Annotated in this window: 50 protein-coding genes, 4 tRNA genes and 2 pseudogenes (1 of these 56 cut by a window edge); 32 read left to right on the forward strand and 24 right to left on the reverse strand. The window is 42.8% G+C overall.

What is annotated here, in order from left to right:
* A protein-coding gene (gene ubiA / locus NI468_RS01160) for a 4-hydroxybenzoate octaprenyltransferase (RefSeq protein WP_253099168.1) crosses the window boundary here: on the forward strand, positions 1-336 show its final stretch. Its footprint begins 543 nt before the window's first position; only the last 336 of its 879 coding nucleotides appear in the window; its start codon lies off the left edge, out of view; it ends in the stop codon at positions 334-336.
* Between the two features lie 136 nt (positions 337-472).
* Positions 473-679, forward strand: a pseudogene (locus NI468_RS01165) (hypothetical protein).
* A 241-nt stretch (positions 680-920) separates the two neighbouring features.
* Here the strand turns inward: NI468_RS01165 and NI468_RS01170 are convergent.
* The 8 genes from NI468_RS01170 to NI468_RS01205 form a co-directional block, all read right to left on the reverse strand.
* Positions 921-1,910 (reverse strand): diaminopimelate dehydrogenase, encoded by a 990-nt coding sequence (locus tag NI468_RS01170; RefSeq protein ID WP_253099171.1) that lies wholly within the window; start codon positions 1,908-1,910, stop codon positions 921-923.
* A gap of 318 nt (positions 1,911-2,228) precedes the next feature.
* On the reverse strand, positions 2,229-2,672 hold the full coding sequence (locus NI468_RS01175; RefSeq protein ID WP_253099173.1) for a DUF2726 domain-containing protein: 444 nt from the start codon (positions 2,670-2,672) through the stop codon (positions 2,229-2,231).
* 60 nt (positions 2,673-2,732) lie between these two features.
* A tRNA-Asn gene (locus NI468_RS01180) sits at positions 2,733-2,808 on the reverse strand.
* A 6-nt stretch (positions 2,809-2,814) separates the two neighbouring features.
* Positions 2,815-2,890, reverse strand: a tRNA-Asn gene (locus tag NI468_RS01185).
* 291 nt (positions 2,891-3,181) lie between these two features.
* A tRNA-Asn gene (locus tag NI468_RS01190) sits at positions 3,182-3,257 on the reverse strand.
* A 5-nt stretch (positions 3,258-3,262) separates the two neighbouring features.
* A tRNA-Asn gene (locus NI468_RS01195) sits at positions 3,263-3,338 on the reverse strand.
* Between the two features lie 148 nt (positions 3,339-3,486).
* Positions 3,487-4,113 carry a superoxide dismutase gene (locus NI468_RS01200; RefSeq protein ID WP_004646486.1) on the reverse strand — a complete coding sequence of 209 codons (627 nt, stop codon included), beginning with the start codon at positions 4,111-4,113 and terminating at the stop codon, positions 3,487-3,489.
* A gap of 153 nt (positions 4,114-4,266) precedes the next feature.
* Entirely contained in the window at positions 4,267-5,025 is a 759-nt protein-coding gene (locus NI468_RS01205; protein ID WP_253099175.1) for a Nif3-like dinuclear metal center hexameric protein, read from the reverse strand.
* A gap of 170 nt (positions 5,026-5,195) precedes the next feature.
* On the opposite strand from NI468_RS01205, the gene NI468_RS01210 reads away from it, so the two are divergent.
* The 9 genes from NI468_RS01210 (at position 5,196) to NI468_RS01250 (ending at position 13,206) form a co-directional block, all read left to right on the forward strand.
* A complete protein-coding gene (locus NI468_RS01210; protein ID WP_044112775.1) occupies positions 5,196-6,377 on the forward strand; it encodes a S1C family serine protease in 1,182 nt (393 codons plus the stop codon).
* A 137-nt stretch (positions 6,378-6,514) separates the two neighbouring features.
* Positions 6,515-6,772: a hypothetical protein gene (locus NI468_RS01215; RefSeq protein WP_004730148.1), complete on the forward strand. Its 258-nt coding sequence runs from the start codon at positions 6,515-6,517 to the stop codon at positions 6,770-6,772.
* Positions 6,773-6,852: 80 nt separating this feature from the next.
* Positions 6,853-7,644, forward strand: a complete 792-nt coding sequence (rutD, locus tag NI468_RS01220) for a pyrimidine utilization protein D (RefSeq protein WP_253099178.1) — start codon at positions 6,853-6,855, stop codon at positions 7,642-7,644.
* 336 nt (positions 7,645-7,980) lie between these two features.
* Entirely contained in the window at positions 7,981-9,087 is a 1,107-nt protein-coding gene (gene rutA, locus NI468_RS01225; protein WP_253099180.1) for a pyrimidine utilization protein A, read from the forward strand.
* On the forward strand, positions 9,084-9,845 hold the full coding sequence (gene rutB / locus NI468_RS01230; RefSeq protein WP_253099182.1) for a pyrimidine utilization protein B: 762 nt from the start codon (positions 9,084-9,086) through the stop codon (positions 9,843-9,845). The genes rutA and rutB overlap by 4 nt, the downstream gene beginning before the upstream one ends.
* Before the next feature lie 33 nt (positions 9,846-9,878).
* A complete protein-coding gene (gene rutC, locus NI468_RS01235; RefSeq protein ID WP_253099184.1) occupies positions 9,879-10,259 on the forward strand; it encodes a pyrimidine utilization protein C in 381 nt (126 codons plus the stop codon).
* A 145-nt stretch (positions 10,260-10,404) separates the two neighbouring features.
* Positions 10,405-10,920 (forward strand): NADH-dependent FMN reductase RutF, encoded by a 516-nt coding sequence (rutF, locus tag NI468_RS01240; protein WP_373683632.1) that lies wholly within the window; start codon positions 10,405-10,407, stop codon positions 10,918-10,920.
* Positions 10,921-10,953: 33 nt separating this feature from the next.
* Positions 10,954-12,315: a pyrimidine utilization transport protein G gene (gene rutG, locus NI468_RS01245; protein WP_253099185.1), complete on the forward strand. Its 1,362-nt coding sequence runs from the start codon at positions 10,954-10,956 to the stop codon at positions 12,313-12,315.
* A 51-nt stretch (positions 12,316-12,366) separates the two neighbouring features.
* The gene (locus NI468_RS01250) at positions 12,367-13,206 is read left to right on the forward strand and encodes an NAD(P)-dependent oxidoreductase (RefSeq protein ID WP_253099249.1); all 840 of its coding nucleotides are present in this window, start codon (positions 12,367-12,369) and stop codon (positions 13,204-13,206) included.
* A gap of 202 nt (positions 13,207-13,408) precedes the next feature.
* On the opposite strand, the gene NI468_RS01255 is transcribed toward NI468_RS01250, so the two are convergent.
* From NI468_RS01255 to lipA, 3 genes are all read right to left on the reverse strand, one after another.
* A complete protein-coding gene (locus NI468_RS01255; RefSeq protein ID WP_253099187.1) occupies positions 13,409-13,795 on the reverse strand; it encodes a carboxymuconolactone decarboxylase family protein in 387 nt (128 codons plus the stop codon).
* A 166-nt stretch (positions 13,796-13,961) separates the two neighbouring features.
* Entirely contained in the window at positions 13,962-16,466 is a 2,505-nt protein-coding gene (locus NI468_RS01260; RefSeq protein WP_253099190.1) for an acyl-CoA dehydrogenase, read from the reverse strand.
* Between the two features lie 355 nt (positions 16,467-16,821).
* Positions 16,822-17,835 (reverse strand): lipoyl synthase, encoded by a 1,014-nt coding sequence (lipA, locus tag NI468_RS01265; protein ID WP_004730131.1) that lies wholly within the window; start codon positions 17,833-17,835, stop codon positions 16,822-16,824.
* A 213-nt stretch (positions 17,836-18,048) separates the two neighbouring features.
* On the opposite strand from lipA, the gene sthA reads away from it, so the two are divergent.
* Positions 18,049-19,464 carry a Si-specific NAD(P)(+) transhydrogenase gene (sthA, locus tag NI468_RS01270; RefSeq protein ID WP_004646501.1) on the forward strand — a complete coding sequence of 472 codons (1,416 nt, stop codon included), beginning with the start codon at positions 18,049-18,051 and terminating at the stop codon, positions 19,462-19,464.
* A gap of 96 nt (positions 19,465-19,560) precedes the next feature.
* On the opposite strand, the gene NI468_RS01275 is transcribed toward sthA, so the two are convergent.
* The 5 genes from NI468_RS01275 to NI468_RS01290 all read right to left on the reverse strand — a co-directional run bounded on the left by NI468_RS01275 (position 19,561) and on the right by NI468_RS01290 (position 23,886).
* The gene (locus tag NI468_RS01275; protein ID WP_253099192.1) at positions 19,561-19,890 is read right to left on the reverse strand and encodes a four-helix bundle copper-binding protein; all 330 of its coding nucleotides are present in this window, start codon (positions 19,888-19,890) and stop codon (positions 19,561-19,563) included.
* Positions 19,891-20,168: 278 nt separating this feature from the next.
* Positions 20,169-21,134, reverse strand: a complete 966-nt coding sequence (locus NI468_RS01280; protein ID WP_253099194.1) for a TauD/TfdA dioxygenase family protein — start codon at positions 21,132-21,134, stop codon at positions 20,169-20,171.
* A gap of 178 nt (positions 21,135-21,312) precedes the next feature.
* Entirely contained in the window at positions 21,313-21,447 is a 135-nt protein-coding gene (locus tag NI468_RS16240) for a hypothetical protein (RefSeq protein ID WP_262457471.1), read from the reverse strand.
* Positions 21,440-22,654 (reverse strand): MFS transporter, encoded by a 1,215-nt coding sequence (locus NI468_RS01285; RefSeq protein WP_253099197.1) that lies wholly within the window; start codon positions 22,652-22,654, stop codon positions 21,440-21,442. Before NI468_RS01285 ends, NI468_RS16240 begins: the two co-directional genes overlap by 8 nt.
* A 155-nt stretch (positions 22,655-22,809) precedes the next feature.
* Positions 22,810-23,886, reverse strand: a complete 1,077-nt coding sequence (locus NI468_RS01290; protein ID WP_253099199.1) for an OmpW/AlkL family protein — start codon at positions 23,884-23,886, stop codon at positions 22,810-22,812.
* A 448-nt stretch (positions 23,887-24,334) separates the two neighbouring features.
* On the opposite strand from NI468_RS01290, the gene NI468_RS01295 reads away from it, so the two are divergent.
* Positions 24,335-24,514: a hypothetical protein gene (locus NI468_RS01295; RefSeq protein WP_004646507.1), complete on the forward strand. Its 180-nt coding sequence runs from the start codon at positions 24,335-24,337 to the stop codon at positions 24,512-24,514.
* A 288-nt stretch (positions 24,515-24,802) separates the two neighbouring features.
* Here the strand turns inward: NI468_RS01295 and NI468_RS01300 are convergent, their stop codons facing one another.
* Positions 24,803-25,591 carry an A1S_2505 family phage non-structural protein gene (locus NI468_RS01300; RefSeq protein ID WP_253099201.1) on the reverse strand — a complete coding sequence of 263 codons (789 nt, stop codon included), beginning with the start codon at positions 25,589-25,591 and terminating at the stop codon, positions 24,803-24,805.
* 362 nt (positions 25,592-25,953) lie between these two features.
* On the opposite strand from NI468_RS01300, the gene uvrB reads away from it, so the two are divergent.
* From uvrB to proB, 9 genes are all read left to right on the forward strand, one after another.
* Positions 25,954-27,975, forward strand: coding sequence for an excinuclease ABC subunit UvrB (gene uvrB, locus NI468_RS01305; RefSeq protein ID WP_253099209.1), 2,022 nt, complete (start codon positions 25,954-25,956; stop codon positions 27,973-27,975).
* 145 nt (positions 27,976-28,120) lie between these two features.
* Positions 28,121-28,708: a lipocalin family protein gene (locus tag NI468_RS01310; RefSeq protein ID WP_253099211.1), complete on the forward strand. Its 588-nt coding sequence runs from the start codon at positions 28,121-28,123 to the stop codon at positions 28,706-28,708.
* Between the two features lie 162 nt (positions 28,709-28,870).
* On the forward strand, positions 28,871-29,809 hold the full coding sequence (gene rarD, locus NI468_RS01315; RefSeq protein ID WP_253099213.1) for an EamA family transporter RarD: 939 nt from the start codon (positions 28,871-28,873) through the stop codon (positions 29,807-29,809).
* A 106-nt stretch (positions 29,810-29,915) separates the two neighbouring features.
* Entirely contained in the window at positions 29,916-30,542 is a 627-nt protein-coding gene (locus tag NI468_RS01320) for a hypothetical protein (protein WP_253099215.1), read from the forward strand.
* 57 nt (positions 30,543-30,599) lie between these two features.
* The gene (locus NI468_RS01325) at positions 30,600-31,682 is read left to right on the forward strand and encodes a hypothetical protein (protein WP_252718429.1); all 1,083 of its coding nucleotides are present in this window, start codon (positions 30,600-30,602) and stop codon (positions 31,680-31,682) included.
* Between the two features lie 240 nt (positions 31,683-31,922).
* Positions 31,923-33,380, forward strand: a complete 1,458-nt coding sequence (locus NI468_RS01330) for a glyceraldehyde-3-phosphate dehydrogenase (protein WP_004279679.1) — start codon at positions 31,923-31,925, stop codon at positions 33,378-33,380.
* A 184-nt stretch (positions 33,381-33,564) separates the two neighbouring features.
* Positions 33,565-33,939, forward strand: coding sequence for a winged helix-turn-helix transcriptional regulator (locus NI468_RS01335; protein ID WP_004279680.1), 375 nt, complete (start codon positions 33,565-33,567; stop codon positions 33,937-33,939).
* A 408-nt stretch (positions 33,940-34,347) separates the two neighbouring features.
* Positions 34,348-35,565 carry an Obg family GTPase CgtA gene (cgtA, locus tag NI468_RS01340; protein WP_253099223.1) on the forward strand — a complete coding sequence of 406 codons (1,218 nt, stop codon included), beginning with the start codon at positions 34,348-34,350 and terminating at the stop codon, positions 35,563-35,565.
* 27 nt (positions 35,566-35,592) lie between these two features.
* Entirely contained in the window at positions 35,593-36,726 is a 1,134-nt protein-coding gene (proB, locus tag NI468_RS01345; RefSeq protein WP_005096449.1) for a glutamate 5-kinase, read from the forward strand.
* A gap of 74 nt (positions 36,727-36,800) precedes the next feature.
* On the opposite strand, the pseudogene NI468_RS01350 reads toward proB, so the two are convergent.
* Both NI468_RS01350 and NI468_RS01355 read right to left on the reverse strand, forming a co-directional pair.
* Positions 36,801-37,396: pseudogene (locus tag NI468_RS01350) on the reverse strand (phosphatase PAP2 family protein).
* A 164-nt stretch (positions 37,397-37,560) separates the two neighbouring features.
* Complete coding sequence (locus NI468_RS01355; RefSeq protein WP_253099226.1) at positions 37,561-38,265, reverse strand: SIMPL domain-containing protein; 705 nt, start codon at positions 38,263-38,265, stop codon at positions 37,561-37,563.
* Positions 38,266-38,741: 476 nt separating this feature from the next.
* Between NI468_RS01355 and NI468_RS01360 the strand changes: the two genes are divergently transcribed.
* From NI468_RS01360 to NI468_RS01400, 9 genes are all read left to right on the forward strand, one after another.
* Positions 38,742-40,115, forward strand: coding sequence for a diaminobutyrate--2-oxoglutarate transaminase (locus tag NI468_RS01360; RefSeq protein ID WP_005246815.1), 1,374 nt, complete (start codon positions 38,742-38,744; stop codon positions 40,113-40,115).
* Positions 40,116-40,118: 3 nt separating this feature from the next.
* Positions 40,119-41,651 (forward strand): pyridoxal phosphate-dependent decarboxylase family protein, encoded by a 1,533-nt coding sequence (locus NI468_RS01365; protein ID WP_004646523.1) that lies wholly within the window; start codon positions 40,119-40,121, stop codon positions 41,649-41,651.
* Positions 41,652-42,086: 435 nt separating this feature from the next.
* Positions 42,087-43,118: a substrate-binding domain-containing protein gene (locus NI468_RS01370; protein ID WP_004279710.1), complete on the forward strand. Its 1,032-nt coding sequence runs from the start codon at positions 42,087-42,089 to the stop codon at positions 43,116-43,118.
* A gap of 104 nt (positions 43,119-43,222) precedes the next feature.
* A complete protein-coding gene (gene pstC, locus NI468_RS01375) occupies positions 43,223-44,602 on the forward strand; it encodes a phosphate ABC transporter permease subunit PstC (protein ID WP_005107378.1) in 1,380 nt (459 codons plus the stop codon).
* The gene (pstA, locus tag NI468_RS01380; RefSeq protein ID WP_004279713.1) at positions 44,602-45,993 is read left to right on the forward strand and encodes a phosphate ABC transporter permease PstA; all 1,392 of its coding nucleotides are present in this window, start codon (positions 44,602-44,604) and stop codon (positions 45,991-45,993) included. The genes pstC and pstA overlap by 1 nt, the downstream gene beginning before the upstream one ends.
* A 13-nt stretch (positions 45,994-46,006) precedes the next feature.
* Positions 46,007-46,921 (forward strand): phosphate ABC transporter ATP-binding protein PstB, encoded by a 915-nt coding sequence (gene pstB / locus NI468_RS01385; RefSeq protein WP_004279716.1) that lies wholly within the window; start codon positions 46,007-46,009, stop codon positions 46,919-46,921.
* 151 nt (positions 46,922-47,072) lie between these two features.
* Complete coding sequence (gene sohB, locus NI468_RS01390; protein WP_004646527.1) at positions 47,073-48,035, forward strand: protease SohB; 963 nt, start codon at positions 47,073-47,075, stop codon at positions 48,033-48,035.
* Positions 48,036-48,140: 105 nt separating this feature from the next.
* Complete coding sequence (locus tag NI468_RS01395) at positions 48,141-48,572, forward strand: hypothetical protein (protein WP_253099228.1); 432 nt, start codon at positions 48,141-48,143, stop codon at positions 48,570-48,572.
* A gap of 57 nt (positions 48,573-48,629) precedes the next feature.
* Positions 48,630-48,869: a hypothetical protein gene (locus NI468_RS01400; protein ID WP_180086362.1), complete on the forward strand. Its 240-nt coding sequence runs from the start codon at positions 48,630-48,632 to the stop codon at positions 48,867-48,869.
* Between the two features lie 73 nt (positions 48,870-48,942).
* On the opposite strand, the gene NI468_RS01405 is transcribed toward NI468_RS01400, so the two are convergent.
* The 5 genes from NI468_RS01405 to NI468_RS01425 all read right to left on the reverse strand — a co-directional run bounded on the left by NI468_RS01405 (position 48,943) and on the right by NI468_RS01425 (position 53,485).
* Positions 48,943-49,584 (reverse strand): DUF2238 domain-containing protein, encoded by a 642-nt coding sequence (locus NI468_RS01405; RefSeq protein WP_253099230.1) that lies wholly within the window; start codon positions 49,582-49,584, stop codon positions 48,943-48,945.
* 89 nt (positions 49,585-49,673) lie between these two features.
* Positions 49,674-51,062 (reverse strand): adenylosuccinate lyase, encoded by a 1,389-nt coding sequence (gene purB, locus NI468_RS01410; protein ID WP_218209204.1) that lies wholly within the window; start codon positions 51,060-51,062, stop codon positions 49,674-49,676.
* Positions 51,063-51,116: 54 nt separating this feature from the next.
* Positions 51,117-51,848 carry a high frequency lysogenization protein HflD gene (hflD, locus tag NI468_RS01415; protein ID WP_005107369.1) on the reverse strand — a complete coding sequence of 244 codons (732 nt, stop codon included), beginning with the start codon at positions 51,846-51,848 and terminating at the stop codon, positions 51,117-51,119.
* A 7-nt stretch (positions 51,849-51,855) separates the two neighbouring features.
* Positions 51,856-52,995 (reverse strand): tRNA 2-thiouridine(34) synthase MnmA, encoded by a 1,140-nt coding sequence (gene mnmA, locus NI468_RS01420; protein WP_253099232.1) that lies wholly within the window; start codon positions 52,993-52,995, stop codon positions 51,856-51,858.
* Between the two features lie 4 nt (positions 52,996-52,999).
* Complete coding sequence (locus tag NI468_RS01425; protein ID WP_253099234.1) at positions 53,000-53,485, reverse strand: NUDIX hydrolase; 486 nt, start codon at positions 53,483-53,485, stop codon at positions 53,000-53,002.
* A gap of 678 nt (positions 53,486-54,163) precedes the next feature.
* Here NI468_RS01425 and NI468_RS01430 point away from each other — a divergent pair.
* Positions 54,164-56,155 (forward strand): acyltransferase family protein, encoded by a 1,992-nt coding sequence (locus NI468_RS01430; protein WP_253099237.1) that lies wholly within the window; start codon positions 54,164-54,166, stop codon positions 56,153-56,155.
* Positions 56,156-56,355 lie beyond the last annotated feature (200 nt).

Raw genomic sequence — 56,355 nt, forward strand, 5'->3', positions numbered from 1 at the left:
TGGACCGTGGCCTATGATACCCAATATGCAATTGCAGATCGTGAATACGATTTAAAGATTGGGGTGAAATCAACTGCGATCTTATTTGGTCGATATGATATTCAGATCATTAGCGCTTTGCAGGCCATTAGTATTCTTTTGATTGCTGTAGCACTTTGGCTAGAAAATTTACTGATTCCATTTGGTTTGGCTGCATTAATTGTTGTCGCTCTCGATTTTATTTACCAATGGTTTAAAACTCGAGATAAAAATCCACATTTGTGTTTCTGGGCGTTTAGGCATAACCGCTGGATTGGACTGATTATTTTTGCAGGAATACTACTGGCTTTGAGGTAGTGACTGTCTATCGACTGAGAAAAAAGCGTCCTATAAGGATGCTTTTGTTATTGCCTAATCTATAAGGCTTGAGCTATGACTTTATTTTGTTATATTGGGCAGTGTAATTAAATGACGAAATTAAAGCAGGTTTGTTATGTCCGAGCAGCCACAGCCCCGCAGTGTCAAAAAGCTATTGATCTTCGGTACGCTTGCACTTTGTATTCCGGTATTTTTAATTAGTATGGCATTTCTTGCAGTGAATAGTGATGCTAAAAATCAGGAAAAATACAAGCAGCAGTAGGCAGATATGATTGCGCGTATTGAAGCACGAGAAGCTGCTGAAAAGCTCAAAGCAGAGTAGGATGTTAAGGCAAATTCAACTCAAGCTGCGTCTGAAAGTACAGCAACAGCACCTTAATCTATTTAAAATCCCTTTGCACTTGTCTAATACTGCAAATGTCTGTGTAGTAGATAGTTGCATGGGTTTCTGCAAACGATGATTTGACTGTAGATATTCGATACTTAGTAATTAGGCAAGCCGTATTCTAGAATGGAAAAATATAGTCACCCATCATCCGATCGGTGGCTATATTTAAATCATCTTAAAGCAATTCTTTGCGCAATTGTTCTGAAGATTTAATTGAAAGTAGGGCAGGTGCTACATCTAGGGCTGTTTTGGCACCATATTGCTGGGTTTGATTCAGGCGGTAGCAGGCACGAGCATAAGCCACTAGAACACTTGCAGTAAACTCCGGATTGCTATTCAGCTTTAAAGAAAACTCAATCACCTGTTTTTGTGCATCACTGGTATTACCACTACGAATGACAAAACCGCCATGTGGCATATCCTGATGATCTTTCAGTAAAGTTTCCTCACTGATAAAATTCACAGTCGTATTATAATCAGCAAAATAATCAGGCATGCTGACGATGGTTTGTTCAACTGTTGCTGCATCAGCTCCTTGTTCCAATACCACATAACAGTCACGATGATGTTTGTCTTTGGTGCTTAACTCAGGTCGTGCGCCACTGCGGACTTGTTCAATCGCGTCAGTAGATGGAATGGTGTATTGCACACCAGCTTTCACACCTGCTACACGGCGGATCGCGTCTGAATGTCCCTGGCTTAAGCCTTTACCCCAAAAAGTATAAGTTTCACCATCTGGTAATAACGCTTCACCAAATAAACGGTTAATCGAGAACATGCCAGGATCCCAGCCAATAGAAATCATGGCTGTTTTTTGGTTGGCAAGGGCAGGTGCATCGACTGCAGCATAGTATTCCGGAATACGTGCATGCGTATCAAAACTATCTACAGTGTTGAATTTGCTTGCGAAGATAGGAGCCTGTTGTGGCAAGTCATCTTTCGAGCCGCTACAAAGAATCAGTACATCAATTTTGTCGCTAAAATCATTTAATAGTGCATCCATGCTATACACTTGAGTTTCTGCAAAGCAAGGAGAGACGTTGCTTGGTGAGCGGCGAGTAAAAATACCGACAAGCTGCATATCAGGATTTTTTTGGATGGCAGTTTCAACACCGCGGCCAAGATTACCGTAACCCGCGATACCAATACGAATAGAATTTTGCATAAATAAATGATCACTGAATAAAAAAACAACGCCAAAAATAAGCAAGGTGATGATAGCTAGAAATGAAACAGGCCAATCAGGTCATCTGACTTATATTTTGTTTTCGAAAGGATTATAGAGCGATAACTTAAACTTTATCACCCTAATCCTGCAGAAAGGCAGGTTTAACTGAGAATGCTTGTGATGAGACGCTAAATTGGACGAGGATTGGCTAATTTTGAAGCACTAAAAGCTGCCGAGAAATTAAAAGCGGAGCAGGAGGCTTTGATTAATCCAATTCAAGCTGCACTGGAAAGTGCCGAAATTGCACAGTTTAACTTATCTTAAATCCCTTTGCAGTTGTCTGATAGTTGGAATCTGAGTGTATCGAATCACGGTATAGCCTGCTGCAATCAGCATCGCATCACGTTCAGCATCTTCCTGCTCTTTGCCAATATGGCTCGGATCATCCAGTTCGACAATCGCCACTACATTATATTCACGATCAAGTACTACGAAGTCTGTAACTTTACGATTAAATTGATTACGCATTTTCATCTGATCGTGCGTGATCAAAGCGCTAAATGCGACTTGTGCCAGAATATGATGATGGGGAAAGGCATCTTTCAGACGTGTAAACATGCTGCTTTCAAAAGCAGTAATGACGCGCTTTGGATAGAATTTCTTTTGACGAGTGAAGATATGCGGCAAGAGCAGGCAAACTAATGCAAAAGTTGCCAGGCAGCCAATCACAAAAAATATAAACTGACTCAAATTAAACACAGATCACAAAAGAGGAGAATAAAAAAACCCACTTCGCAATGAGTGGGTTTTTTAGAATCTTGGCTCTCCCACCTGGGCTCGAACCAGGGACCTGCGGATTAACAGTCCGTCGCTCTACCGACTGAGCTATGGGAGAATAGATTGGCTCTCCAACCTGGGCTCGAACCAGGGACCTGCGGATTAACAGTCCGTCGCTCTACCGACTGAGCTATTGGAGAATCTGACAGCGATTATAGAGAGATTTGAAAAGGGGTCAAGGCACTTTTGGAAAAAAGCTGCAGAAATTGAATCAAGTGTTTTAAAAATAGTCGAAAAGGTTTGTAGTTCAAACTGTTATGTTTATGTAAACTGGTCTTAACAGCAAAATCGCGATCAGCCTTAATTTTGATAAGTGATCTGGAGCATAAGAAATAAGTTAGCTGATCGCGCATATAAATCAATATGATCTCAATTTAAAAAATACAGCTATAAAAAAACCCACTTCGCAATGAGTGGGTTTTTTAGAATCTTGGCTCTTCCACCTGGGCTCGAACCAGGGACCTGCGGATTAACAGTCCGTCGCTCTACCGACTGAGCTATGGAAGAATAGATGGCTCTCCAACCTGGGCTCGAACCAGGGACCTGCGGATTAACAGTCCGTCGCTCTACCGACTGAGCTATTGGAGAATCTGATCGGCATTTTAGGGAGGAATCAGAAGGTCGTCAATCAATTAATGTAAAGAAATGAATTGTTTGCTTTATTAATATTCACTTAGTGCCTAAAAATAAAAAAATCACCCAAAATGGGTGATTTTTTTAGCAAAGAAATAAAGAATTATTTCTCAACACCTGCAGGCTGACCTGCATATTTAGCATTTGCATAATCCCAGTTTACTAGGCTTTCTAGGAAAGTAGAGATGTACTTAGGACGAGCATTACGGAAATCGATGTAGTAAGCGTGTTCCCAAACGTCAATCGTCAACACTGCAATTTTACCGTGCGCCATTGGCGTATCAGCATTTGAAGTTTTCATGATTGAAAGCTGACCGTTTACTTCGTCAGCCACTAACCAAGCCCAACCTGAACCAAATTGAGTAGTTGCAGCAGCAGCAAATTCTTCAGCAAATTTTTCATAAGAACCGAATGCTTCGTCAATTTTCGCAGCCAAAGTACCAGTTGCTTTACCGCCGCCGTTTTTAGCCATACAGTTCCAGTAGAACGTGTGGTTCCAAACTTGAGCCGCGTTATTGAAAACACCCGCTTTAGAAGCATCACCAGCAGTTGCTGTAATAATTTCTTCTAGAGTTTTGCCTTCAAGCTCAGTACCAGCGATCAGGTTATTCAGGTTAACCACATACGTATTGTGGTGTTTGTCGTGATGGTATTCTAAAGTTTCTTTGCTGATGTGTGGAGCAAGATCTTCGTAGCCATAAGGTAATGCTGGTAAAGTAATGGTTGTCATGTTTTCAATTCCTTGCATTTTGCTGGGTTTTAACAATAAGTGGCTTTATTGTAATAGATAATCGGGCAGAAATGGGCATCGTGTATAAATAACAATACAGAATAAAGCCTGAAAATATATGAATAAAGCCACTGATCATAAACGTCAGTCGAATTAAATCGGATTGTTTAATTCGAAATAATCATACTCAATATTAAACTGTTCTGAAATAGCCTTGGCCAGGCGTTGCACACCGTATTTTTCAGTCGCATGATGGCCACAGGCATAATAATGCACATTCAGTTCCTGAGCTTCATAAAAGGTCCGTTCAGACACTTCGCCCGAAATATAGGCATCACAGTTCTGTAGTGCCGCTTTTTGAATATAATCCTGCGCACCGCCGGTACAGAAACCGACTTTATGGATTTGAGTTTTGTCTGCAGGCAGATGAATCGCATCAAAGCCCAGCTTTTCTGAAACATAATTTTTAAAATCTTCCGGACTCATTGGCTGTTTTAAATAGCCAATATTGCCAATCGGACGTTTTTCATTCGGATCCAGCTGTTCGATATTTTCGAGTTCTAATAAATCCGCAATGGTAGCATTATTTCCCAGAGTTGGATGACTGTCTAAAGGTAGGTGATAGCCAACCAGTGAAATATCATTTTGAATCAGGGTTTTAATGCGTTTACCACGCATTCCCGTAATTGGGTAGGCTTCTCCTTTCCAGAAATAGCCATGATGAACCAGCAATAAATCTGCGCCTTGCTCAATTGCAGCTTCAATGGCACTCTGGGAAGCAGTCACAGCACAGAGGATTTTATTCACCTCGGATTTGCCTTCAATCTGCAAGCCATTCGGTGCATAGTCCTTAAATTCACGTGCTGCCAAAGTTTGGTCACACCATTGAATAATATCGTTCAAATTCGCCATAAAATTCCTGTAAGTTTAAAAACTTGCCCATATTTATCTATAGGTCTAATTGTAACTAAAGCTGCACAAATCTCTGTGGAATTTTTTGTGTTTAGTTATGTATTTCGCATTACAATAGGACACAAATTACTTAGTCATCAACGAATTAAAATATTTTAGAGGATAGCAACGTGCGCCGCACCTTTACATGGTTACCCTGGGTGTTACTGATTTTAGTCATTATCGGTTTTTTGGGGTGGCAACAACTACAAAAACCAAAGGCACCAGTTGCGCCAGATGGTGTCAAAATGCCTGCTGAAAAAGTAGAGCCGTTGATTGATACGTCGCGCTCAGGAGGCGTGGTCTCCTATAGTGCTGCTGTAAAAGTGGCAGCACCCGCTGTCGTGAATATTTTTACTACCCAAAAAGTCAAGCAACAGGCGCATCCTTTACTGACCGATCCGGTATTTCGTGAATTCTTTGGCGATCAGTTGCCTGACCAGTATGGACAAAGCCCGAATGAAAACAGTTTAGGTTCGGGTGTAATTGTACGTCCAGACGGTTATATCCTGACCAATAACCATGTGATTGCGCAGGCCGATCAGATTGTAGTGGCTTTGCAGGATGGACGTCGTGCTGAAGCCAAGGTGGTCGGAACTGATCCGGATACCGATCTGGCCGTGATCAAGATTGAACTGACACAATTGCCAGTTCTGCCATTTAAACTCAGTGGCAATGAAGTCGGTGATGTGGTTCTGGCGATTGGTAATCCTTTTGGTGTTGGGCAAACCGTGACGCAGGGGATTATCTCGGCAACGGGCCGTTCAGACTTGGGTATTAATACCTATGAAGACTTTGTGCAGACTGATGCTGCAATTAACCCGGGTAACTCGGGTGGTGCGCTGATTGATGTCGCCGGTAATTTAATTGGTGTGAATACTGCAATCTTCTCGCAGTCTGGTGGTTCACTGGGGATTGGTTTTGCTATTCCGGCCAAAATCTGTCAGCAGGTGATGAATGCCATTTTGAAAGATGGCCGTGTGGTTCGTGGCTGGTTAGGGATCAGCTTATTACCTGCAGAGCGTGATGATGTCCTGCAACCCAAAGAAAAAGGTGTGACGGTCGCAGAAGTGCTACCGGATGGACCTGCTGCCAAGGCTGGAATCCAGCGTGGCGATAAGATTATGAAAGTAAATGAGGAAGAGATTAGTTCTGCCTCACATCTGATTAATTTTGTGGCCTTGCAAAAGCCAAACAGTACCATTCAGATTGAAATTGAGCGGGCAGGAAGAACCATGATCCTAGAGGTTGTGGTGACTGAACGTAAGGCACAAAACAGTGCTTCACAATATATTCCTCTGCCAGGCCAATAAGTTTGATTAAAAAAAATCCCTCATGATGAGGGATTTTTTTTATACTTTCTTTCAGCATGTTCTGATACAAAAGTGAAATATTAAGCGTTTTATAAATCATTTAGCTTAGTGAAATAACATTAAAAGAGAAAATAAAAATGAATTTTATGACGGCAGATCAGGCCAAAATTTTATCTAATGTTGCTAACCTGAATATTGAAATGTATAAGCCACGTCTGGCGCAACTGATTGAAGATAATGCCCGGCAAGGCAATACAGCGGTACTGACAGTTTTTCCCAAACATCTGCCTTTGGAAGATATCCGTGCCTTGTCTGCCGAGTTAACAGATCTGGGTTATAACGTACGTTTTGAAGTACAAGAATTTTATTACAGCTTTAATGTCTACTGGCTGTAATTTTAACAGTTGTTCAAAAAAGGTCCTGTTTAGGCATATATTTTGCTGCGTTCATCTCATATTTAAACTATGAGAAATTTATGTCTTTATTTATTAATCATGCAGCACAGGCAGATGCACCTTATGTGGTGCTTTCGTCCGGACTGGGCGGACATGCCAGTTTCTGGAATCCTCAAATTAGAGTTTTACAGCAGCATTTTCATGTGGTTACTTATGACCAGGAAGGCTGTCATTCAGATTCTGAACTCTTGCCCACGCCTTATTCGATCGACCATATGGCCGGCCAGATTCTGGATTTATTGATCAATGATGGCATTCGAGAGTTTCATTTTATCGGGCATGCGTTGGGCGGACATATCGGCATGCAACTGGCGACCTATCAGGCTGAAAGAAAGTTTAAGCTGCTCAGTTTGACCATGTTAAATGCTTGGGGAGAGCTGGATGCTCATACTCAGAAGTGTTTCGAAGCCCGGACTTCGTTATTGCTCAATAGCGGGGCAGAGGCATATGTGAGAGCACAGGCTTTATTTCTTTATCCGCCGCAGTGGATTTCAACCCATATTGATCAGTTAACCGAAGCAGAAAATAAGCAGCTCCTTGACTTTCCACCGATCAAAAATGTTCTGGCACGCCTACAAGCCGTGCAGACTTTTAAACTAAACACAGAACATCAACAGGCACTCAAAGATATTCCTATACATCTGCTTGCCAATCAGAATGATTTCCTGGTGCCTTATCAACGGTCACAGCAATTACAGCAATGCTTGCCGCATAGTCAGCTAAGTTTGCTTGCTACAGGTGCACATGCATCTACTGTGACCGAGACAGATCAGGTGAATCAACTGATCCTTTCATTCCTGATTTCCCCTTAGTTTGAAGATTTTTTTAAAGCCAGACCTCGTGTCTGGTTTTTTATTTTTTCTAATCAATCATTTTTGTAGCATCAGCATGGTTTTTACTTCGAATTGATGCATGAACTGCAAATGCAAAAATTGCTACGAGTGCACTTGAATGAAACAATATGTTCAAAATTGACTCATAGGTAAAAATGGTTATTTTACTAAAAATTCAAAAAATAAAATATTAAGTAATTGATAATTATAAATTAAATATAGTTGGCACACGCTTTGCAATGTTTATCTTGTAAATAAAATTCCCGAAGTGGAATCAGAATTTTGAATAAGTGTTAAAAATAATGAGGTGTGAAAATGAAAATAGGTGTCTTCTGTCCAATCGGAAATAATGGCTGGTTACTCTCTGAAAATGCACCGCAGTACATGCCGACTTTTGAGTTAAACAAACAAATCGTACAGCGCGCTGAGCACTATGGTTTCGATTTCGCACTTTCTATGATCAAGCTGCGTGGCTTTGGTGGCAAGACTGAATTTTGGGAACATAACCTGGAAACTTTCACCCTAATGGCAGGTCTTGCTGCTGTCACCAGCAAAATTAAAATTTTCGCAACTGCCGCAACTCTGGTGATGCCACCTGCAATTGTCGCGCGCATGGTATCAACTATTGATTCGATTTCAAATGGTCGTTTTGGTCTAAATGTGGTGACCGGCTGGCAACCACCTGAATATACCCAAATGGGTATGTGGCCAGGTAATGACTATTTTGGTAAACGCTATGAATATCTGTCTGAATATGTACAAATTCTGCGTGAACTTTGGGCGACTGGTAAGTCAGACTTTAAGGGCGAACATTTCCAGATGGAAGACTGTCGTGTCAGCCCTCGCCCGCAAGCAGACATGAAAATCATCTGTGCTGGTCAGTCTGATGCCGGTCTGGAGTTTTCTGCGCAATATGCTGACTACAACTTCGTGTTTGGTAAAGGGCTGAATACACCGACCGCTTATGCAGAAATTAATGATCGCCTAAAAGAAAAAACAGATGTGACGGGTCGTGATGTACAGACTTATGTGCTGTTTATGGTCATCGCGGCAGAAACTGATGAAGAAGCTCAAGTGAAATGGCAACACTATAACGATGGCGCAGATATGGAAGCGATTAACTGGTTGATGAATCAGGGCGGGAAAGACACGACTTCCGGTGCAGATACCAATATCCGTCAAATGGCGTCTAGCGTATCTCCAGTGAATATCAATATGGGAACCTTGGTAGGTTCTTATGAAAATGTGGCACGAATGTTGGATGAAATTGGCGAGATCAAGGGCACTGAAGGTGTGTTGCTGACCTTTGATGATTTCGTTCAGGGTGTAGAAGATTTCGGTCAGAAAATCCAGCCATTGATGAAATGCCGTGAGCATATTGTGATTGAGGGTGAAGCACCTGTACTGGAGAAAAGCGCATGAGTGAATTAGTGGTAAGGGCCGGTTTTACTGAAAAACTCGGTACCGGAAAATCGCTTAAAGCTGAGCCTGAAGCAATCTGCCTTGCACCTGAACAGACTGCCCTGATTGTGATCGACATGCAGAATGCCTATACCTCGCAGGGTGGCTATCTGGATCTGGCTGGTTTTGATATCTCAAAAACCAAACCCGTGGTCGAAAATATAAAAAAAGCAGTCGATGCTGCGCATGCGGCCAGTATTCAGGTGATTTATTTCAAAAATGGCTGGGATGCAGAATATAAGGAAGCGGGTGGTAAGGACTCTCCAAATTTCCATAAATCCAATGCCTTAAAGACCATGCGTAAACGTCCTGAATTACAGGGGCAATTATTAGCAAAAGGTGGTTGGGATTTTGAGCTGATTGATGAGTTAAAACCACTGCCACAAGACCTGGTGATCGAAAAGCCACGTTATAGCGGTTTCTTTAATACCGCGCTGGACAGCATGTTGCGTGTAAGAGGAATTCGCAATCTGGTCTTTGTGGGGATTGCCACCAACGTGTGTGTGGAGTCGACACTACGTGATGGCTTCTTCTTAGAATATTTTGGTATCGCACTTGCTGATGCCTGCCATCAGGCCGGTCCAGTCGAAGCGCATGAAGCCAGTCTGTATAACATCAAGACTTTCTTTGGCTGGGTATCAGATACCAAAAATTTTGTAGAGACCTTTCAAAAAGAAAGTGAGTCACTAAAAGAAACTAAATTAGCTGTAAGCGCATAAAGAATTAAAGAACAGAATTAAGGAAAAAATAGTATGCCTAAAGAAATCATTATTCCAGCAGGAACATCGAAACCATTAGCACCGTATGTACCGGCAACCAAGGCAGACAATATCGTGTATGTATCCGGTACATTAGCTTTTGATGAAAATAATAATGTGGTGGATGTCGGTGATGCCGCAGCACAGACCCGTCATATTCTGGAAACTATCAAGCGTGTGATTGAGGAAGCAGGCGGCAGTATGGATGACGTGACCTTTAACCATGTCTTTGTCAAAGACTGGGCAGATTATGCTGCGATTAATGCAGTTTATGCAGAGTATTTCCCGGGAGATAAGCCGGCACGGTATTGCGTACAGACAGGTTTGGTCAAACCTGATGCGCTGGTCGAAATTGCTTCGATTGCCCATGTATAAGTCGATCTACCTGATTCAATCTCATTACTAGATGCCCCAGGTCTGAAACTGAATATTGACTTGGGGGCGGGAGAACAGCATGAATGCCAAACTATCTAAAATCATCACAGAAACAGTTGCAGAAAATAACGCATTAAATAAGGTTTTGGCGACTAACGCATCAGATGACATCTTTACCCAAGTTGATCAGCAGATTTTCCGTCAAGGCATGTCCAATCTCGGGGCTGCAGTCAATGTCATTACCACGCAAGGTGAGGCAGGACAGGCAGGATTTACTGCCTCAGCCGTATGTAGCGTGACGGATACACCACCAACGTTGCTGGTGTGTCTGAACCGTTCTGCTTCAGTTTATGAAACCTTTAAAAAGAATCAGGTGTTGTGTGTGAATACCCTGGCATCACATCAACAACATCTTTCCAATCTGTTTGGTGGAAAAACACCAATGGCAGAGCGTTTCAGTCAGGGGAACTGGAAAACTTTGGTGACCCAGTCACCTGTACTTGAGGATGCCTTAGTCAGTTTTGACTGCGAGGTGGTCCAATGTTTATCCGTAGGCAGTCATGACGTGCTGTTCTGTGAGGTGAAAGCGATGTGCCAGAGTCAAGGCAATGCGCTGATGTACTTCAACCGTTCTTACTGTGAGCCACACAAAATGTGCTAATTCAATTCAATCCTAATCAAGGAGGGGAAGCCGATGCAAGAAAAAGAAACGTGGTTTCCAAAATTTAAGCCTTACCAAGGCAATCTCGATACCACACCCGTGCAAACATATGAATATCTGCCGGCTGGAAAAAGTATTATTCTCGGGTTGCAGCATGTGTTTGCCATGTTTGGCGCAACCGTGCTGGCACCCTTATTAATGGGGTTTGATCCCAATCTCACGATTTTCATTACTGGGATTGGGACCATTTTATTTTTCCTGATCACGGGCGGTCGATTGCCTAGTTATCTGGGATCCAGCTTTGCCTTTATTGGTGCGGTCGTCGCAGTGACGGGGTATTCCGGAGTTGGTGCGAATCCTAATATCGGACTGGCGCTTGGCGGTACCATTGCTTGTGGTATTGTCTATGCCTTGATTGGTCTGCTGGTCATGAAAACCGGTACCAACTGGATTGAAAAACTGATGCCGCCAGTAGTGACAGGCGTGATTGTGATGATCATTGGTTTGAACCTGGCGCCAGTCGCAATTAAGAGTGTTTCAGCGAACCAGTTTGATTCGTGGATGGCTTTAATCACGATTATCTGTATCAGTGTGATTGCTGTGTTTACCCGCGGGATGGTACGCCGTCTATTATTGTTATTGGGCTTATTATCTTCCTACCTGATTTATTTCCTTTTCACCAATGTGATGGGCTTCGGACCTGCGATTGATTTTACCAAGGTCAGTGAAGCCGCATGGTTTGGTTTGCCAAATTTCCAGAGTCCGGTCTTTGAAATAAATGCCATGCTAATGATTGCACCAGTGGCCATTATTCTGGTTGCAGAAAATCTGGGACACTTTAAGGCAGTCTCTGCGATGACCGGTAAAAACCTGTCACCGTATATGGGACGCGGTTTCTTTGCTGATGGGGTGTGTACTTCATTGTCAGCTTCTGTCGGTGGTACAGGCATGACCACTTATGCCGAAAATATCGGTGTAATGGCAGTCACCAGAGTTTATGCAACCACTGTATTTGTCTTTGCTGGTATCTTCGCAATTTTACTCGGACTTTCGCCTAAATTTGGCGCAGTGATCAGTACCATTCCAGTGGCTTTATTGGGTGGTGCATCGATTGTCGTATTTGGTCTGATTACGGTGGCTGGTGCGAAAATTTGGGTAGATAACCGTGTTGATTTCACCAAGAACAGTACGCTGATTATTGGTGCAGTCTGTCTGATCATGGGTACAGGGAACTATAGCTTGCAGATCGGTGGTTTTGATCTGGGTGGTATTGGTACCGCAACCTTAGCCGCAATTCTATTGAATCTATTCCTGAACCGTGGTGAAGATAAAGAATTACCAGCATCTGAACCAGCTGAAACTGTAACCGAAGTTGAGGCTAAGCCAGTCGTTTAAAATGAGGAGCATTTTTTGAGTCATACAATTGCATTTTTAGGACTCGGGGCAATGGGCTGGCATATGGCCTCCCATTTGCCAAAACTCGGACATCAGGTGTGGGTCTGGAACCGTACTGAACAGAAAGCTGTAGCGCATGCCGAAACTTTTGTAACGCAGGCAGTTGGTATTGAGCAGGCGGTTCAGGCAGATTTTATCTTTTCCTGTTTACCGACCAGTCAGGATGTAGAAGCATTAATTGCAGCTCATCCACCCAAACAAGGTGCAATCTGGATTGACTGTACCAGTGGTGTACCGGAATCAGCACAGAAACTGGCGAAGCTCTTGGAGCAACAAAGCAGTTTTTATCTGGATGCACCGGTTTCTGGCCAAACCGTTGGCGCAGAAAAAGGCACTTTAACTATGATGGTCGGAGGCAATGAACAAGCCTTTGAACAAGTCAAGCCGATCATTGATGCCTTTGCAGGTTTGATTGAATATGTGGGAGAAAGCGGTTCTGGTTTTGCGGTAAAAGCCGTGAATAATACCTTAATGGCGACTCACTTATGGGCATTGGCTGAAGGGCTGACTGTGCTGAAAGGGCAGGGAGTTGATTTAAGCAGTGCGTTGAACTGTATTAATCATTCCAGTGGTAAAAGCAGCATGTCAGAAAATATCATGGCACAGCGGGTTTTAAGCCGTGAGTTTCATAAAACCTTTGCGCTGGATTTATTGCAGAAAGATATTGGTATTGCTTTGGAACTAGTGCAACAGCAGCAATTGGATTTATCAGTGATGTCATTGGTGCAACAACAGTTCCAGCAGATTGCCAAGCCACAGGCCAGCCAGTTGGATTTCTCCGCTGCGGTGCAAGGCTTAGAACAACGTACACAGATTGAATTAAGGGGTTAGAGTCTTTCTTATAAATTGCTATTCATAGAAAAACCATTATTTTGAATTAAATCCATAACGACAGATTTTATTATCAAAAATATGAAAAGCCGAGAATTTAATAACTCTCGGCTTTCTTATTGATTATTAATTTAAATAGCTTAAGCTAATGTTAAACCTTCCTAGGCTTCAGAAATTTACAGTCTATATTCATCTTTTAATTCTACTGATTCGTTTCATATTCCTGAATGACTTCAAGCGCGGCACGAAAGGCTTCCTGGGTTGCCGGTGCACCGCAGTAAGGCAGGCTATGCAACAACACTTCCTGAATTTCCTCAACCGTTGCGCCGTTATTTAGGGCACCTCGCACATGACCTTTTAGTTCAGTGGGACTTTTTTGCGCGGTTAGGAAGGCAATGGTAATTAAAGAACGATACTTACGCGGTAATACACCTTCACGTTGCCAGGTCGAACCCCAGGCATGTTCATTAATCCAGTCCTGTAGAGGCTGGGTAAAAGGCACAGTATTTTCCTGAGCACGCTGCACAAAGCTTTCGCCCATTACTTCGGTACGGACTTTCAAGCTATTTTCATAATCTTGTTGTGACATGCTTTATCCTCAGTTTTATTATTGCTTTAGCTTAACGCTTTTAAGCTAAAATACTATCGTGCCATAATCGTAAAAAAGGGCTGAAAAGCCACTTGTAAAGCTTCCAGAGTAAAGTAATAAAATGACTTCACTCTGGAATTTATGACACCTTAAATTCAAGTTTTATTTAAGGTGATACTGAGTGTGAAGGATCAGTTTGCACTGAAGTATCCGTTCCTTTGGCATCTTCCTTGATGAGATACGGATTCTCAAGCTCTAATACCTCATTCAAATGCAGATCAAAGACATCGGTCAACATGCTGTCATAGCGGCGCGCATTATAGTGCAGCAGTTTTTCTGCTTCCTGATCATTAATAAAGCCTTGTAGCTGTGCATCGGCTACATGCTCAGCAAAACTGAGTCCTTTAAATTGTCCTTTATTCTCTGCTTTTTTAAAACGATCCCAAAGCTGTTCAATGTCCAGTAACATGGCGAAAGTAGATTCCATACGGCCAGTGACATCATTTTCATGAGTATTGTAATAGACATGCTTTTTCAGGACCTGACGGAAAGCATTGTCTTCCATCATACTATTCGCTACCTGTTGTTTCAGCTGGTCTGATGGTTTCTGTACCGGACGGCCAAATGGGAAACATAACAGTTTGACCATGCCTGCTGCTGCGCCTACTGGGAAGTTGGCAAACAGATCAAAAAATGCTTCTTGCGCTGTATACAGAGATTTTTCTACCGCAAGCTGTGCATGCAAACGCTCATCTTCAGTCTTTTTGCTATGTTCAAAATATTTTAGAATCGAGGAAGCAATAAACAGATGTGCATGAATATCGGCCAGACGACCCGAAAGCATTTCCTTACGCTTGATATCCCCTGCGAGTAAACCTAGGCACATATCCGCAGTTAAAGCAAAGTTGGCACTCAGCCGGTTAATGATCTTGTAATAAGGATGGGTAAAGTCAACCGCACTTTGCGGCGCAGCACTGGAGCCACCTGTAAAGGCATAGGCAAAGGAGCGGGCAGTCCGGTTAAAGGTGTAACCCAAATGCTTAAACAGCAAGTTATCAAAAGGATTTAGAGCCGCTGCCGGATCTTCTGCCTGTAAGAGCTGTAACTCCTCATAAAGATAAGGATGGCAACGCATTGAACCCTGACCAAAAATCATCAAGGAACGACTGAGAATATTGGCGCCTTCTACAGTAATTGAAACAGGAATCGCCTGATAATAAGGTGCCAGAAAATTACGCGGACCCATCTGAATGGCGCGGCCACCGACCACATCCATACCGTGATTGACCACTTTACGCATGCCTTCAGTCGCATAATATTTGGCAATCGCAGTCATTACTGCAGGCTTGCCGCCCTGATTCAGACCACAGGTGACCAGATAGCGAAAGGCCTCCAGCATATAGGTGTCACTGGCGATTTCACTATTGGCTTCCTGTACCCCTTCAAATTTACCGACTGAAATCTTGAATTGTTGACGGATACGAGAGAAAGCACCGACATTTAAATAAGTCATTTCTGCCGTAGACGTAGATAGCGCTGGTAGGGAAATGCCACGACCAACCGCCAGACATTCCATCAGCATGCGCCAGCCTTTACCGGCATTTTTGACGCCACCAATAATCCAGTCCAGTGGAATAAAGACATCTTTACCTTCAACTGTACCATTCATGAATGGTGGTCCCGGGTTATGCCGTGGTCCCACTATTACGCCTTCATGACTGGCAGGGAGCAGGGCACAGGTAATGCCGTATTCAGTCTGTTCACCCAAGAGATGATCAGGGTCATACATTTTAAAGGCCAGGCCTACGACTGTCGCGATTGGGGCTAACGTAATCCAGCGTTTGGAAAAATTCATTCTCAAGCCCAGAACTTCCTGACCTTCAAACTGACCATAGCAGACTACACCGGTATCAGGAATCGCACCGGCATCCGAACCGGCTTCTGGACTGGTCAAACCGAAACAGGGAATTTCTTCACCGCGCGCCAGACCTGGCAAATAACGGTTTTTCTGTTCTTCAGTACCGTAATGCAGCAATAACTCACCCGGACCGAGAGAGTTCGGCACCATGCAGCTTACGGCGGTGGTGAGCGAGCGTGAGGAAATCTTGCTCATCACCCGGCTTTGGGCAAATGAACTGAAGGCGCGACCGCCGTATTCTTTGGGAATAATCAGACCCAGAAAACCATGGTCTTTGATGTATTGCCAGATGTGATCAGGCAGCGCTTTTTGCTCATGAATTTCCCATTCATCCAGCATGCTGCACAAGGTTTCAACTTCATTGTCCAGAAAGGCTTGCTCTTCTAGCGACAGCTTTGGATAAGGATAGCTGTTAAAGGTTTCCCAATTCGGTGCACCCATGAACAGCTCTTTTTCCCACCAGCTGGTCCCGGAATCCAGTGCTTCGCGTTCTGTTGGACTAATGCTCGGCATAGCATTGGCCAGTGTTTTATAGGCCGGTTTGGAAATGAATGACATGCGCAAAGGTTCGATCATCACTACAAGGCTAATCAGGATGAGCGGAATACCGAGAATAAGTGACCACGGGCTAATAAAGGCACAGACTACTGACATGACAATTAATGCAATTGCACCCGCGCTACGAGAGAGCTGAAAATAGAAAACCGCCCATAAACTAAGTAATAGCAGTAGTACAGCAAATATAAATAGCATTGTTATAGTTCTCCAGATTTATACAACGCTGCCTGTGCCGAGATCTCATAGAATTTTTGTCACAGTTCATTCATTTTTTTTGTCGCTTGAGGATCGGACAGGTTCAGCATTGCACGTGTGAGAATGATCGTTTTCAAGTCTTGCAACGATATTTTTAAATCTTTCATCTATTTTTGAGATTGTTTGAAAAATGCTCAGTCTTCAAGTGAGAACGCGCAAAGAAATGTGAAGATAAGTAATGACTTAATCTTATCTAAAATAAAAAATGGGGTTTAACACTCAGTAAAGATTTAAATTGAAGAGATAAAAAAGCCCTCTACAAGAGAGGGCTTTTATTTCATTAGTTTAAACAGGATTAAGCTTCAATGGCCTGAACTGCAATTTTCTTGGCAGGGTCAACTTTACGGCGCACTGCTGGTACAGGTTCGCCATTGTATTGGCGGTCGGCAAAGTAGCTTGAACGAACCATTGGTGCTGCCCAGATATTACGGAAGCCCAGTTTTTGGCCATGTTCGGTATAACGCTCGAATTCTTCAGGTGTTACGAAGCGGTCAATCGCTGCATGTTCTTTTGAAGGCTGCAAATACTGACCAATCGTCACATAATCCACGCCATGCGCATGTAAATCATCAAGCAGAGCAAGCACTTCTTCTTCAGTTTCACCAATACCGACCATGAGACCACATTTGGTTGGTACGTCCGGGCAGTATTCTTTAAACATTTTTAGCAGGTTTAAAGAGTGCTGATAGTCAGAACCTGGACGCATGGCTTTATATAAACGCGGTACAGTTTCGATATTGTGGTTAAACACATCTGGCGGACATTCAGTCATGATACGCAGCGCGATATCCATACGGCCACGGAAGTCCGGCACCAGAATTTCGAGTAAGGTATTTGGGCTTAGAGCACGTGCTTCTTTAATACAATCGACAAAATGCTGTGCACCGCCATCCAGTAAATCATCACGGTCTACCGAAGTGATTACCGCATATTTCAAACCCAGGTTGGCAATGGTCTCAGCCATATGACGCGGTTCATCTGCATCCAGTGCATTTGGACGGCCATGAGCCACATCACAGAATGGACAGCGACGGGTACAGATATCGCCCATAATCATGAAAGTCGCAGTACCGCCACCAAAACATTCAGGCAGGTTTGGACAGGCGGCTTCTTCGCACACCGTATGTAATTTTTGCTGACGTAGTGTGGTTTTAATACGTTGAACTTCTTCAGGTGCCGCCATTTTCACCCGGATCCAGTCCGGCTTACGTGGCGTTTCAACCGTAGGAACAACTTTTACAGGAATGCGGGCAACTTTTTCCGCACCGCGAAGTTTGACGCCCTGTTCAGGTTTACGGTTTTCAGACATATTCAACTTTTCCACTGTTTTTGAAGGGGGAGATACTCAAAGATAGCGCAGTTATTATAACGGACTTCGTTCTAAATAGGGCAAAAAGGGGTATTCATTTAAAAAATGTTCTTATCAAGCAATATATGTGAGTTAAATACACCAAATCAACAGGATTTACGTCATAATAAGAGTGTAGATTAAAGTGAATTTTTTAATTTTGAGGAGCGTTGAATGCCACGTAAAAAAGAGGTCGTTAGTGGGACTTTCGTTAAATATGATGCGGTAGTTCTAGGTTCGGGCCCTGCGGGCGAAGGCGCGGCAATGAAACTTGCCAAATCTGGTAAGCGTGTTGCAATCGTTGAGATGCGTGAACAGCTGGGTGGCAACTGTACCCATGTCGGTACGATTCCAAGTAAAGCATTGCGTCAAACAGTATCCAGTATTATCCGTTATCAACGTGATCCACTGTTTCAAAAAGTTGGGGACTGGAAGCAGTTCACCATGAAGCAAGTGTTGCGTCATGCACATAAAGTTATTCAACAACAAGTAGATACACATTCACGTTTCTACGACCGCAATAAAATTGATATTTATCATGGTCGTGCCTACATTCAGGATCAAAATACCATTTTTGTATTTAACCCAGATGGCATTAAAGAAACGCTGATGTTTAAGCAACTGGTCATTGCCAGCGGCTCGCGTCCATATCGTCCAGACATTCTTGATTTTAATCATCCACGTGTATTTGATTCAGACAAAATTCTGGATCTGGACTATTCCATCCAGAAAATCATCATTTATGGCGCAGGTGTAATCGGTTGTGAATATGCCTCGATCTTTATTGGTTTGGGACATAAAGTTGACCTGATCAACACCCAACACAAACTTTTAAGCTATCTGGATGATGAAATCTCTGATGCGCTGTCTTATCACTTGCGTGAACAGGGTGTGCTGATTCGTCATAATGAACAGATCGACTTTTTAGAAACATTTGACGACCATGTGGTGATGCACACGCAAAGCGGCAAGAAAATTAAAGCCGACGCGATTTTGTGGTGTAATGGCCGTTCAGGCAATACCGATGGTCTAGGCCTTGAAAATGTCGGCCTGAAACCGAACAGCCGTGGTCAATTGACTGTGAATGATCAATATCAGACTGAAGTAGAAAATATCTACGCTGCCGGTGATGTGATCGGCTGGCCTTCGCTAGCCTCTGCTGCCTATGACCAAGGTCGTTGCGCGGGTGCCAACATGAGCGGCGAGAAAGACGTTGCACCGGTGACTGATATTCCAACCGGGATTTATACCATTCCTGAGATTTCTTCGATTGGTAAGACTGAACAGCAGCTGACTGAAGAAAAGATTCCGTATGAAGTCGGTCAGGCATCATTCCGTCATTTGGCACGTGCACAGATTACCGGTGATACCATGGGCGAATTAAAGATTCTGTTCCATCGCGAAACGCTAGAAGTTTTGGGTGTACATTGCTTCGGTAATAATGCTTCTGAAATTATCCATATTGGTCAGGCGGTCATGAACAGCCCGAATAATACGATCAAGTACTTTGTAGAAACCACGTTTAACTATCCGACCATGGCGGAAGCGTATCGTGTAGCGACACTGAATGGTATGAACCGTTTATTCTAAGTGAGATATTTGACTTAGACAGAAAAACCGCAAGTCTTCACTTGCGGTTTTTTTATTGGAATTGATTAAGTCAGTCAAGTTGATCAAATTGAATTTTTAAGCAGCCATTTTTCGGCATTCTTCAGCACAGCGGCGGCATGCTTCGGCACATTGCTGACAATGTTCATGTTGGTGCTTGCCACATTCTTCTGCACAGTAGTCACATGCTTTGGCGCAAAGTTCACATATCTCATGTATGAATGGAGACTGCTTTTGTTCCATACGGGCACACAGCTGACAGATATCTGCACAATCCAGACAGCGCTGGATACATTCCCGCATCATGTCTAAATCTTCTTCTTTAAGACAGGCACTGACACAGTTAGCGCATGCCAGGGAACAGTTCATACAGGTTTGAACACAATCTGAAAATTGAAGCTGATTCATTGTCGTTTCCTCTTTCCATAGGTTTATTACTGATTTTCTAATACGCTAAGCAGAAAAAGGAAAATACACTAGGCAGATTAGGTGAGGAAAAGTAAACAGGCACTTTGTTTTGTTAAAGGATTTACTTCCATATTTATATTCAGAACCAAGAATGTTGATTGTTTGAAAAAATAAAAAACCATTGAGGCGGTCAAAGTCTCAATGGTACAGGATTTAAATATGAGTCATTATTATCGAAGGTTGTAATGTCCTTTCTTATTATTCGGATTTTCTGGTTTTTAAAATGGGCGGCTACCGGCCAGACTGATGCGTTTCAATAAACGGCGCTGATCCGCCGGGAATGGACGGCGTGAGTGCAAAGTCACCTGATTGTCCCAGAACACGATATCGCCCACTTCCCAATGATGTTCATAAGCGAACTCAGGTTTTGAAATATGCTCACGTAATTTTTCGATCAGTTGACTGCCAGCCTGATCATCATAATTGACCAGCTCGACCTCGGTATGCGTGTTTAACCAAAGCGCTTTACGGCCAGATTCAGGATGGGTCCGCACCAGTGGGTGCGGATAGGCATGACTTAATATGGGCTGATCTTTAAAGCGATACAGCGGACTATTACCGTAACCTTGATCAACAGCCTGATCTTTAGTTTTTTGATGGCGCACAAAAGGGTTATAAGTAATCAGTTGCAGCTGATCGATCTCTACCTTGGTTGCTTCATCGAGTGCATCATAAGCTTTAATGGTGTTGATCCAGCTAGTCTGCCCGCCGTCCTGAGGCAGTTCAATTGCATACAGAAGGGAACCAAAAGAAGGTAGGGGTGTCCATTGATGATCGGCATGTGGAGTGAGTTCACCATGCCCGGTATAATCTCCCTGACCGACGGCATTGGAAACCGGCACGACATCGGGTGGAACACCGCTATCGGACTGCGCAGCCAGTACCGGTGTGTCTGCACCTGGGCGGAAAATGGAACCGAAATAAGTTGAAAATGCCAGATACTGCAAATCATCCAGACTTTGCTGTTTGAAGATCAAAATCAGGTGCTCGGCCAGCGCCTGTTTTAATTTCAGAATGGTGTCAGATGACTGTGCTTTACGGGCATCCAGACCATAGACCACTGCGCCTAAGGCCTGATCTGTTTGCGGTACAATCTTGATTTCAGCCGGATGTTGAAATTGATCTTGCTGATGCCAGCGTGGGGCATCATGAATCGCTTGTGAAAGTTGGGTTAAGCTGGTCATTATCAAGTCTCAGAATTTTCTTATTGATCAAAATCTAAGAAAATTCCAGACTGAAATAAAATCAAAAGAAATGATAAGTTTATGAATAATCTAATATTTTTACTATTTAGTTGATTTTAAAACATTTAACTTATTGTGCGATGGATTGCGCATTTTCTGCTGAGGATATTCCAGCAGTTTAGTGTGCGCAAAAAGCCTGATTAAAATATTCAAACAGCTGAGGGGTTTGAAACCACAGTCCAATCGACAAAGCCAGTAAAAGCAGGATTGCCACCACAATCGAGAGTTTGAGTTTCAACAGAGAATCAGTCATGGACGATTTGCTCCTCATTGACCCAGAAATGCACCAGTACGCCAAAAATGCTGAGGACAATTGATAGCATCCACACCGCATTATAATTGCCGCTCAAATCATGGTTGACTCCACCGAGCCAGCCACCGAAAAACGAGCCAACCTGATGGGTGAAAAATACAATACCACTGAGCATGGTCAGATATTTCACCCCGAACATATTGGCCACAATGCCATTGGTCAGCGGAACGGTCGATAACCAGAGTAATCCCATAATGACACCAAAGCTATAGACTGTCCATGTGCTGAGAGGCAGCATGAGAAAGGCAATAATCGCAATTCCACGCAGGGCATATAATCCCATTAGCAGATGCGGTTTGGAATATTTTCCACCGAGCCAGCCGGCGGTATAGGTGCCTAGCACATTAAACAGACCCACCAGTGCCAGAAAAATTGTACCAGTTATGGCATTAAAGCCATGATCAATCAGATAGCCAGGCAGGTGAATGCCAATAAAAACGACCTGAAAACCACAAACAAAAAAGCCCATAGCCAGAAACCAGAAGGGTTTATGATTTTTCACCACCACCAGAATCTGTTTAAAACTGAGTGAGACTTTAGTGGGGGTAGCGGCCGCGTTGGGATGAACATACATCGGTGCTTTCAGCATCCAGGCCAATGGCACAATCAGTGCAATTAAAATGGCGCTGACTATCAGCGCCGCTGACCAGCCAACATTCTGTAATAGCAGAAGAGTTGAAGGCAGCATGATAAACTGGCCAAAAGAACCGGCTGCACTGGCAATACCCATCGCCAAACTGCGCTTTTCTGGTGGGGCAGCACGTCCAACTGCAGACAATAACACCGGAAATGAAGTAGCAGACAGGGCCAGACCCAGAATCAGACCCACACTCAGATTTAAAAGTAAGCCGGTCGAGCTGACTGCCATTAACAGTAGACCGATGGTATATAAGGCTCCGCCTACAGCTACCACAATCTTGCTGCCATATTTATCGGCAAATGCCCCGGTAATCGGCTGCACTGCACCCCAGATCAGGTTTTGCATGGCAATGGCCAAGCTAAAAACATTATGACCCCAGCCAAACTCTTCGCTCATCGGCACCAGATACAAGCCAAATGCATGACGTACACCCAGTGACAGTGCCAAAATGATGGCGGATCCAATCAGCATAAAAATAAGAGCTTTGGAAAATTGACTGTCAGCCATACGTCATTCATGCCTATAAAATTGATATGTATAGTATTCGATTCAAGCAAGAGAGGCGATTAAATAAATATTGATCAAAAGATAAATTTTTTTTATCAATATTTTAAACCTAAAAAAACGGCCGAAGCCGTTTAATCAAATATCGGGTTTCAAACTTAGAAACGCATCCCAATCCCGGCATAGGCCAGAATCGGATTGACTTCGATATCGGCTTTAGAGCGAATCAGTTCACCTAGATTTGCATCTGTCACCGTAATTGTCGTGTCATTTTTTAGATGTGCATAAGAGACTGAACCGACTGCAAACCAGGTGTCATTAAAGTCATAGCTAAAGCCGATCGTGGCCACAGGTGCGAAAGCATCGGATGCCTCAAGCTTTACTTTTGGATCGGCTTCACTTAGCTTACCTTCAAGGGAAGCTCCAGCATTGCCTTGTTTAATATTGGCAATCATATGTCCTGCAGCAATTAGGTCCTGCTCGGTACGTGAGTTAATTTCCAGTTCATTGAAATAGGCATACATCACACCTAAGCCGACATAAGGCCGGAATTTATTCACTCCGGTTTTACCAAAGTGATACTGGAATTCAAAGGCAGGTGTCCAGGCGCGGGCAGAGGCAGCCGGACCATAGGCTTCCAGATCAGTAATCTCGATATCTTTCTTCAGTATAATATCGATAGGAAGTTCAATATTGCCCAGAGTAGGGGTTGCTGTTCCCGAGAACGGTGCATAGATTTTACCTTTACCTTGCAGATCAACCTTGGGTGGAATGCCGGCTTTCATTTCAAAAGAAATATTATCGGTAAAATAGTAATTGGTCATAATGCCTAAAGTGGTGACATCATCCGCTGTCAGACCGGTACCTGGATTATCCCATTCAGACAGACCATTGATTTGAGTGGTTCCACTGATATTCGCTGGTAATGTACCTCCAGTGAAGAAACCCATCCCTTCTAATAATCCTTTCACTGTTCTCTGATCGACAGAAGGATCAAGATTATTAACGACCGTATCAACATTGATAGCGCCGTTTCTATAACTTTTACCGTTTTCGACAGCAGTATTCACTTTAAATGGTTGGGCCTTGCCTTGCGGCATCACATGCAATGCACCGATTGATACCGAAAAGCGCTTAAAGCCATTTCCATCTTGCAAGCTAAAATAAGGGGAATCTGCATGCGCGACCATAGGTAAAGTGGCTAGGCCTGCCATACATGCCAGCAATGTTTTCATTGATTTGGAACTCCATGTCCAGTTTGTTTATTCGTTTTTATAGTTCATTAATTATGTGAATTACATTAAAAAATTCAGTTATAGAACAACAGGTCAAAAGTTAATCGATAGTTAATATTGGTAACTACGGTATATTTTTTGTATATATCTCTTGAGTTTTAAAAAATGCATAGTGTGTAAAATAATTATTTTTACCCTGCTAGCTTAAGTATAAAAATGAAGGAAATGTGCTCTTGAGAGCGTTAAAATTCAATCATATGAATTTTTATCATAGAAGATATAGAGGAGAGTTTAGGCAAATTTTAGGCTGTATTAGTTCAAGCATTTACCATTATGGGATTATTTTTTATTTTTCCAAAACAATACCATATGAATTTATCCAAGATCCTGCTACCCAGTCGACTGAGTTTTTTTGTACAATAGCTGCATATATTATTGAGTGAATCACATGAGCACCCAAACTCCTCCCAAAAAAAAGCCCCTGGTTAATTTACCTTTCCCGATCAAGCAAGCAGAGCAAAATGCTGCAGAAGAAGTTCTGGAAGATTTAAGACCAAGACCACAGCGTTATGCTGACCGTACCTGGATGCCACCACGTGGTACTCGCCGTTCAATGGGCAAACGCTAATTGATCAGACTCAAAAAGCTATGATAAATCATGGCTTTTTTTGTGGAAATTTTTAGGGAGTTGATGAGTAATATTTGATTCATCTTTCGCGCAAAGAGAAAATGGTGCTCTAATTTATCCAAATCTCTTTCAATTTTATTCTTAATAAAGCAAACGAAATATTTAAGCTCTCTAAATGCCGACCAAAATAAAATCCACACCTGGTTGATTTCATATTCGACATTTTAGCCGCCCAGAAAAAAAAGCCAATTCAAACATTGGCTTTTTTTGAAAGATATTTTGATAGCACTAACGCATGCTTTTACGCGCTTTATTTTCCGGCTTCGGTGGCGCGATTTCTCTCTCGCCTTGCCAGACATCGATAAAATCTTTCTCGTTAATATTATAAAGTTCCAGTAGCGCTAAAATCACGCCTCCAAACAGCATGGCACCTTCTGAATGGCTTTGAAAATCGACCAGCTTGGTATTCAGATTATGCAGGATATCTTCAATTTCAAAGACACGTTCCCGTCCATTGCTGTCGGTCGGATAGATCTGGGTATTTAAAATAATTCTCGCCAGACTTTTTTCATTTTCGGTCAAAGGCAGTTCTTCAATCAATTCATCACTGGCCGGAGTTAAAATGACCGAATCACGGAATATGGTGTGTAAAAAATTTGCGCTTAATTTTGGCAGCGGCTTTTCGACAAAAGGACGGAAAGATTGCGGGAAAATGACATTGCGTGAGATGCCTTTAAACATCGGTGCAATTTCCTCGACCTTATAACCTGCGATCCCACAGCCCAAGGAAGTAATAAAATATTTATTTTTAGGATGATTTTTGGTGTAAATCTTAAAGTCATCAATATAGTGCTGGATTTGTGAGAGCGGCATTTGTTGCAAATGCTCGTTCATGGTGGGAATGGCATAGCTCTGACCCGCCCAGCCACGACCCACGCCCATGACTGCACCAAAATGCTCAAGTGCCGTTCTAGCTGCTCCACCACCGTGTTGTCCAGCCAAGTTGCTGCCAAAAACAAAAACCGTATTTTCCGGAAGGGATTTAACAATACTTTCATCGTGATAGTGGTAAGTCATAATTGTCGATTCTAGGCCATCCTGATCTTCATGTTGCCTTTGAAATGAAAAGGGGTCAAGGCAAAATTGTGCCGGACTAGCCAAACAGATAGAGTATTTCACCCATAAGCCAAAACAGGATACCGAGTACGCCCAAATAAAGCTGCTGGCTGAAAATGATTAGTTTGTTCTGTATTTATTCCCTTTGTAACTGTATATTTTATTAATGATTTTTCAAAGCAGATAGCGATTAAAGCGCTAACAAATAATGAATAGTAATATTGTTTTATTTTACCAAACAGAAACCTAAGCAGGGATTGAGTAATTCCAATTTACCCTCATAATAAATCAAATCTATATCCGCAGCGAAGTCAGCGAAAGCTATGAGTGATAAAAAGCCCTTTGAATTAGTGACCAGTTATCAACCAGCAGGCGATCAGCCACAGGCCATTGCAAAGCTGGTCAAAGGCATTGAACAGGGTTTTCATGATCAGCTTTTACTGGGGGTAACAGGCTCTGGTAAGACCTATACCATGGCCAATGTCATTGCCCAGACCCAGCGTCCGACCATAGTCATGGCACATAACAAAACCTTGGCTGCGCAGCTTTACGGCGAATTTAAAGCGTTTTTCCCGAATAACGCCGTTGAGTATTTTGTCAGTTATTATGATTATTATCAGCCAGAAGCCTATGTTCCATCTTCAGATACTTTTATCGAGAAAGATGCTGCAATTAATGACCATATTGACCAGATGCGCCTTTCCGCAACCCGTTCACTCTTAGAGCGACGTGATGCAATTATTGTCGCTTCGGTGTCTGCCATTTATGGTTTGGGTGATCCGAATGCCTATATGAGCATGTTGCTGCATGTGGTGGAAGGCGATCGCATTGGCCGTGATGATATTATTCGCCGTCTGGTCGAGATGCAGTATTCGCGTAATGAACTGGAATTCCTGCGCGGTACTTATCGTATTCGCGGTGAAATTATTGATATTTTTCCGGCAGAATCGGATCAGGATGCGATCCGGATTGAACTATTTGATGATGAAGTTGACTCTATTCGCTGGTTTGATCCGCTGACCGGGAAAATGGTTCGTAAAGTACCTCGTGTGACCATTTATCCTAAAAGCCACTATGTTACGCCTAAAGACAATTTATCCCGTGCGATTGAAACCATCCGAGACGAACTTAAAGATCGTCTGGTGTTCTTCCGGGAAAATGACAAACTGTTGGAAGCCCAGCGGATTGAACAGCGGACACGCTATGATCTGGAAATGATGCAGCAATTAGGTTATACCAACGGCATTGAAAATTACTCACGTCATTTATCTGGACGCCCTGCGGGTGAAGCGCCGCCGACCTTGTTCGATTATATTCCGGATGATGCCTTGCTGATTATTGATGAATCGCATGTGACGGTGCCGCAGATTGGTGCCATGTATAAGGGCGACCGTTCGCGTAAAGAAAATCTGGTCAATTACGGATTCCGTTTGCCAAGCGCGCTGGATAACCGGCCAATGAAATTTGAGGAGTGGGAACGGATTGTGCCGACGACTGTGTATGTCAGCGCAACGCCCGCACGTTACGAGCTGGAAAAGTCCCAGCAGATTGTCGAGCAGGTGGTACGCCCGACCGGTCTGATCGATCCAGAAATTGAAATTCGTCCAGTTCTGACGCAGGTCGATGATGTGCTTTCCGAAATTAATCTGCGTAAAGATATTAATGAGCGGGTGCTGGTTACGACCTTGACGAAGCGTATGGCTGAAGATTTAACCTCTTATTTGAAAGAATATGGGATTAAGGTCGCTTATTTACACTCGGATATCGATACCGTCGAGCGGGTCAAAATCATTCATGAACTGCGTACTGGGGTGCATGATGTACTGGTCGGGATTAACCTGCTGCGTGAAGGGCTGGATATGCCGGAAGTGTCACTGGTCGCCATTCTGGATGCCGATAAAGAAGGTTTTCTGCGTTCTGAGCGTTCTCTCATTCAGACCATTGGTCGCGCTGCGCGTAACCTGAAAGGTAAGGCGATTTTGTATGCTGATCGCATTACTGATTCGATGCAGAAAGCCATTGATGAGACGGATCGTCGTCGTGCCAAGCAGATTCAGTTTAATGAAGAACATGGCATTACGCCGCGCAGTGCAGTGCGTCAGGTGATCAAGGAAATTGATACTGGTGAAGTATTGGATGATGATTCAATTGAATTGAAAGTCTCGGATCAGGCACGTGCGATCAGTGCCGATGAGCGGCATATCATGGCAGATCCGAAAATGTTTGCGAAACACATTAACAAGCTTGAAAAGGAAATGCTGAAAGCTTCCAAAGAGCTTCAGTTTGAGCAGGCTGCGCGTATGCGTGATGAAATTGTGCGTTTAAAAGCCCAGATGTTTGATTGATTTTTGTTGCATTAAATCTTATTTAAATGACGTAAAATCAATCACAAACCAAACATAATGTAACAAATTTAGGAATTGGATAAAGCTATTGTATGAACAGAATTTTTTTAAATAAATATTTTGTGAACATGCAATAGGTATCTTTATGACAACTCAAAAATCTTCACGTACTGGATTAAAGCTGGCAAAAATTGCGGTGGGTAGTGCGGTTCTTCTCGGTTTGGGCGCCGCTACCATGGCCTATGCGAAAGAGGAGCCATTACCGACCATTGAGAAAGTTGAACTGGACCGTTATCTGGGAACATGGTACGAAGTAGCACGCAAGCCTTTGTATTTTCAAAATAAGTGTGATCGTGATGTTACAGCGACCTATACTTTAAATGAAAATGGCAATATCGTGGTGGATAACCGCTGCATTAAAAAAGATGGTGAACAAACCCAGTCGCTGGGCGAGGCATTTGTGCAAAATCCACCGCAAAATACCAAATTAAAAGTCAGTTTCTTGCCGGACTTTATTCGCTGGATTCCGGTCGCTCGTGGCGATTATTGGGTCTTAAAACTGGATGAAAATTATCAAACTGTTTTGGTCGGAGAGCCTAAACGCAAATATATGTGGATACTCTCACGTGATCCTCAATTGGATAAAAATGTGGTAAATGAATATTTACAATATGCACAGTCGGTGGGTTATGACCTGAGTGATGTAATTCATACTAAACAAACTCAAAGATAAAAAGATCGTCTTAATGGGAACCATGCTATGGCATGGTTTTTTATTTTATGAGTCGAAAGACAATCTAAAATCGAGAGATAACTACATTTTAAATAGATGAAGCATCAAGCTTTCTATTGTACTAATCGTTATAATGCCGGCGAATGAAAGTAGAGTTTAACTATGTATAAAGGCATCGCGTTATCTGTCTTGGCCTCTGTGGTTTTTGGAGTGCTGTATGTATTTACGCCTTTTTTACAGCCTTTAGATAGTGAACAGACTTTTGCTTGGCGTATGCTGGCGACTTTACCATTCCTCACAGCCTTTATGTGGTGGTCGGGTGATCTGAAACATATTAGCAATATCTTTAAGCGGGTGTTGCAACAGCCTTCATTCTTGATCTGGTTGCTGATCAGTTCACTGTTGTGTACCACGCAATTGTGGTTATTTCTATGGGGACCTATCAATGGCCGTGGCCTCGAAGTCTCGCTCGGTTATTTTCTGCTACCTCTGGTGATGGTGCTGGTCGGCTGTGTGCTTTATAAAGAAAAATTGTCATCTTTCCAGATGGTCGCCGTTGCTCTGGCAATGTTGGGGGTAGGGCATGAAATCTGGCGGATCGGTTCAATCGCATGGGAAACGGTCTATGTCGCTTTAGCTTATCCACTTTATTTCTTTATGCGGCGTAAATTCGCGACCGATCATCTTGGTGGATTCTGGTGGGATCTATTTCTGATTTTGCCTGTGGCATTTTATTTGGGCTTTATCTATAGCGATTCTATGTCGCTTATGTTGAGTCATTCTCATTTGATCCTGGCAGTTCTTGGATTGGGCTTTTTAAGTGCGCTCGGTTTAGGTAGCTATATTTTGGCTAGCCGATATTTACCTTTTGTCATCTTTGGGCTGTTGAGTTATCTGGAGCCGGTACTGCTCGCTTTTGCCTCGATGGCACTGGGTGAGCGTGTGGAATCAGGTGAATGGCTGACCTATATTCCAATCTGGCTAGCTGTATTATTGCTGGTTGTGGAAGGAATATTGCATTTAAAACAGCAGCAGCTGAAGAAATATGAGCTGGCAAATAAAGCTGTACAGCTGGAAAAACTCAGGAAAAATAATGAATAATGCTGTTTGCATAATAGTTATATTCGTCAGACAATATTGACCTGATTATTTTCAAAATCGTCTACTTTGTTTAAAAGAATGTTTTCTATATTTTAAGGGGATAAACATGTCACAGATTGCGATTCCATATCAGTTGCGTGCACGTTTATCACAACTGGAACCAAGTCTGGATTTAAATTGGGAGCGAGAGCTTCGTACTATTTTGGCAGAAGTTTCACCCGAATTAAAAGAAAGTATTGATTTTCAGATTTTAAAGCCCAAGAAAATTCTTTGGGATCAGGAAATGGATCAATACCGCTATCAGGCTCAACATTCAGTAGAACGTCTCAGCCAAAAATTTCTCAATGACCGGATGCGTTACTATGCCAGTACCTTTGGCCTGTCACTGAAAAGTTTGCAGGGTTTGAATGATAGCTTGCAAATCGCGGACTACTTAGAAAATGTACTTGAACAAATCGATAAAATTGACGTCAATGAAAATTTTCAGATGCAGCGTGAAAAGCTGGAACTGCGTCGTACTTTTTTATTAAATGCTGCTGAAATTATTCGTGATCTTCGCTTACAGCCGGTTGAAGGGGTGCGTCAGCTTACCGAACAGCAAATCAAATGCTTTATTATTGAAGTTTTTATCAAGCAGCAATTGTTGGGTTATTGGTATAAGCCGCTATTAAAAAAACAGACTGCAGAAATGACGCATCCACTTTTCCGTTATTTCCTGATTAAAGAGCAGTAGATTCGTCATTTTGATATTGTCCGTACCTCGCAATTTCTATTTATCGTTGCGCCGGTGATGGATGTGCAGCAAAACCCGTATTCTATTCGTCGTTTCCTGATTGAAGAAAAAGGTGCACTTGAAGATCAGGTCTATCTGAATATCCTGATTCTGGACCTGCAGGATGACATGGATGAAGCGGTGGTAGAAACCCTGAAATCACAGATGCAGCGGATGGTGACTTTACAGAGTCAGATTCATTTGGATGTAATCGACATTGTGCATACACTGGAACAGGTGTCTGAACAGAAGTTATTACCTTTACTGGTTGAGCCCATTCACGTTGTAGAGAAAAATGCCGATGTGGTGGCACAACGTCACCTGAAACAGTTTGAAGAAATTATGACGCGTGAATTGCTTTTGCCGATGCGGGATGCCATTCGTGATCATTTGTCGCATATTGAAGAGTTTGATTATCTATATCTGCATGTCCATAAAACATTTATAGAAATTCTGGCCTATTACCGCGATTTCAAGTCCCAGCCGGGTTTCATGTTTAATCAGTACATCCAGAATTTTGAATATAAACTGCTGGCTTTTATCCGTTTACTGGAAAAGCGTAAAGTGGAAACCTTTATTCCTACACACCGCAATGAATGGCAAGTCATGCATCAGCGTTCACAGCAGGCTGTTCTGGATATTCAAAATACGATTTCTGAAAATGTACAGCAATACCGGGATCTGAAAAAATATATTAATACACTGCAGCGGCAAAAAGCGGATGAAGAGAAAAAATCCGTATTTAAAAAGTTATGGCGTAAGAATAATTTCGATGAGGCGATTGATACCGCGCTCAATCAATTGCAGCAGTTAAAGCGCAGTATGTTTCTGGAAATTATTCAGGTGCCAAGAACACATGAAAACTGTAGCGTATTTCTGGAATTTGAAAGTTTGCAGCATTTACAGCAGGTTGATCGCCACTATGCTTTTCCCTCTGGGGATAATGGCCTGACCCGTTTACCTTTGCTCATTCACTTGCCCGAAACCTATGATGATTTCGATGTAGAAAACTTCAATGCCTCCATGAGTCTGGACATGAATTTTTCAGCAGGGAGTAGAATCCAGCCTGAACAGGGTGGGACGCTAAATTTTGAACTTTAGATTTGTTTGAATAAACAACATTTAACAAATTTGTGTCAGGTACTGAAAAATAGTGGTCTTTAGCATTTTCGGATGCAAAATCATTCAGCTAATTACGACTATTTTTGAAATTTATAGTGAATATACGTTAAAAACCACCCGTCTCAACGAGCTTTTGATTCAAACTTGCGGCCAATTCCATTACAATTGTCGGGTTTAGAAATTTATGCTTAGATTTACAATTAATTAGAGGACGTATCTGTGAGCAAAGACACTATTGTTGCCCTCCATGCAGAACACCAAGGTCGCTGGAAAAACCGTGAAGAACTTGCGGAACGTATGATTGCCCTTGTTGGCCAGTTATATCGTGAAAAAAATATTGTAGCTACAGTTTATGGTCGCTCTTTAATTAACCGCTCTGTGATTCAGATTTTGAAAGCACACCGCCGTACTCGCGTACTGGACGTTGAACTTTCTGTAGTTGATACTTTCCCAATTCTTGAAGCATTGGTGAAAGTAGAAAACATCGGTTCTGCTGAAGTTGATCTGGGTAAACTTGCTGTTGAATTTAAAGAAAAAGGCGGCGACATCGATGCATTTGTTGCAGACGCTGTTAAATCGATCGAAGGCAATGCTGCTGCTGTAGAACATAAAGATGTGGTTCTTTATGGTTTCGGTCGTATCGGTCGTATCCTGGCACGTTTGATGATTGGTCAATCAGGTCTGGGTCGTGGTCTTAGCCTGAAAGCAATCGTTGTTCGTAAATCATCGGATGGTGATTTGGAAAAACGTGCATCTTTATTGCGTCGTGACTCTATTCACGGTCCATTTGCAGGCACAATTTCTGTAGATGAAGAAAACGAAGCAATCATTGCCAACGGTAACTTCATCAAAGTGATTTATGCTTCTAATCCTTCTGAAGTAGATTACACTGCATACGGTATCAACAATGCACTTGTGATCGACAACACAGGTAAATGGCGTGATGCTGAAGGTCTTGCTCAACACCTTAAATGCCCGGGCGCTGCTCGTGTGATTCTGACTGCACCTGGTAAAGGTGACATGAAGAACGTAGTTTACGGTGTAAACCAAGCGGATATCCTTGATGAAGATACCATCATCTCTGCTGCAAGCTGTACGACTAACGCTATTACACCTACACTGAAAGTATTACATGACAAATACACGGTGTTGAATGGTCATGTTGAAACAGTTCACTCGTTCACGAACGACCAGAACCTGATCGACAACTACCATAAAGCTGACCGTCGTGGTCGTGCTGCAACATTGAACATGGTTATTACTGAAACTGGTGCAGCGAAAGCAGTAGCGAAAGCGCTTCCAGCTCTTCAAGGTAAATTGACAGGTAACTCTGTACGTGTACCTACACCAAACGTATCTCTTGCGATTCTTAACCTGACTTTAGGTCAAGACGTTGATCGTGATGAAGTGAACGAATACATTCGTCAGATTTCAATCGGTTCTAGCCTGCAAGGTCAAATCGGTTATACCAACTCGACTGAAGTGGTATCTTCTGACTTTATCGGTTCACGCACTGCAGGTGTATTTGACGCGCAAGCAACGATCACTTCAGGCAACCGTTTAACTGCTTATGTTTGGTACGATAACGAAGTGGGTTATAGCTGCCAGGTATTGCGTATTGCTGAACAAATGGGTGGCGTAAGCTATCCAAAAGTTCCTGCTGAAACTAATGCATAATTAGTATTTAGCTAAAAAAGAGCCTCATTTGAGGCTCTTTTTTTATGATTTTTTTATTTAAAGCAGACTTTTTAATCTAATAAGAATCAATAAATCTGCTTGCTGGCAAAATATTAATCTGATAACTTACAAAGAGTAAGTATATTAAAATGAGTAAGTAATAAAAAATATTGCGAGAAATAGTATGACAAATTATGCAATCAGCCCATTATTAGGTCAGGTTTTATCGACTGAATGTCCATCACGTGAAATATTGGAACACCTTGCCAATAAATGGTCGGTCTTGGTTTTGCGTTGTTTAAGTGAAGGGGTGCATCGTTTCAGTGAACTGAAACAGCGCATTGAAGGGGTAAGTGAAAAGATGTTGTCCCAGACTTTAAAAATGCTGGAGCAGGATGGTTTTATTCTCAGAACAGTTTATCCGGTGGTGCCGCCAAAAGTGGAATATCAATTGACGATTACCGGTTCACAAGCGGCTGAAAAAATCATGTATTTAATTGGCTGGATTGAAAAAAGTCTGCCAGATATTTTAGAACATAAACAAAATGTTATTAAATAGTTTTCATTAAATGGCAGGAATGCAGTGTTTGTGAAAATACAAAATTTGGACTTATCTTGGTTTGTATAAAATACTGATTTTAAAAAGTGTCTGCATCAGAATATCTTCTTGTGAACACGGCTTTTGAAAAATTTACTCCTCTATAAATTATTTTAAAAATCATTAAGAAATTCACAAAAAGAATTTCCAAAATAGGGGATAGTATTAGGGCAAAAGCGCTTGATTTCCTACCACTTCTTTTCCATCTTTTAAGCATTCTGTTTCTAAATCTATGCCTTAGATAGGTCAAATAGGCTTGGTGAGAAAACGACTAACTAAGATTTATGGGATTGCTGCATAATTCTATTCGAGAAATTCTTTAAAATATGGCAGAATATGGGGTTTTAAAGTTTTTAGAGGATTGGCAATATGCGCTTTGTTGATGAAGCAGTCATTACCGTAGAGGCTGGCGACGGTGGCAATGGCGTAGCCAGTTTTCGCCGTGAAAAATTCGTGCCATTTGGTGGTCCAGATGGTGGTGATGGTGGTCGTGGCGGCAGCATTTATATTCAGGCTGACGACGACACCAGTACGCTAGTTGATTATCGTTATACACGTAAATATCGTGCAGAACGAGCAAAAAATGGCCGTGGGGCGAACTGTGCTGGTCGTGGCGGTGAAGATACCGTATTAAAAGTTCCAGTAGGAACAACAATTGTAGATGTTGAGTCTGGTGACATTATTGGCGACTTGATCGAAGACGGTCAACGCGTGAAAGTTGCAGCAGGCGGTGATGGTGGTTTAGGTAATACCCACTTTAAATCATCGACCAACCGTTCACCACGTAAGTGTACGCATGGTCAAAAAGGCGAATTCCGTGAAATCCGTCTAGAGCTTAAAGTTCTGGCAGATGTCGGCTTGCTGGGTATGCCAAATGCGGGTAAATCCACCTTCATTCGTGCTGTATCAGCGGCAAAACCAAAAGTTGCAGATTATCCATTTACCACCATGGTGCCAAACCTGGGTGTGGTCGATGCCGATAGTCACCGTTCATTCGTGATGGCAGATATTCCAGGTCTGATCGAAGGGGCATCTGAAGGTGCAGGTCTTGGGATTCGCTTCCTGAAGCACTTGGCGCGTACCCGTATTTTGTTGCACATCGTTGACGTACAACCGATTGATGGCTCAGATCCGGCACATAATGCTAAAGCAATTATGAAAGAGTTAGAAAACTTCTCCCCAACGCTTTCAAAACTGCCGATCATATTGGTGCTGAATAAAGTCGATCAGTTGGCTGAAGAAACACGTGAAGAATGGTGTACTCATATTCTTGAAGAATTGCAGTGGGAAGGCCCGGTTTTTGAAACTTCTGGCTTAACTGCTGAAGGCACCAAAGACGTGGTTTACTACCTGATGGATCAGATCGAAGAGCAGCGTGAACGCGAAGCTGAAGATCAAGAATATGCAGCAGAAATGAAAGCATTCCGTGATCAGCTTGAAGCTGAAACACGTGAACAAACCATCGCTGCAAAAGAAGCGTATCGTGAGATGCGTCGTCAGCAACGTCTTGCCGGTATTCTGGGTGATGACGAAGATGATGAAGATGGCGATGATGATAGTGATGTGGAAGTGTACTACGTACGCTAATCTCTGAGAGAAGAGTCTGAGGACAAGATGATAGAAGTGGTAGATGGGCAGCGTCAGCTCAAGGGTTGTAAACGAATCGTTGTTAAAATCGGATCATCTTTACTCACAGCAAACGGACAAGGTTTAGATTTAGATGCCATCTCGCACTGGGCGGGACAAATCGCAGATCTACACAATGCAGGACACGAGATTATTCTGGTGTCTTCCGGTGCTGTGGCTGAAGGTATGGTGCGAATGAAACTTGAGAATCGACCCACCGATCTACCCAGTCTTCAGGCTTGTGCTGCCATTGGTCAGATGGGCCTGATTCATACCTGGTCAAGCGTACTGGAGAAACACCAGATTCGAACGGCGCAGGTATTATTGACCCATGATGATCTGGCAGATCGCCGCCGCTATCTCAATTCATGTGATGCTTTGCAGAACCTGATTGACTGGCGCGTGATTCCGGTGATTAATGAAAATGATACCGTTTCTACCGATGAAATCCGCTTTGGTGATAACGACACGCTGGCTGCCATGGTGGCAGGTCAGGTGCATGCCGATCTTCTGATTATCTTAACCGATCAGGAAGGTATGTTTGACTCAGATCCACGCTCGAATCCAGATGCCAAACTGTTCCATACGGTACGTGCGATGGATGAGAGCCTGTTTGAGATGGCCGGTGGTGGTGGTAAATTTGGTCGCGGCGGCATGCTGACCAAAGTTCGTGCTGCACGACTGGCGGCAAAGTCCGGTTGTCCGACCTTAATTGCAAGCGGTGATAGTGATGCTGTGCTATCTCGTCTGATGTCTGGTGAATTGTTAGGAACCTTGTTTGTGACTGACAAAGATCGGATGACCGCGCATCAGCAATGGTTGGCAGCACACCTGCAAACGGCAGGTCGTTTGGTAATTGATGATGGTGCGGTAAAGGCCATTAAAGACAATCATCGTAGCTTGTTGCCTGTCGGCGTCAAAGCGGTTGAAGGACATTTTGAGCGCGGTGATGTGGTGGAATGTGTGGATACACAAGGTCACCGAATTGCAGTCGGTCGTGTTAACTTTAGTTCGCGTTCGGCAGATATTGTACGTGGTCTGGCTTCTGATAAAGTGCATCAGGTTCTAGGTGAAGCACGTTCACTCGAGATGATTCACCGCAATCATATGGCGATTTACTAAGTCATTCAGATTTAAATTTCAATCATAAAAAATCCCGCTTTCGAGCGGGATTTTTTATGACATCTTAATGCGATTTATTTAATCCAGCCCATCCGGATTAATGGCGCAAACAGTGACTGATGAATAGTTAAAATAAACTGCATGAGTTTATCCTGATATTTCCACCACAATGGTAATCCAGCTAAATTTACTGTTATTGCAATCAGGAATGCACCCAGCATATCCATCGGAAAATGCACACCGACATAAACACGTGACCAAGCTACTAGCCAAGCTGTCCAGATTAGAATTCTTCCCAAATCACGTTGTGATGAAAAATAATAAGATAGGGCAATCCCACTAAAAATACTCATATGGTTGCTGGGAAAAGAACCTGTAGGTGCATGTTCGATCAGGGTGCGACCAATATCTATTACAAATGGACGTGGGGTATTCAGGATCGCAGACAATACCTCGCTGATCGACAAGGTAATTGCTGTAAAATAAATGCCCTGATAATGCCAGTTTTTACTTCATAACTGCCACGGAACCAGGCAATAGCAAAAATCAGCAGAAAGAGATAAACCAGATCATGCGCAATCAGGGAGGCATAGTGGATCATCCAGATCGAGGCGTGTTCAGGTACATTTAGGATATGAAACAGGTAAAGATTCAGTTGGTCAAGAGACATGAGCAGAGAGGATTGGTACAAATGTCCGTTACTCTAAACAGGTCAAACCTCAATTCCTACCTGAATTTGTATGAATTTGTAGCCTTGATTATTAAAGAATATTCAAATGATAGAAAACCACCCAAAAGGGTGGTTCTTAAAAATCCGAATAATATGATGAAATCTTATTTAAACTGAATCGCACCATTGGCACTCACCGTCATTTGCGATTCACCCGCAGCAACTTCCTGCTCTGGAACAGCCATATCCGCCGATGCAGCTTTCATCATGGCCATACGCGGTACAGGTTGTGGTGAATAGTTATTGGTATTCAGATTTAAGTTTACCAGTTGATAACTCGGTTTGTTCCAAGCTTGAGTCAGGGCCTGTGCGCGTTGCTGGAAGTTTTTAGAGGCTTCAATCATCAGCTCGCTTTCAACTTTTTTGCGCTTTTCGTCTGAAACTTTGAAGTTAATTGACTGGGTCTGGAAGTGCTGTTGTAATTCAGCAATCAGTTGAGACGCCGCTTTAAAATCTTTCGATTCCAGACGAATCTGGGCACGTCCACGCCATTCTTTCAATTTGCGGTTATCATTGTCATAAATAGGGTAAGTGCTTTGTGCGCCCGTCTCGATTTTCACAGTTGGATATTTGCGCGCTGTGGTAATGGCCTGATTCATTAGCTGGTTAATTTGAGTGGCCAATTCAGCTGGCTGTTTGTTGGATTTTTCAATATAAAGCACGGCATGCATTTCATCATTTGAGATTTCACGACTGGCCTCTGCTGAAAGATTCACAACATTGTAATTCAGCGATTCAGCCGGAGCTGCAAATGCGCCTGTGGCCAAGGTAGATGCAAGGATAAAACTGGTAAGTGCTAAGAGACGCATGAAATTGTCCTGTTTTTCTTAAAATTGGCCATCTAAGCCGTTGTTAAAATATTAAATCTCAATTGTGATCTTTTTACGAAATATTTGTGGTAAGAGTGTTAAATTTTCTTTCATTTTACACTCTTACTTGATTTATGTTTATCGTTAATAATTAAGTGCTTAATGGTGGATTTTAAGCTTTTTTGCCTGAATGTTAGCTGTGCTACAAAAAAGCATAAAAGAACCCGCTTTTCTTTCTGCTGTCACACTGTAAGATGATCATACAGGTTATAGGTTGGTGTGATGTTTTTTTTCGATAAAGATTAGGACAAAATGCGACTGAAAGTTGTTTATTTTCCTGAAAAATTCGGTATCATCCGCCTCCTAGTTATTTAAATACAAACTGCTAGCTAGAACCTCTTTATAAAGCGCCGAGTCAAAGGACCAAACGTCACCAGACTTATTTCTTTCACCCATATCAGAGATGGTAATTCGATATGAGCGTTACTTCTGTAAACCCTGCCACCAATTCCACAAACGAATACTACTTGACTCGCCAAAGTCAGATGGAATCGAATGTGCGTAGTTATCCACGTAAATTACCGTTAGCGATAGCAAAAGCACAAGGTTGCTGGGTTACCGATGTTGAAGGTACTGAGTACCTTGATTGTTTAGCTGGGGCAGGGACGTTGGCATTGGGCCATAATCATCCTGCAGTCATTCAAAGTATCCAGGATACAATTGCAAGCGGCTTGCCATTGCATACACTGGATTTAACTACGCCTTTAAAAGATGCTTTTACTGAAGCACTTCTTTCTTATCTTCCAGGTGGTCAAGAAGAATACTGCTTGCAGTTCTGTGGCCCATCCGGTGCAGATGCAACAGAAGCAGCCATCAAACTTGCGAAAACCTTTACCGGTCGTAGCTCGGTGATCAGCTTCTCTGGTGGCTATCACGGTATGACGCATGGTGCATTGGCCATGACCGGTAACCTGTCTGCGAAAAACGCAGTTAACGGTTTGATGCCAGGCGTTCAATTCATGCCATATCCGCATGAATACCGTTGCCCATTGGGTCTTGGTGGTGAAGCCGGTGTTGATGCCCTGACTTACTACTTTGAAAACTTCATCGAAGATGTAGAAAGTGGTGTGACCAAACCTGCAGCTGTAATTCTTGAAGCGATTCAGGGTGAAGGCGGTGTGGTAACTGCACCAGTAAAATGGTTGCAAAAAATCCGTGAAGTGACTGAAAAACACAACATCGTGTTGATTCTTGATGAAGTTCAGGCTGGTTTTGCACGTTCAGGCAAAATGTTTGCATTCGAACACGCAGGTATCGAACCTGATGTCGTGGTAATGTCTAAAGCCGTAGGTGGTAGCTTGCCACTTGCCGTACTTGGTATTAAACGTAAGTTTGATGCTTGGCAGCCAGCAGGTCACACCGGTACTTTCCGTGGTAACCAATTGGCGATGGGTACAGGTCTTGCAACGATCAATACCATTAAAGAACAGAACCTGGCGCAAAATGCGCAAGAGCGTGGTGATTTCCTGCAAGCTGAACTGAAAAAACTAGCTGCTGAATTCCCATGTATCGGTAACGTGCGTGGCCGTGGTCTGATGATCGGCGTTGAAATCGTAGATGAGCGCAAAGATGCGGATCATATGGGTTCTTTACCTGCTGATGGTCAGTTGGCTGCAGCGATCCAAACCGCTTGTTTCAACAATAAATTATTGCTTGAGAAAGGTGGTCGTAACGGTACAGTGATTCGTTTACTTTGCCCGTTGATCATTACTCAAGACGAATGTGTTGAAGTGATTGCTCGTTTCAAAAAATCGGTTGCTGAAGCACTAGTTGCAGTTCGAGGCGCATAATTCATGGTAGATTTCGCAGAACATCGTAAAGCGTTACTCTGCAATGATGCTGCATCCATTGCTGACTATCAGGCTGGCATGGACCAAGCGACCAAAGCGGTTGCGGCATGGTTGCAAAACGACAAAATGTACACTGGCGGCAGCATTAACGAGCTACGCAGTGCAATTGCATTTAATCCTTCAAAAGAAGGTTTGGGTGTAGAAAAATCTCTTGAGCGTATGGTTGAGCTATTCCTCAACAAGAGCTTAAAAGTACATCATCCACATTCACTTGCGCATCTTCACTGTCCAACAATGGTGACCAGTCAGATCGCGGAAGTGCTGATTAACGCAACCAACCAGTCAATGGACTCATGGGATCAAAGCCCGGCCGGTTCGTTGATGGAAGTTCAGCTGATTGACTGGTTACGTCAAAAAGTGGGCTATGGTGCAGGTCAGGCCGGTGTATTCACTTCTGGTGGGACACAGTCTAACTTGATGGGCGTATTGCTGGCGCGTGATGCTTGCATTGCGAAAAACTGGAAAGACGAAAACGGTAATCCGTGGTCGGTTCAGCGCGATGGTATTCCTGCGGATGCGATGCATAATGTCAAAGTCATCTGTTCTGAAAATGCACATTTCTCTGTGCAAAAGAACATGGCGATGATGGGCATGGGCTTCCAGTCAGTGGTCACTGTTCCTGTGAATGAAAATGCACAGATGGACGTAGACGCGCTGGAAAAAACCATGACGCACCTTCAGTCTGAAGGCAAGATAGTGGCATGTGTGGTAGCGACTGCGGGTACAACGGATGCTGGCGCGATTGATCCATTGAAAGCAATTCGTGAAATCACCAATAAATATGGCGCGTGGATGCACATCGATGCGGCATGGGGTGGTGCACTGATTCTATCCAATGACTATCGTTCTATGCTGGACGGGATTGAGCTGTCGGATTCGATCACGCTTGATTTCCATAAGCATTATTTCCAAACCATTTCTTGTGGGGCGTTCCTGCTGAAAGATGAAGCGAATTACCGTTTCATGCATTATGAAGCAGAGTATCTGAACTCCGCTTATGATGAAGAGCATGGCGTTCCTAACCTGGTATCGAAGTCACTACAAACGACGCGTCGTTTTGATGCATTGAAATTGTGGATGACTGTAGAAGCATTAGGTGAAGAGCTTTATGGTTCGATGATCGATCATGGTGTAGGCTTAACACGTGATGTGGCAGACTACATTAAAGCAACTGACGGTTTAGAGCTTCTGCTTGAGCCTCAATTTGCCTCTGTACTGTTCCGTGTGGTTCCAGCGGGCTATCCGGTTGAATTACTCGATACGCTTAACCAAAACGTAGCAGACGAACTGTTTGCACGTGGTGAAGCGAACATTGGTGTAACGAAAGTTGGTCAGGTTCAGTCTCTGAAAATGACTACTTTAAGCCCGGTTGCAACGCTTGATAACGTGAAGAACTTGCTGGCATTAGTGCTTGCAGAAGCGGATCGTATCAAAGATTCAATCGCTGACGGTACTTATACGCCACCCATTGCATAAGTGATGGTGGTGTGAAAAAAAGGAGATCGAAATGATCTCCTTTTTTGTGCGCTTAAAAATAAAAAAAGGTCCTTTCCCAGATCGAAATTCCTCACAAAAACACGGAAGGTCTGAATCCCGTTTGGCCTGTTATTTATTTGTCATAGGCTTATGTAAAACTGGGGAGCAGGATTTATCCTGAGTTCAGGTTTATAAAAATTGTTACATGTCATTGGTCTAAAATTTTTTATTGAAGTGAATGACATAAAGAACTTAATCATTGAAATCCATAAAAATTTAATCAAGAAAAAGCCGCTAGATTAAAAATCACTAAATCGTAATAAAGCTGTAACTTATCTGTCATATTCTAAAATCAAAATGCAGGTATCGAAAGAAGTACAAAACTGAATAAAAAGTGGTGTACTCCAAATTTGCATAAATGAGAGAGATACTAGAATGCGCTTTACAAATATAGCTTTAGCATTAGCAGTAACCGGGGCAACTGCTGTAACGACTGCACACGCAGCACGTGACACCATCCAAATTGCAGGTTCTTCAACTGTACTTCCATATGCCAGTATCGTGGCAGAAGAATTCGGTAATACTTTTCCACAGTTTAAAACACCAGTTGTCGGTTCTGGCGGTTCTTCAGGTGGTTTAAAACAGTTCTGTAATGGCGTGGGTGATAATACGATTGATATCGCAAACTCTTCGCGTCAAATTAAATCTACAGAGTTGGCAGAATGTAAAAAGAATGGCGTTAACCAAGTCCTAGAAATCAAAATTGGTTATGACGGTATTGTATTTGCATCGAATGCTAACAAAGCGGCTTATAAATTGCGTCCACAACATGTCTTCGCTGCACTTGCTGCACAACTTCCATCAAATGGCAAAATGGTCGCTAACCCGTACACGCGTTGGAACCAAATTGACAAAGCACTTCCAAATGAACCAATCACCCTGGTAATTCCTGCGTCGAATCATGGTACGCGCGAAGTCTTCCAGGAGAAAATGGTGGATGCAGGTTGTGAAACGTACGCTGCAATTAAGTCTCTAGACAAAGATGCTAAGAAAAAAGCCTGTACGACATTCCGTAAAGATGGCCGTGTGGTTGAGATTGCCGGTGACTATACCGAAACATTGGCACGTTTGAAGACTTCTCCAAGTGCTGTAGGTGTGTTTGGCCTAGGTTTCTATGACCAGAACCGTGACCGTCTACGTGTTGCTACGGTGAATAATGTAGCACCTTCTGAAAAGACCATCTTGAATGGTGCTTATCCGGTATCGCGCCCATTGTTCTTCTACGTAAAAGGTGAGCACTTGAAATCAATCAAGGGCTTACCGCAGTTCACAGAATATTTCCTGAACAAGAAAGTATCTGGCAAAGGCTCTAAGCTGGAAAAAGCAGGTCTGATTTCAATGTCTGATAAAGAACGTGCAGCAGTCCTGGCAAATTTCAAGGCTGGTAAAGCGGTTGTAGTGAAGTAATAAATGATTTTGAAAATGCTGGTGGTAGGGTCAACCTACCATCGGCTTTTTGCGATAAACAAGTTTTTTCAAACCATGAAAATTGAAAAAACAGTGGAGAATACATGAATCTGCTACTTATAGGTGTGTTATTGGCCATCATGGCCATAGCCTATCAAATCGGATTAAGTAAAAGCCGTAGCTTAGCAGGTAAGGGAAGCAATTCTGCAAACTTACACTCGCGTCCCGGATATTATGGTGCCCTGGTTGCACTATGGTGTGGTATCCCTGCGTTTTTAATTTTGATTGTTTGGAACATGGTGGAACCCACTTTTCTGGAGCAAGTGGTACTCAACCATTTGCCAGAAAATGTTTCTGCTAGTCTGGATCCGGCAAGTCTGAGTGTTGTGATTGATCGCGTTCAGGCACTTGCCTCAGGTTTCGGGGTCAGTGATACACCTGCAGCCTATGAAGTTGCAGCAGCAGAACAGTTGGCTAAATTCTCGACCATTGGTACCTTTGCCAAATTGGCAGTCGTGATTTCGGCTGCGCTGGCCGGTCTGGTCTGGGCCAAGAAACATATTAGCCAGGAATTCCGTGCACGTAACCAAGTCGAAAAAATGATTAATATCGGCCTGGCATTGTGTTCAGGTGTGGCGATTCTGACCACTCTCGGGATTGTGATGTCGATGTTTGGCGAGGCAATGCGTTTCTTCAGCTTCGTCAGCCCACTGGATTTCTTCTTTGGTACCCAATGGAACCCGGGATTTAGTACCTCTGGCAGTGCTGAAGGCAGTTATGGTTTATTGCCACTGTTATGGGGCACGCTCATGGTCAGCGGGATCGCGCTTCTGGTCGCGGTTCCAGTAGGCCTGATGATTGCGATCTATCTGGCAGAATACGCTTCACCGCGATTCCGCTCTTGGGCAAAACCTACAATTGAAGTGTTGGCGGGTATTCCTACGATTGTCTATGGTGTCTTTGCCTTGATGATCATCGGTCCATTCCTTAAAAGCATGGGTGCTCTGGTCGGACTCGAAATTAATGCCACCAGTGCGCTGACCGCCGGTCTGGTCATGGGCATCATGATCATTCCATTTGTATCTTCTTTGTCAGACGACATCATCACTCAGGTGCCGCGTGCCTTACGTGATGGTTCTTTGGGCTTGGGGGCGACCAAATCTGAAACGATTCGTCAGGTGGTTTTACCCGCAGCCCTACCGGGTATTATCGGTGCGTTCCTGTTGGCAGCGTCACGTGCAATTGGTGAAACCATGATCGTGGTTCTTGCAGCCGGGAACAGTCCGCAGTTGCATGCCAATCCGCTTGAAGCCGTATCTACGGTCACGATTACCATCGTGAATCAGTTAACTGGCGATACTGATTTTGCTAGTCCACAAGCACTGGTAGCCTTTGCACTAGGATTGACGCTATTCGTCATTACCTTGGGTTTGAACATTGTTGCACTGATCATCGTGCGTAAATATCGTGAGCAATACGACTAATGAGTACTTCAAATACAACGCCTGTGGATCAGCGTATTGATCCATCCATCGCCGCCGAGCTGCGTGAAAAGCGTAAGAAGACCATTCAAAGCTCTTTGGCACGACGTCATCGTAAAGAAAAAACCTTCCGTTTATTTGGTTTCTCTGCGGTACTGGCAGGTCTGTTCTTTGTGGTATTGCTGTTCGGGAGTATTTTATCCAAAGGTTTGCCTGCATTCTGGCAAAGCAGCATGAGTTTGCCGATTCATTTCGATCCAGCCATTGTGGATATTGGTCCAAAACCAAAGCCAGCTGCAGGAGAATCTCCAGCACAGTTTGAAGATCGCTTTATCGCATGGCAGACTGAAGTCGGAATGGTGGATTGGGATGCACTAATTATCAACGGCATGATCGCCAAAGACAGCAAGCTGGAAAGCCAGCGTGATGAACTGGGTTCTTTATATACCAGTTCTGAGGCGTATCGCTTGCGTGACATGGTCATGAATGACCCGAGTCTGGTCGGTCAAAGTAAGGAAGTGAAAATTCTGGCGGATGCCAATGTCGATGTCTGGTTGGCGGGAAATATTGACCGTGATCTTCCCGATGAACAGCAGCAGCTCAGTCCTGAAGTACGTCAGGTGGCGGACGAGATGAAAGCCTCTGGTGTGATTGAAAATAGTTTCAATACCAATATTTTCACCAGTCCTGACTCACGCAGCTCACCGGCAACTTCAGGCTTGGCAGGCGCCTTCATGGGCTCACTGTTCATGATGATGATCGTGATCTTTATCTCGATTCCAATCGGGGTGGCCTCTGCGATTTATCTGGAAGAGTTTGCACCGAAAAACTGGATTACCGATGTGGTCGAAGTCAATATCAACAACCTGGCAGCCGTACCATCGATTGTCTTCGGTCTATTGGGTGCAGCGATCTTCATTGGCTGGATGCATTTGCCACTGTCAGCCCCATTGGTGGGTGGTCTGGTACTGAGTCTGATGACCTTACCGACTGTGATCATCACCACACGCGCATCACTTAAAGCGGTTCCACCTTCGATTCGTCAGGCAGCTTTGGGCCTCGGTGCTTCCCGCATCCAGACAGTATTTCATCACGTCTTGCCTTTGGCTTTGCCGGGTATTTTGACGGGCGCAATCATTGGGGTCGCACAGGCTTTGGGTGAAACTGCACCATTGTTATTAATCGGGATGAGTGCTTTTGTTGCCAGCGTTCCAGCCACACCATTTGATCAGTCAACGGCTTTACCGGTGCAGATTTTCTTATGGCAAGGCAATGAATTACGTAACTTCTTTGAAGGGCGTACCGCAGCAGCAATTATTGTACTTCTGGCCATGATGATCAGCTTGAACAGTCTGGCCATCTGGTTACGTAAGAAATTTGAAGTCCGTTGGTAATAGGGGCAGAATCATGAACACAACTGTTATTCAAAATTCCTTAAAAAAGGATCAAATCGTGAATCCACAACAGACACAATTCACCTCGGATGAGGCGACTCAAAAGCCGGCAACTCCGTTTGTTTCCCAGTTCGATACGCAAAGCAGCAGCAAAAAAGATGCGAAGTCGACGAATGTGAAACTTAGTACTTCTGATGTGCATGTGTACTATGGTGAAGCGGAAGCGATTAAAGGCATTGACCTGAACATTTATGAAAATGAAGTGATTGCTTTTATTGGGCCATCAGGCTGTGGTAAATCGACCTTTCTGCGTACCTTAAACCGCATGAACGATACGATTGATAGCTGCCGTGTGACCGGTAAAGTCATGCTGGACAATCAGGATATTTATGATCCAAACCTAGATGTGGTCTTGCTACGTGCACAGGTTGGTATGGTTTTCCAGAAGCCGAACCCATTTCCAAAATCAATCTTCGATAATGTCTCCTATGGCCCAAAACTGCATGGTTTGGCGCGTGACAAGTACGATCTTGAAGAAATTGTCGAAGGCAGCTTGCGCAAAGCCGGTCTGTGGGAAGAAGTGAAAGATCGTTTAAACCAGCCGGGAACAGGTTTGTCAGGTGGTCAGCAGCAACGTCTGTGTATCGCGCGTACGATTGCAGTCAGTCCAGAAGTCATTTTGATGGATGAACCGTGTTCGGCACTTGATCCCATTGCAACCGCCAAAGTGGAAGAGCTGATTTCTGAGCTATCTACGCAATATACCATCGCGATCGTAACTCACTCCATGCAACAGGCAGCACGTGTATCGGATCGTACTGCGTATTTCCATTTGGGGGATCTGATTGAAGTCAACTCGACCGAAAAAGTCTTTACCCAGCCAGATCATCAGTTGACTGAAGCCTATATTACCGGGCGTTTCGGTTAATCCGATATCTAGAATAAGAGCCGCAAGGCTCTTTTTTTATAGGTGAAATAGATGGTGATAATCGTAATAATTCTCGAAATAAAGTTGAAAAAAACCGAAATTGACCTAATCTAAAGGAATAAATCCGAATTAAATAGAGAATAGATTTTTTATGTTATTTCATACTCCGAAACTGTCCGCTGAAATCCGTATTAGTCATCTCAATGCGCGTATCAATGAACAACGAAAAAAAATAGCGCAAACTACTGGCTCTAAACTGGAACTTTTACAGTTATCACAACAACTGTCAAAAGAAGCGCGTGCGCGTAAGAAAACCAATCAAAAAATCTATGTGCTCGATTTTAAAGGTGATATGGCTGCTTCTGCGGTAGAAGGCTTACGTGAAGAAATCACTCTGATTCTGGCCACAGCCAAAGCAGGTCGTGACCGCGTTGTAGTGCGTCTGGAAAGTCCGGGCGGCATGGTCCATGGTTATGGACTTGCAGCAGCTCAACTGGTACGTTTACGCGAGGCAGGTTTTCATCTGACCATCTGTGTCGATAAAGTAGCCGCTAGTGGCGGTTATATGATGGCGTGTATTGCCAATGAGATTATTTCTGCACCATTCGCGATTGTCGGTTCAATTGGTGTGGTTGCTCAAGTCCCCAACTTTAACCGCCTGCTGAAAGACAATAAAATCGACTTTGAACTCTATACCGCAGGACAGTACAAACGTACCGTGACCATGTTTGGTGAAAATACTGAAGAGGGCAAGGCCAAGTTTGAAGAAGAATTACAGCAAACCCATGCTTTATTCAAACATTTTGTTGAGAAGTATCGCCCGCAGCTGAATATTGAAAAAGTGGCCACTGGTGAGCATTGGTATGGCCGGGATGCGCTGGATCTAAATCTGGTGGATAAACTGCAAACCTCAGACGAATATCTGCTCAACTTGTTGCCCCAACATGATATCTATTCCATCCAGACCCGCAAGAAACCAACTTTGGGCGAAAAGCTGGGTCTGCAAGCCGCACAAATTGCTGATTCACTGGTACCTACTGTCATGAATAAAGTTATGGAAAGCTTAAGTAAAGCCAATGCAAATTTGGTGCAAATGCGTGATCCAAAACTTTAATTCAGTTGATCTTGAATGAATTTTAAAGCTCACTGCGGTGGGCTTTTTTTTTGAAATCATACTATTATGATATAAGTGAAGCACTTTGATTGGGTCTAGGCTCATATGCTCACGTTTATTTTGTTGCTTGGGTTTTTTAGTATCGTATTTATTCCGATGTTATGTATGCTTTATTCTGAAGCAAAATTAACTCAGGATGATTCTAAGAAGGTTTTGTTTTGGCTGAGTTTTCTACCCGGCGTTTGTATCTTTCTGCTGTATAGCTTTCTAAAGCCCAATGATCCACCTGTTATTCCATCGAAGGAATGTGGTGTTGTGCAGTTTTATCAGATGCATAAAGTTCGAGGTGGTAACGAATTTGAACGTGTGAGTATTCGCTTTGATGGCGCTCAATATAGTCGGCATTTATTCTTCGATAAGCATCTGGATAAAATTCCTCAAGGCCAAAAGGCCTGCTTTGAATATCTAGATAAATTCAAATATCCACATTTGTCAGAATCTAAGTTTATTCAATGGGTTGAACCGAATGAAATGTAAACCATCACTGAAACTAATCAGATAAAATAAAGCATATTTTATTGTTAGAGCAGAAACATGGCTATAGCTGAAGCATATCTTGCAACGCAAAATTGTTACTTTAATTATGAATTTGAAGAACTTTATTTAGAGGATGATTTTCCTGAGGAGTTATCTGTATCACTACGTGGCATGATGTTCCGTCATGAGATTGAATATCCTGATACAACCTATTTCATTTATTACAGTGAGATGTTGACGGGTAATGAACTGCAAAAAATGAAAGATGATTGGATGCGATATTGCCCGCATTCATAATTGAAAAAAATGAATGTAATTAAATGCGTGATCCAAAACTTTAATTCAGCTATTAGTTTCTGATTTTAAAAGCTCACTTCGGTGAGTTTTTTTGATTTTTCGGTATCAACTGCAGACCGCCTGTTATCGCCGCGCCAATCGTAGCAAGCAAGATGTCTTTGTGCGCATCCCACATATCACCTTGTTGTCCATTATAGTTTTCAGCTTCCTCAGGAGATAAACCAATGGCAATCAGCCATTCCAGCCATTCATAGAGCATGCTACTGGCCACCACAAACTGAATCACCAGCAGGAAAATGACCACAGGTCTTTGCTGCGGCAACCAGACCTGAAACAGGCGATAGAAAATTGGATAAAGTAATAATCCGTAGGCCAGATGGACAAAACGGTCAAACATATTGCGTGACCAGTGCATCGCTTCATTCAGATTAAAGCCAAAAATCTGTTCGATCCATTGGTTATAAGGCACATAAGAATACAGATAATGCGCAGCAATCACATGAACAATCAGAAAAAGAATATATAAATTAAAACTTAAAAAATTCAGCCCGATTTTATACAGGCAGATGAGCAGCATGATGATCATGAAAACTGTGCCTGCCTGATGCAAGAGATAAGCTTCCAGTTCTAAAGGACGAATACTGGCAAGCAAAATCGCCAGAATTAAAATACCCAGGCTCGCGTAATGTTTGGCAGAAAGTCGATGCTCAATCATGTCGTTATTATGAAATATCTTTTTTAGAATAAAACACATTATAAATAAAAAGGCGAAGCCTGAGCTTCGCCTTTTCGTCTTATTGCAAATTAGATTTTAGCAATCAGCTCAGCCACTTGTTTGGCCTGTTCAGCTGCATTACCTGTATAAGATGCAGGGGTCATTTCTGCTAAACGCGCACGGTCAGCAGCAGGAACAGCTTCTAACTCGTTACCGTTTACGAAATCAACCATCATGTCGCGAGTCATGGCTTGACCACGAGTCAGGGCTTTTAGTTTTTCGTATGGTTTTTCAACGTTGTAACGACGCATTACAGTTTGAATTGGTTCAGCCAATACTTCTTGCGCATTGTCCAAGTCTTCATTGATACGCGCAGCGTTCAACTCAAGTTTGCCAACACCTTTAGAGCAAGCTTCAAAAGCAATTAAGCTTTGCGCAAAACCAACACCCATGTTGCGAAGTACAGTCGAGTCAGTAAGGTCACGCTGCCAGCGAGAAATTGGCAATTTTTCACCTAAGTGGGCAAGTACCGCGTTTGCAATACCCAAGTTACCTTCAGAGTTTTCGAAGTCGATCGGGTTAACTTTATGCGGCATGGTTGAAGAACCGACTTCACCTTCTTTCAGTTTTTGCTTGAAGAAACCAAGAGAGATATAGCCCCAAACGTCACGGTTAAAATCGATCAGAATAGTGTTGAAACGACGCAGCGCATCAAACAGTTCTGCCATGTAATCGTGTGGCTCGATCTGAGTAGTGTACGGGTTAAAATCTAGACCCAAAGACTCTACAAATGCTTGTGAATGCGCAGGCCAGTTGATGTCTGGGTAAGCAGAGTAGTGCGCATTGTAGTTACCTACTGCACCATTGATTTTGCCCAGTAGCTCAACATTTTTGAACTGTTTGATTTGACGTGCAAGGCGGTAAGCCACGTTCGCCATTTCTTTACCCAAAGTCGTCGGGCTTGCAGTTTGGCCATGAGTACGAGACAACATTGGCTGGTCTGCATGCTTCTCAGAAAGCGCAACGATTGAATCAATGATTTGCTGCATAGATGCAACCAGTACATCACGACCGCTTTTCAGCATCAAGGCATGCGACAGGTTGTTAATATCTTCAGATGTACATGCAAAGTGAATAAATTCACCGGCATTTTTAAGTTCATCGATATTGGCGATTTTTTCTTTCAGGAAATATTCAACCGCTTTAACGTCGTGGTTGGTGGTGCGTTCGATCTCTTTGATGCGATTAGCATCATTTTCAGAAAAATCGCTCACAATCGCATCAAGCGCTGCATTAGTTTCGCCTGAAAACGCCGGTACTTCAGTAATTTCCGGGTGGTTTGCAAGCGCTTGTAACCAACGCACTTCAACAGTCACACGAGCATGGATTAAACCAAACTCAGAAAGAAAGGGACGTAGAGCATCACATTTGCTCGCGTAACGTCCATCTAATGGAGAAAGTGCAGTTAAAGCGTTCATATCGATTCCTTAGATTTTGGAATTAAACGTAAAACGAAACACGTGCAGCATCAGTTAAACCACCTGAAACTGTAAACGCGCTAGATTCTGAATATCTTGTAGCAACTTGCGTTTGCCAAATACCATGCCCCAAGAGCTGCCACCGAGCTGACGCCACAGATGCGCCATTTGCAAACCGGTAAATAAAGAAGCGCGGATCCGGTTGGTGTGTCCGGCATCTTTAAAGGCTTCGGCATTACCACGCACCATAATGCGCGGATTAATCTGTCCGGCAGTATCGACATAGGTTTGAGCGAGATTGGCAATGATGCTGGGGTGCAGGTAATTATTATCGAAGAAGGAGAGCTGTCTGAGAATTTTCTGTTGGGACTGTTCAATAATTTCAACAAATTTGGGATTGCTATAGACCTTCTTTTCTAACTGAAGAAGTGCCATCGCATAGCTCATGGGAAGTTTAGTGCTGGAAAGTTTTGGAATTCTGGATTTTGGAGAAGTATTGAAGGGTTGAATAATGCTGCTTTCTAATGTTTTTAAACCTAAGGAAATATCGGCCAGTTGATTAAAAAAGTCGAGCGTCTGGGCATTCTGATTGCTGCCGGGACGGATATTAAGACTGGCTCTAATCAACTGTTCAAAATAAAAGTTACCACTTTCACCAATGCTTTGCTGACCCGTCAATGCGGTCATATGGGTCAGCTGGGTGGCCTGAAACACACCCGCTAATGCCAAAGCACGATTTTGACGAGTATTCAACGTTGTGGCCGGTTGAAATGGTAACTCCGTCATGCCGAATTCATCCTTTTATAAAATCAGGTTTAGGTGCATTGGTATGATGAATCACACCACCCCCTAAACAAACTTCACCTGAATAGAACACCACGCTTTGACCTGGGGTCACTGCACGTTGAGGTTCATCAAACTCAACACAAACACCATTCGGTGATTCTGAATCTTGATACACAGTACATGCTTGATCAGTCTGACGGTAACGGGTTTTGGCAGTACAGCGGAAACCTGTTTCAGGAATATCCTGCTCACCTGCGACCCAGTCAATTGCTTCAGACCAGAGCATAGTGCTTTGCATGAGTGGGTGTTCATGGCCTTGACCGACCACCAGACGATTGCCTTCGATATCTTTATGCAATACGAACCAGGCGCCTTCAGCAGTTCCTTTCATGCCGCCAATACCAATGCCACCGCGTTGACCGAGCGTATAGTACATTAAGCCGTGATGATCACCAACCTCTTTACCGTCTTCCAGTACGATTTTTCCGGGTTGAGCGGGTAAATATTGCTTCAAGAAGTCATTAAAACGACGTTCACCAATAAAACAGATCCCGGTCGAGTCTTTTTTCTTGGCCGTAACCAGATCTAATTCTTCTGCAATTTTACGGACTTGTGGCTTTTCAATTTCACCAACAGGGAACAGGGTCTTATTAATTTCACGACCATGGACAGCATGCAGGAAGTAAGTCTGGTCTTTGTTATTGTCCACACCGCGCAGTAAAGGTGCATATTCTTCACCACGTGAGTTGGTCATGGTTTCACCACGACGACAGTAGTGACCTGTCGCAATAAAGTCTGCACCCAGGTTCACTGCATGATCCAAAAAGGCACGGAATTTAATTTCTTTATTACATAAAATATCTGGGTTTGGTGTACGGCCAGCCGCATATTCCGCCAAGAAATGTTCAAAGACACGATCCCAATATTCCATGGCAAAGTTTGCGGTATGCAGTTTAATGCCGATTTTGTCGCAAACGGCCTGAGCATCGGCAAGGTCATCCATCGCCGTGCAATATTCTGTGCCGTCATCTTCTTCCCAGTTTTTCATGAAAAGACCTTCAACCTGATAACCTTGTTGAAGTAAAAGGGCGGCAGAAACAGATGAATCTACACCACCTGACATACCGACGATGACACGTTGTTGCATAGGATTAGGCATCCAAATTTGAAAGTAAGGGAGAATTCTGGTGCTCGTAAATGAGCGATAAAGGATATTTTTGACCTGAAAGCGCATCTTGCACGGCTTTAATCACCAATGGACTACGCGCGCGAGCAGATTCAATCAGTTCATCGAGCGTCATCCAGACCGCGCCGACAATATCTGTATCTAAAGTGGCATTGGGGTCATAGTCAATGGATTTGGCTAAAAAGCAGAAACGAAAATATGTCCGATCCGGGAACATCGGTGGGGTATAAGTATACATCCCTAAAAGATGAGTTACTTCAACCGTATGTCCGGTCTCTTCCATGGTTTCACGAATGGCGGCTTCAATAATGGTTTCACCGCATTCCACATGACCTGCTGGCTGATTAAATACCGTGTGTGTCACACCTTCTGTATGTTCTTCTACAAACAGGAATTTTCCGTCTTTTTCAACGACAGTTGCGACAGTGACATGAGCAGTCCAAGCGGTCATAAAGCAGCACCATGGAAAAGGATGCACTATTGTATAAAATTTTAGGGTGTGTGGCTATGTTGAGAGCAGGTTTCTTTAAGCGACTTAATGCATTAATGAATAATCAACCAATGATAATCATGGTATTTGGGGTTAATGAATTACAGAGAAAATAAATGCTGAAGTGATCATTTTAGAACTGGGAAAACGCACATAAAAATAGTATAGCGGGGGGCAGTTAATATTTTTTCAGGACTTGGAGAAATGCTGATGGGGATCAGAAGCTTGATTTCCAAAACAATTATTTAAAGTAATGAGGTCTATAACTGAAAGTTGATATATCAGATAGTTATAGCCTTTATAGCATGACGAAAAAGCCTAAATTAGCTAGATAAGTGATGATGTTAGTCTTAAAAGTATTTTGAATGATGCCTACAAATATTTTTATAGAGTTATGTGTCTAGCCTATTGACTTCAAACAAGACAAGTTTGAAGATAAGAAGGTTGAGTAAATATCAATCAATTTTTAAAAAGAAGAAAAATAACCGAATATAATTAAAAAGTTAAGAGATATTATAAACCTTCTAGTATTGTCTAATTTTTTAACTGTATTCTGATTTAATGCAAAGTTTTCTTCATCATGCATCAAAAAATAAACTTATAAACCCAACATTAAAAAAATATTTTGAGCAGGTTGACATGATGACACCGCCAAATTCAAATATTGGTTTTCGATTAGATATCAATGGACTGCGTGCCTATGCGGTATTAATGGTATTGTTTTTTCACTTCAAAGTTCCAGGGTTTAATGCAGGCTTTTTGGGTGTAGATATATTTTTTGTCATTTCAGGATTCCTGATGACAGCAATCATTTGCAGCAGTCTTGAAAAAAACAGCTTCAAATTATTTGATTTTTATATGGCACGGATAAGACGGATTTTTCCTGCCCTGATGATACTTATTATTATTTTGCTGGTTTTAGGGTGGTTTTGGTTACCCTTACCTGACTATATGTTTTTGGGTACGCAATCGAGTAGTGCTCTGTCTTTTAACTCTAATCTTTATTACTGGCGTACTTCTAATTACTTTGATGGCACTGCTCATGAAAAGTGGTTATTACATACATGGACATTGGGTATTGAGTTTCAATTTTATCTATTATTACCTATTTACTTGTTACTACTGACAAAAATTAAATCGGAACGCCGTACCTTATTATACGGATTATGTTTTGCATTTCTGGGATCTCTCCTTTTAAGCATCGCGATATCTCATTCGAAACCCGTAGCTTCCTTTTATTTATTGCCTGTTCGAGGCTGGGAGTTCGTTGCTGGTGGGTTGGTTTATTTAGCTGCGAAAGAATTTCCACAATTACAAAGATTTGCCAAGGTGTACTTTGTAGCGGGATGTTTTTTATTGTTATTGGCCATGTTGATCATTCATAAGGGGTTAGTTTGGCCTTCTGCTTGGGCGGCGTTACCAGTACTGGGTACAGTACTGGTTATATTGTCACAACAGGAAGACTCCATGTTAACCACGCACCCTGTTGCACAATGGTTGGGAGATCGTTCATATTCGATTTACTTGTGGCATTGGCCGGTTGTGGTTGGCTTGTATTTTGGTAGTGTGCAAGATGATTTAAACTGGATACTATTTGGTTTGGTGCTTAGTCTGATACTGGGGCATCTTTCCTATTTACTGGTTGAAATACCCTCACGCCAATTTTTAACGAAATTTCGTCTTTCCAGACAAGCTCTAGTCATCTTTAGTTTTGGTTTGCTTGCGGGTTTATCTGCAATCGCGATCAGTGCCAAACTACTTCCATTTGAAGAAATTCGATTACCTAAAATTGTAGAGATTGCTGCTGCAGAAACATGGGATATAGATCCTAGGCGTGAAGAGTGTAATGCCTCTCATGACAAAATAGGGTCGCCGAGTTGTGTGTACGGAAAAGAAAAAATTTTAGCAATTTTAATGGGGGATAGTCATGCATCAGCAATAGCAAGTTCTTTGGGTACAGCAGCCTCTCACTTTAACTCAGGTGTGATTTCTTGGTTTATGGATAGCTGTCCTACACTGGATGGCATTCGATATATAGATCATAAAGAGTACAGTGCGGATTCATGTGATCTTCTAAATCAATGGGCAAATGAAGAATTAAAAAAATATCCTAATATTCCGCTAGTTTTGGTCAGTCGTACTTCAGAGTATGTAAAAGGTGTGAATGAGCCTGACCAATCGGAACGGTCTAAACTAGCACCAGTCTACTTCAGTAAAAAATATCTTTATAATGAGGATAGGCAGTTTATAAAGGAATTTTCCCAAGTTTTAGTTGATACAGCATGTCGTTTGGCAAAAGACCGACCGGTTTATTTAATGCGACCAATACCAGAGTTCGGAATAGATATTCCCAAGACCATTTCGCATAAGCTGGTTATACATGGTGCTGTGGAAGATATGAAGCTTTCACTTTCTGAATATCATAAACGGCATAAAATTGTTTGGGATGCTCAGGATGAAGCAGCTCAGCGCTGTGGAGTGAAAATCTTGAATCCTCTGCCTTATTTATGTGATACAGAATATTGTTATGGTTCAAAAAATGCTCGTCCTTTGTATTATGATGATGACCATTTGAGTGAATATGGCAATAAATTTTTAGTCCCTATGTTTGAACAAGTATTTAGATATTAAGTTGAGATGTTACTTGGAGAGAGGATTTATTCCATTTTTGAAATTTCCCGGAATTTATCCTGTAAAAAGCATGAAAAGACTCTAATACTGGCCTTATATTAAAAGAGGCTAGGGTGTGTCCTCATTTGGCTTTGCACCAAATAAATATACAGGCTATACGAATCATAGATTTATAATTGCGTGCCAGTTTATCAAATCGA

The sequence above is a fragment of the Acinetobacter lwoffii genome (assembly GCF_024129355.1).
GTDB lineage: Bacteria > Pseudomonadota > Gammaproteobacteria > Pseudomonadales > Moraxellaceae > Acinetobacter > Acinetobacter lwoffii_I.

What these genes read in the sequence shown, in the direction of transcription:
- NI468_RS01170 (WP_253099171.1), bottom strand. Translation starts at nt 1,910, where the DNA reads ATGCAAAATTCTATTCGTATTGGTATCGCGGGTTACGGTAATCTTGGC.
- NI468_RS01200 (WP_004646486.1), bottom strand. Translation starts at nt 4,113, where the DNA reads ATGACAACCATTACTTTACCAGCATTACCTTATGGCTACGAAGATCTT.
- NI468_RS01205 (WP_253099175.1), bottom strand. Translation starts at nt 5,025, where the DNA reads ATGGCGAATTTGAACGATATTATTCAATGGTGTGACCAAACTTTGGCA.
- NI468_RS01215 (WP_004730148.1), top strand. Translation starts at nt 6,515, where the DNA reads ATGAATTTTATGACGGCAGATCAGGCCAAAATTTTATCTAATGTTGCT.
- rutD (WP_253099178.1), top strand. Translation starts at nt 6,853, where the DNA reads ATGTCTTTATTTATTAATCATGCAGCACAGGCAGATGCACCTTATGTG.
- rutA (WP_253099180.1), top strand. Translation starts at nt 7,981, where the DNA reads ATGAAAATAGGTGTCTTCTGTCCAATCGGAAATAATGGCTGGTTACTC.
- rutB (WP_253099182.1), top strand. Translation starts at nt 9,084, where the DNA reads ATGAGTGAATTAGTGGTAAGGGCCGGTTTTACTGAAAAACTCGGTACC.
- rutC (WP_253099184.1), top strand. Translation starts at nt 9,879, where the DNA reads ATGCCTAAAGAAATCATTATTCCAGCAGGAACATCGAAACCATTAGCA.
- rutG (WP_253099185.1), top strand. Translation starts at nt 10,954, where the DNA reads ATGCAAGAAAAAGAAACGTGGTTTCCAAAATTTAAGCCTTACCAAGGC.
- NI468_RS01250 (WP_253099249.1), top strand. Translation starts at nt 12,367, where the DNA reads ATGGGCTGGCATATGGCCTCCCATTTGCCAAAACTCGGACATCAGGTG.
- NI468_RS01255 (WP_253099187.1), bottom strand. Translation starts at nt 13,795, where the DNA reads ATGTCACAACAAGATTATGAAAATAGCTTGAAAGTCCGTACCGAAGTA.
- NI468_RS01260 (WP_253099190.1), bottom strand. Translation starts at nt 16,466, where the DNA reads ATGCTATTTATATTTGCTGTACTACTGCTATTACTTAGTTTATGGGCG.
- lipA (WP_004730131.1), bottom strand. Translation starts at nt 17,835, where the DNA reads ATGTCTGAAAACCGTAAACCTGAACAGGGCGTCAAACTTCGCGGTGCG.
- sthA (WP_004646501.1), top strand. Translation starts at nt 18,049, where the DNA reads ATGCCACGTAAAAAAGAGGTCGTTAGTGGGACTTTCGTTAAATATGAT.
- NI468_RS01275 (WP_253099192.1), bottom strand. Translation starts at nt 19,890, where the DNA reads ATGAATCAGCTTCAATTTTCAGATTGTGTTCAAACCTGTATGAACTGT.
- NI468_RS01280 (WP_253099194.1), bottom strand. Translation starts at nt 21,134, where the DNA reads ATGACCAGCTTAACCCAACTTTCACAAGCGATTCATGATGCCCCACGC.
- NI468_RS16240 (WP_262457471.1), bottom strand. Translation starts at nt 21,447, where the DNA reads ATGACTGATTCTCTGTTGAAACTCAAACTCTCGATTGTGGTGGCAATC.
- NI468_RS01285 (WP_253099197.1), bottom strand. Translation starts at nt 22,654, where the DNA reads ATGGCTGACAGTCAATTTTCCAAAGCTCTTATTTTTATGCTGATTGGA.
- NI468_RS01290 (WP_253099199.1), bottom strand. Translation starts at nt 23,886, where the DNA reads ATGAAAACATTGCTGGCATGTATGGCAGGCCTAGCCACTTTACCTATG.
- NI468_RS01295 (WP_004646507.1), top strand. Translation starts at nt 24,335, where the DNA reads ATGAGCACCCAAACTCCTCCCAAAAAAAAGCCCCTGGTTAATTTACCT.
- NI468_RS01300 (WP_253099201.1), bottom strand. Translation starts at nt 25,591, where the DNA reads ATGACTTACCACTATCACGATGAAAGTATTGTTAAATCCCTTCCGGAA.
- uvrB (WP_253099209.1), top strand. Translation starts at nt 25,954, where the DNA reads ATGAGTGATAAAAAGCCCTTTGAATTAGTGACCAGTTATCAACCAGCA.
- NI468_RS01310 (WP_253099211.1), top strand. Translation starts at nt 28,121, where the DNA reads ATGACAACTCAAAAATCTTCACGTACTGGATTAAAGCTGGCAAAAATT.
- rarD (WP_253099213.1), top strand. Translation starts at nt 28,871, where the DNA reads ATGTATAAAGGCATCGCGTTATCTGTCTTGGCCTCTGTGGTTTTTGGA.
- NI468_RS01320 (WP_253099215.1), top strand. Translation starts at nt 29,916, where the DNA reads ATGTCACAGATTGCGATTCCATATCAGTTGCGTGCACGTTTATCACAA.
- NI468_RS01325 (WP_252718429.1), top strand. Translation starts at nt 30,600, where the DNA reads ATGGATGTGCAGCAAAACCCGTATTCTATTCGTCGTTTCCTGATTGAA.
- NI468_RS01335 (WP_004279680.1), top strand. Translation starts at nt 33,565, where the DNA reads ATGACAAATTATGCAATCAGCCCATTATTAGGTCAGGTTTTATCGACT.
- cgtA (WP_253099223.1), top strand. Translation starts at nt 34,348, where the DNA reads ATGCGCTTTGTTGATGAAGCAGTCATTACCGTAGAGGCTGGCGACGGT.
- proB (WP_005096449.1), top strand. Translation starts at nt 35,593, where the DNA reads ATGATAGAAGTGGTAGATGGGCAGCGTCAGCTCAAGGGTTGTAAACGA.
- NI468_RS01355 (WP_253099226.1), bottom strand. Translation starts at nt 38,265, where the DNA reads ATGCGTCTCTTAGCACTTACCAGTTTTATCCTTGCATCTACCTTGGCC.
- NI468_RS01360 (WP_005246815.1), top strand. Translation starts at nt 38,742, where the DNA reads ATGAGCGTTACTTCTGTAAACCCTGCCACCAATTCCACAAACGAATAC.
- NI468_RS01365 (WP_004646523.1), top strand. Translation starts at nt 40,119, where the DNA reads ATGGTAGATTTCGCAGAACATCGTAAAGCGTTACTCTGCAATGATGCT.
- NI468_RS01370 (WP_004279710.1), top strand. Translation starts at nt 42,087, where the DNA reads ATGCGCTTTACAAATATAGCTTTAGCATTAGCAGTAACCGGGGCAACT.
- pstC (WP_005107378.1), top strand. Translation starts at nt 43,223, where the DNA reads ATGAATCTGCTACTTATAGGTGTGTTATTGGCCATCATGGCCATAGCC.
- pstA (WP_004279713.1), top strand. Translation starts at nt 44,602, where the DNA reads ATGAGTACTTCAAATACAACGCCTGTGGATCAGCGTATTGATCCATCC.
- pstB (WP_004279716.1), top strand. Translation starts at nt 46,007, where the DNA reads ATGAACACAACTGTTATTCAAAATTCCTTAAAAAAGGATCAAATCGTG.
- sohB (WP_004646527.1), top strand. Translation starts at nt 47,073, where the DNA reads ATGTTATTTCATACTCCGAAACTGTCCGCTGAAATCCGTATTAGTCAT.
- NI468_RS01395 (WP_253099228.1), top strand. Translation starts at nt 48,141, where the DNA reads ATGCTCACGTTTATTTTGTTGCTTGGGTTTTTTAGTATCGTATTTATT.
- NI468_RS01400 (WP_180086362.1), top strand. Translation starts at nt 48,630, where the DNA reads ATGGCTATAGCTGAAGCATATCTTGCAACGCAAAATTGTTACTTTAAT.
- NI468_RS01405 (WP_253099230.1), bottom strand. Translation starts at nt 49,584, where the DNA reads ATGATTGAGCATCGACTTTCTGCCAAACATTACGCGAGCCTGGGTATT.
- purB (WP_218209204.1), bottom strand. Translation starts at nt 51,062, where the DNA reads ATGAACGCTTTAACTGCACTTTCTCCATTAGATGGACGTTACGCGAGC.
- hflD (WP_005107369.1), bottom strand. Translation starts at nt 51,848, where the DNA reads ATGACGGAGTTACCATTTCAACCGGCCACAACGTTGAATACTCGTCAA.
- mnmA (WP_253099232.1), bottom strand. Translation starts at nt 52,995, where the DNA reads ATGCAACAACGTGTCATCGTCGGTATGTCAGGTGGTGTAGATTCATCT.
- NI468_RS01425 (WP_253099234.1), bottom strand. Translation starts at nt 53,485, where the DNA reads ATGACCGCTTGGACTGCTCATGTCACTGTCGCAACTGTCGTTGAAAAA.
- NI468_RS01430 (WP_253099237.1), top strand. Translation starts at nt 54,164, where the DNA reads ATGATGACACCGCCAAATTCAAATATTGGTTTTCGATTAGATATCAAT.